We start from the raw sequence: 55,826 nt of genomic DNA, 5'->3' as shown, positions 1-55,826 counted from the left end.
TAGGAAGTCGCCGTCTCGAACATGTCCGGCTTTTCCATGGGCGTGCGCCAGCCATAAGTCGGTTCGAGATGGTTGTCGCGCTGATCGAGGATCTGGGCAGAGGGATGAGAGTCGAGGAAGTAGAAGCTGCCCCCCGGTGCCAGCATATCGGCCACGACTTGTGCCCAGCGCTTCACATCCGGCAGCCAGCAGATCGTGCCCCAGGTGGAAAATACCATATCGAAATGGCCGTCGATCACCTTGCGGGCATCGTAGATATCGGCCTCCACGAAGGTGGCGGGGAGATTGGCCTTCTTCGCGAGATCACGGGCGCCTTCGATGGCCACGGGTGAGAAATCCAGCCCCGTGACGATGGCGCCGCGACGAGCGAGCGAGAGAGTATCGAGGCCGAAATGGCATTGCAGGTGCAAGAGCCGCTTGCCCTTCACGTCTCCGATTTCGGAGGCTTCGATGGGATAGAGCTTGTCCTCTCCGGCGAGAAAACCATCCACGTTGTAAAAGCCCGTTGCGTCGCGGATGTGCAGCGCAGCCCGATTGTTCCAATTCGACAGATTGGCTTTCTGCCAGGGCGCTGCCATGGGTATTCTCCGAAGGTTATCTCGTTCTTGAGTCTGCGTGCATAGGACACCCGCTGGCCTTTGTAAAACCGGCGCATGAAAAGGCGGCTTTCACCATGGAAAGCCGCTAGGGGAAAGAGACACATGGAGCTAAGAATCCGGAGATCAGCCCGGCTGCAGCATCGTGTCGGTCACATGGGTCACGCCATTCGACTGCATGGGGTTTCGTTGCGAAACCGAAGGCTCAACCGTCCGGTGGCTAGCCTGCATGACCGCGACCGGCTGCAGGAGAGGAGAGAAATTGTCGCGAAAAGTTTTTGAGAGCTTTAAGCCGAGAAGACCGTCGGCCCTCTCAGGTAGGTTTCGACGCGATCGAGCTTAACCTTGGTATCGAGCGCTGCTTCCTGCGGAGCATCCAGAGCAGGCGTGTTCTGCCCCAGGCCTTCGGCCGGCATGTCGGTATTCTCATCGAGGGCTTCGTTGATCGCCTGCAGAACCTTGTCCCGCTTCGTCTCGTCGGGGCCTTCTTCAGGATTGCGCACAGTCATGGCGTCCTCCTTTGGGAGTAGGTCAGAGTGTTTGCTCATTCCATGTCGCAAATAGGGCACCGTCACAGTGCCGCCGATGCTGTGCTCTTCATGATGGCAGGGCTGCTCAAGCACAACTGCGGCCCATGGCGTTGAGGCCCTCGTCGAGGAGATCGGCAAGATTCGGGATGCCGATGAGCCAATCGGCGGTGGAGAGGGAGCTTGCTTCCTCCCGCTCGCGGGCGAGGCGTACGGCATCCCCCCATTCCTCGGGTTCCATATCGCCCCGGCCGATATAGACAAGAGCGATCAGATCCGCGCGCTCATCATCATTGAGGCCTGCGATCACATCTCGAAGCTCTGCTTCCGTGGCATCATCCGGCGAGGAGGTGAGGGCGTCGATAGAACCATCGTCGATAGGGTTCGAACCCGAGGCAGGATCCGTGGGGCCCTCTTTCACATCAATGGCCCTGACGCGGAGAATGAGTTCGCAAATCTTGTCGAGCGCGATATCCATCGAAATCCTCTTGGAGCAATCTCTGCCGAATCCTGTGACAGGAAAACCCTCAAGACGGCTTTCGGTTCGGTACGCGGCCAAGCTTTCGGCGCTGCGGAAGGCCACCCGCATCCTTCAGCAACGCACTCAACTCCGCCCACACGCACTTGTCACGGCAACAAGAACATTATTTCATGCTCCAGGTTGAGACAGGTTCTCAAGGAGAGAAGAGAAATGAGTTTTGAAACACGTGGCCTCAGGGCATTGATTGCCTCCATGGCATTGGCCATCGGGCTCTCCAGTGCCGGTTTGGCTCAGCCTTCCTCCGCCAATCGTCTTGCCCCGTCCCAACCAGGGACTGATGTTTACATCCTCTCCTTTGGCCTATGGGGGCCGCAGAGCGTTTTCGAGAGTGAAGCAAAGGGAGCTGCCCGCGTGCTCGAAGCGAGCCTACGAAGTAAAGGCCGCACCATCGTGGGCTTCAATACCAAGCGCAAAGCAGGCGCGACGCCGCAGACGATGCGCAATGCCGTGCAGAGTGTCGGTCGTGTGATCGATTCTGACGACGTGCTGGTGTTCTTCCTCACCTCGCACGGCAACTCGGAAGGCGCTGCGATCGTGACTCAGGATGACCAGATGATCATCACGCCGGACGACGTTCAGCACCTGTTGCAGGAAAGCGGCGCGCGTTATCGCGTGGTCATCGTTTCCGCCTGTTATTCCGGTGTCTTTGCGAGGAAGCTCGCGGATGAGCGCACGCTCGTCATCACGGCGGCATCAGCCGACAGGTCCTCGTTCGGCTGCCGGGATGGAGCGACCTGGACCTATTTCGGCGATGCCTTCTTCAACAAGGCCATGCGCGGCGAGAGCCGCCTCGATGTTGCTTTCGGGAAGGCGCGTCGTCTTGTCACCCGGCGCGAACAGCGTGAAGGGTTCGATCCTTCCAATCCGCAGATTGCGGGTGGTTCCGAAGTGCTGGCGCGGCTCAACGCGCGCTAGACCTTCTTGACACCTCTGCCGGAAGGAATAGGGCAGAAGGTCCCCGCTCCTCCACGTCTCATCGCAATCCTCAATGAATCCTCAGACCGCTCCCGTTCTTCTGCTGATCGCCTCGAACGTCTTCATGACTTTTGCCTGGTATGGGCATTTGAAGTTCAAGACGTCACCTCTCTGGATCGCGGTGATCGCGTCCTGGTGCATCGCCTTCATCGAATACTGGTTCGCCGTGCCGGCCAATCGCATCGGCTCGGCCGTCTATTCGGCAGCCGAGCTGAAGACCATGCAGGAAGTGATTACGCTGGTGGTCTTTGCGGGCTTTTCTGTGCTCTATCTGAAGGAGCCGCTGAGCTGGAACCATCTCATCGGCTTCGTGCTGATTGCCTCAGGTGCAGCCTTCATCTTCCACGGGCGGTAAGCCTCGCATCTATTCGGCAGGCCTCATGCGGAGAATGCGGCCCTGCCGGGAATCAGTCAGGAGATAGATCAGACCGTCGGGCCCCTGACGCACGTCGCGGATGCGCTCGCCCAGGTTCTGCAGCATGCGTTCTTCTCCGGTCACCTTGTTCCCATTGGTTTCAAGGCGTGAGACGAGCTTGCCGGCGAGCGCCCCCACGAGAATGCTGCCGTGCCAGGCTGGGAACTTGTCTCCCGTGTAGAAGGCCATGCCGGAGGGGGCGATGGATGGGTCCCAGTAATAGATGGGCTGTTCCAATCCCGGCTTTCGCGTCCCTTCGCCGATCTTCTGGCCGGAATAATGCACACCGTAGGAGATCACGGGCCAGCCGTAGTTCTTGCCCTTCTGCGGAATGTTGACTTCGTCACCGCCCCGCGCGCCGTGCTCCACAGTCCAAAGCTCTCCTGTCGTCGGGTGAAGCGCCGCCGCTTGGATGTTGCGGTGGCCGAGGGACCAGATCTCGGCACGCGCATCCTCGCGGTTAAGGAAGGGGTTGTCGGGCGCCGCTTTGCCCTCCGGCGTGATGTGGACGATCTTGCCCAGATGATTGTTGAGGTTCTGCGCCTGATCACGCAGATCGTTCCGCTCGCCCAAGGTCACGAAGAGATTGCCGTCGCGACCGAAAACCAGGCGCGAGCCGAAATGATAAGTGCCTGCATAGGAGGGTTCCTGACGGAAGATGACCCGAGTGTCCTCGAGAGCCGTTCCATCCTGACTGAGGCGTGCCCGCGCCACGCTCGTGCCATTCCGGCCTTCGCCCCTATCCTCGGCAAAGCTCAGGTAGACGAGGCGATTTTGCGCAAAGTTTGGATCGAGCGCCACATCAAGAAGGCCGCCCTGACCACCGACTGAGATGTTGGGAAGACCCCTGATCGGCTCCGAGAGCTTGCCTTCCGCGTCGACGATGCGCAGCCGCCCGGGCCTTTCCGTCACCAGCATGCGGCTGTCGGGGAGGAAGGCGAGGCCCCATGGGTTCTGGAGATTGCGGGCCACAGTCTCGACGATCACCTCGACCTTGTCGGTGCGAAGGCGCTGCGTGTCCTGCGCGAAAGCAACTGGAGCTGCGGCAAGAGTCAGAGCACAGGCAAGAGCAAGGCGAAGGTTTTTCATGAAAGGCTCTCCGTCAGTTCAAGGCCGAAGAGCTAACCTCTCGGCGCGAGGCGTCAACCTCGCGGCCGGTCACTCACGTGTTACCTGATGGAATAGTCGTGGACAGTATTGGTATTCTGCGCCGACAAAGTCTTCGTGGTCGCCAGTACAGAAAGTGTGGCGAGTCCCATCAGCATGATCAGCGCCAGTGAGCAGCGGCTTTGCTGGCGAAGATCCATCCGATGAGCCCGGGACGCGACATGATTTCTAGGACGGTAGGTCTTCATGGGCACTTTCCCCAGGAGAGCCAAGGTGGGTTTAGAGAAAAAACCCATTCATTTCAGGAAAGTTCCGCAGGGTTCTGAAGTCTTTCTTTCGAAAGTCTTTCCAATTGATGTTGTTAATACACCGTTAACCAATATTAACGCATCGCTAGGTGATTTTAAGAAAGAAGATTTGGCAATAGAAATGGCCGGAACCATGCCCCGGCCATCCAGTGAGAATGAACGTTCCGTGGAGTTATTCCGTTGCGATATTGGCTGCCTTGATGATCTCGGCCCAGGTCTGAATTTCCTTGGCAAGATAAGGTTTGAAGGCCTCCGGATCGCGCACGTTCAAAGTAAAGCCGAGCTTCTTGATGCGCTCTTTCACATCCGGCTTGTTGAGGATTGCGATGATCGTGCCGGAGAGCTTATCGAGGACAGGCTTGGGCGTGTTCACAGGGGCGAAGAAGGCAGCCCAGGATTCCGCATCGGCATTGGTGATGCCCTGTTCGCGTAAGGTCGGCACGTCGGGAGCCAAAGGATTGCGCTGCGGGCTTGCCAAGCCGATGGCGCGCATCTGGCCGGCCTGGAACTGGGAGAGCACGCTCGGCAGGGTCGAATTCGACACGTCGATGCGCCCGGCCATCAGCTCCGTCACCAGGGGGGCTGCGCCCCGGAAAGGCACGTGGGTCATCTTGATGCCCGTGCGGGTCATGAACAGCTCGGTTGCCAGATGCGAGCCGGAGCCGACGCCGGTCGAGCCGTAATTGAGCTTGCCCGGGTCCTTCTTCGCCAGTTCGATCAGCTCCGGGATGGACTTCACAGGCAGATCGTTCTTCACCACGAAGACGTGCTCAAAAGCGCCGGCGCCTGCGAGAGGCGCGAAGTCCTTCACCGCGTCGTAGCCCGGCTCCTTGAGCAGGAACATGTTGTTCCCGTGGGTCTGGTTGTTGCCGAAGACGATGGTGTAGCCATCGGGCTCGGCGCGAGCGACGGCCCGGGTGCCGATGGCGCCGGAGGCGCCCGCCACGTTCTCGACGATCACGTTCTGGCCGAGGTCCTTGCCCATCTCCTCCGCCACAATACGGGCGATCACATCGGTCGGCCCGCCCGCCGGGTAGGGCACCACCATCTTGATAACATGGTTGGGATAAGGCTGGGCGGTGGCCCCCTGCGAGAGCAGGGTGGCTCCGGCGACAAGGCCAATGGCCATGCGACGGGTGAGGGAAAAGGTCATGAAAAGGCGCCTCCTGAAAAACCCGGTCCAACGGGGCTGTTTTGCTTGCTTGGACAGCTTGAGCGGATTAGGGTCCGCCCCCGTCACGTTCCCTACTTAACGCCCCGACTGGAGGTTTCCCATGGGCTTTTTGTCTGATGCCCTCTCGCGTATCAAGCCGTCTGCCACGATCGTCATCACGCAGAAAGCGCGGGATCTCAAAGCCCAGGGCCGGGATGTGATCAGCCTTTCCGTCGGCGAGCCGGACTTCGATACTCCCGACAACATCAAGGAGGCGGCCATTGCCGCCATCCGCCGCGGCGAGACCAAGTACACCCCGGTCTCCGGCATCGTACCCCTGCGCGAGGCCATTGCCCGCAAGTTCAAGCGCGAGAACGGCCTGGACTACAAGCCTTTGCAGACCATCGTGTCCACCGGCGGCAAGCACGTGATCTACAACGCGCTGCTCGCCACCCTGAACCCGGGCGACGAGGTCATCGTCCCGGCTCCGTACTGGGTGTCTTACCCTGAGATGGTGGCGCTCTGCGGCGGCACGCCGGTGTTCGTGGATTGCACGATGGAGCACAATTTCAAGCTCCAGCCGGAGCCGTTGGAACGCGCCATCACGCCCAAGACGAAGTGGATCATCCTCAACTCGCCGTCGAACCCGACCGGCGCAGCCTATTCTTACGCCGAGATGAAGGCGATCACCGACGTGCTGATGCGTCACCCGCATGTGTGGGTGCTCACTGACGACATGTACGAGCACCTGACCTATGGCGATTTCGAGTTCGTGACCCCCGCCCAGGTCGAGCCGAATCTCTATGAGCGCACGCTCACCATGAACGGCGTCTCCAAGGCCTATGCCATGACAGGCTGGCGTATCGGCTATGCTGCCGGTCCTGAGCACCTCATCAAGGCCATGGATTTCGTCCAGGGCCAGCAGACCTCCGGCACGAGCGCGATCTCTCAATGGGCTGCGGTCGAGGCACTCGATGGGCCGCAGGATCATCTGAAGGTCTTCAAGAAGGCCTTCGAGGAGCGTCGCGACCTCGTGGTCTCGATGCTGAACCAGACGAAGTACCTGAAGTGCCCGATGCCGGAAGGCGCGTTCTACGTCTATCCGTCCTGCGCCGAGGCCATCGGCAAGACCACCCCGTCAGGCAAGGTCATCAAGACGGACGAGGACTTCGTCTCCGAGCTTCTGGAGACCGAGGGCGTGGCCGCCGTGCACGGCTCGTCCTTCGGCCTCGGCCCGAACTTCCGCATCTCCTACGCCACGTCGAACGCGGCCCTGGAGGATGCCTGCCACCGCATTCAGCGGTTCTGCGGCTCATTGCGATAACGCAGAATTGCCAGAGGCCAAATTATGAACGGGTAAGGGCTTGTCGCGGGCGACCTGAGGACTAGAACGATATATTCTAGCAAAAAGAGTTGCCCGCCATGCCTACCTTGAAGCTCCAATCCTTTAGCCGGCCTATGGCTAAAGATATCATCACTCTCATCTCAACCAAAGCCGATGGCTCAGCCAGCGGGTTTGTCAGCGCTGCTCAGGTCACGGCCGATGGGCGCTATGTGGTGTTCCAAAGCGTCGATCCTTTGGTCCCGTCAGATGACAACGATGTCTTGGACATTTACGTCAAGGATGTATGGAACAATACGCTCACCCGTGTTTCGTCGAAGGCAGACGGCCTGCCAACCCCTGACGAGTATAGCGTCAATCCTCATATCAGCCCCGATGGACGCTATGTGGTGTTTGAAAGCCTCGCCCAGCTGGTGCCGTCTGATACGGATAACGGAGTCGACATTTACATAAGAGATTTGCGCGACAATACGCTCACCCGTATTTCGACAAAGGCCGATGGTTCGCAGGCCACAGATGGCGATAGCTATGCCCCTCAAGTCACCTTCGCTGGGAAATACGTCGTATTCTCTAGTACTGCTCAATTGGTGGCAACAGATACTGACGAGAAGGAGGATATCTACCTGAGGGATTTGGAAGATGACACACTTATCCGTGTTTCAAATCCGATCCCCGGTTTAGAGGAGGGCGATAGCTATAATCCTCACATCTCGTCTGACGGGCGCTATATCATGTTCATGAGCGGGGCTCAGCTGGCGGACGCCGATATCAATCACAATCCAGATATCTATCAGTGGGACTCTTTGAACGGTACGATAACTCTCATCCCTGACTCGCCGGAGAGCGGTGGCATTTACAATCCCAATATCACTGCCGATGGTCGTTATGTGGTGTTCGAGAGCTATGCCCCGCTTATTGAAGAAGATACCGATAGCTATTCCGATATTTACATTAAGGATCTGCATAATAATACGCTGACTCGTATTTCAAAGCCGGTTGCGGGCTTGGTGCAAGGTCATAGCTATAGCCCTACCATCAGCGCCGATGGACGTTACGTGCTATTTGATAGCAATGGTCAGCTGGTAGAAAGTGATATCGATAGTAGATCAGACGTTTACATGTGGAGCCTGCAAGACGGCACGCTCACTCGCCTCTCGACCTTGGCCGACGGTTCACAGGCTGGCGAGGGCCGCAGCTGGACACCCCAGATCAGCCCTGACGGGCGCTACGTCGTGTTCGAGAGCGAAGTCCGACTGGTAGCTGAAGACAGGAATATGGAGAGCGATATCTACCGGATCGATACCGCGTATGTTCCTTATCGCCAGGCTATCGCGGAGGAGCGTTATCTCGAGGCGAGCTTTGAAGTTGGCGCAGCCTCGAAGGTGGCCATCCGCTGGGGCGACGGTTCGGTCGATACGGGGGTGCCGGTCGGAGGGACTGCTACCTTTGATCATGTCTATGCCACTACGGGTTCGAAGAACGCTTTTGTCGTGGTCAATGAAGGAGCACAAACATGGGTTGTTCCCTACCGAATCAATCTCACATCAGGACAGATGATCCGCAACAAGGTTTTGGCCGACACTCTTTCAGGCGGTGCAGGCAACGATTCTTTGGCGGGCGATAGTTTCTCCAATGTAATCCGAGGCGGATCGGGTGATGATGTTTTGCGGGGCGGCGCCGGAAACGACACTCTTTGGGGTGGAGCAGGTTCCGATTCATTCCGAGGCGGCAGCGGGAGAGACACGTTCGTCTTCGATGGAAGATCGAGGAAGCCGGAGAAGATCATCGACTTTTCGCCAGTGAATGATACGTTTTGGCTGGAGAACGCCTATTTCAAGGTGGGTGCAGGTTCTCTCGCCCGGCCCGGCAAGATATCAAAGCAAGCGTTCCATGTCGGTGAGGCAGCCCATGACTCCTCGGATCGCATCATCTATGACATAGAGGCTGGCGCCTTGTATTATGATCCCGATGGAATCGGCCATGCAGCCAAAATCAAGATAGCGTCTCTCTCAAAAGGCCTGAAATCACTGACAGCCAACGATTTCATGATGGTTTGACCTTGAGCGCACTATCACCTCTGCCGCAAACATTTCGTCCTGGTCTCGCTGCCGCGCCGTACCAAGCGAACCCAGCCTCCGTTAATCGAGTGAAGTTCGATGCGCGGGTAGACTTCACCAATGGAGGCTATGTCGAGGCGAGGGACTTTCTCCTCGACATCGAAGGCGATAGCGTCACTCCCGAGCGCTTGGCCGAGATGATCGTCTCGGCCATGAACCTGCTCCGCGCTGGACCCGTGACGATCTTTGCCATGAAAATTGTGCGCCGCGGCGAGCACCGGGATTCCTGACCCGCTCCCCTGAAATAGCAGCCCGTTCGTGGAACGGGATCATCGGTAGAGCTGTTGATCGCCAAGCTTCATCCAAGCTCAGGAGATCATCATGTTTCGGGCAGCTCTCCCCCTTGCGGCCCTCGCCATCGCTTCTCTATTGGATTCTTCCAATGCACAGGCGCAAAGCCAGACCCAGATCGGCATCCTGACCTGCAATGTTTCGGGTAGTCTCGGCCTTGTCCTGACCTCACAAAAGGGCACGGCCTGCACCTTCGATTCTCAGAAAGGCTATAGCGAGCATTACTTAGGCGTGATCCGCAGATTCGGCCTCGATATCGGCGCGACCAGCGGAGGAGTCCTGACCTGGGCCGTCTTCGCCGCGGGGCCTGCGGTTCCTGGAGTGCTTGCTGGCAACTATGTCGGCGCGACTGCCGAAGCAACGGTCGGGGCGGGACTTGGCGCCAATATTCTGGTGGGCGGATCGAACCAGTCCATCGCTCTCCAGCCTCTTTCTGTGAATGGCCAGACGGGTCTCAACTTAGCTTTGGGCGTCGGCAATTTCGAATTGAGCGCTGCCCCGTAAGTCTGATCGAGCGCTCTAAAAAGAGCGGCCAAGCTTGGCTGGGCTGTTTATCCGGCTTAAAAAAGCCCCTTGCCAACTCCTCCCGACAGGCAGAGCATTCCCTTAACGCGACGGCCAAGAGCGCGCTGACGGGGGCAGGGAGGAGACTACCATGGCACCCAACGGCAGAGGACCTGCGGGCCCGCGATGCATTGCCATCGTTGGCCCATTTCAGAGCGGCAAGACCACGCTCCTTGAATCGATCCTGGAGCGCACCGGCGCAATCTCCCGCGCAGGGCGCGTCACCAATGGCGACAGTGTCGGCGATGCGAGTGGAGAGGCCCGCGCTCACGGCATGAGCATCGAGCCGAATGTGGCGACCGTTCAGTTTCTCGGCGAGACGATGACCTTCGTCGATTGCCCCGGTTCCACGGAATTCCTGCACGAGATGCGCAACGTCACTCCGGTGTGTGATGCGGCCATTGTGGTGTGCGAGTCGGATGAACGTAAGATCCCCGCGCTTGAAGTCATCCTGCGGGAGTTGGAGGAAGCGGACATTCCGCGCTTTCTCTTCATCAACAAAATTGATACGGCGACGCAGCGAGTGCGCGAAACCTTGAGCCTTCTGCAGCAGGCGTCACGCACGCCGTTGCTGTTGCGCCAGATCCCGCTCTGGAAGGACGGGATCGCGGTGGGTTTCATCGATCTCGCATTGGAGCGCGCCTTCATCTATCGCGAGCATGCACCGAGTGAAGTGGTGGAAATGCCCGATGGAGAATCCTTACGCGAACGCGAAGCGCGCTTTGCGATGCTTGAGAAGCTCGCTGATTACGACGACGAGCTGATGGAGGAGTTGATCTCCGAGATCGAGCCTCCGCGCGATCGCATCTTCGACGACCTCTCAAAAGAGTTGCGCGAGCGGCATGTGGTCCCAGCTCTCATCGGATCTGCCGAGCGCGGCAACGGCGTCACGCGCCTTTTGAAGGCCTTGCGGCACGAAGCGCCGACACTCGCGGAAACTCGCGCCCGTCTTGGAGTTTCCGAAGAGGGTGCTCCGCTCGCACACGTGATGAAGACATTGCACATGGGGCAGGGCGGCAAGCTCTCCATCGCGCGCGTGATGCGCGGCACCTTCCATGAGGGCGATACGGTGGTGGGCTCGCGCGGCGCTGAAAGCCGCGTCGGCAGTCTGATGACGATGATTGGCAGCAACACCACGCGGAAAGCCGAAGCGGTTGCTGGCGACACGGTTGGCTTCGGGCGGCTTGAGAGCATTGCGACAGGCGACAGTTTCGCGGCAAACAAGAGCAGGCCTGAAACCATTGTCTCGTCAGCCCCACCTGAGCCCGTCTATGCGGTGGCTCTCAAGGTGAAGGATCGCAAGGACGATGTGCGCCTCTCGAGCGCGCTTGCGAAGATCACGGAGGAGGACCCGTCGCTCGTGGTGGAAAACCGACCTGAGATGGGTGAGATCCGTCTGCTTGGGCAGGGTGAGATGCACCTGCGCGTTGCGGTGGAGAAGCTCGCCTCGCGCTTCCAGGTCGGCGTCGACATCGCCAAGCCGCGCGTCGCCTATTGCGAGACGGTCCGCTTGCCGGCTTCCGCCCGCGGACGCCATCGCAAGCAGACGGGCGGTCATGGCCAGTACGGGGACGTGATGATCGAGATCAAGCCGCTGCCGCGAGGCGCAGGCTTTGCCTTCGAAGATCGGATCACGGGTGGCGTCGTTCCACGCCAGTACATCCCCTCCGTGGAGACCGGCGTGCGCGATGCCCTGAAAAGCGGTCCACTGGGCTTTCCGGTGGTCGATCTCGCGGTGAGCCTCACCGACGGCTCCTACCACACGGTCGATTCCTCAGATGCAGCCTTCCAGGCCGCAGCGAAGCTCGCTCTGGCGGAGGCCCTGCCGAAGGCCAAGCCCGTGCTGCTGGAGCCGATCCTATCGGTGGAAATCACCATCCCCACAGAGGCTCTGTCCAAAGCAACCAGCCTTGTCACCGCAAGGCGGGGGCAGATCCTTGGCTATGACGGACGGCCCGGCTGGGCAGGCTGGGAGGTGCTGAACGCCACTATCCCGGAATCGGAGATCGGTGACCTCATCGTCGAGTTGCGCTCTGTCACGGCTGGCGTCGGCACCTTCTCGACCCGCTTCGATCACATGGCAGAACTCAGTGGCAGGCCGGCCGATATGGTCCTGCAGAAGACCCATTGAGCATTCTACACCTGAACGATCCCCATGGGATCGTTCAGGTGTAAACTATTCCATCGACAAATTCGCTCTTCCACGCCAAGTTAAGTTTTGATGGAGACGCCATCTCCTATGAAATAAACTCGCCTTGGAGCGGGAGGATAAGAATGAACGCCACGACCCAGCCGGCCTCCGTTTCGGATTCGGCGGGCCAAGCCTCGAATAGGCCTTGGCTCAAATCCTATCCGTCGAACGTGCCTCAGGTCATCGACGACGCGCAGATCAGCACTCTCAACGACATCTTCCACCACGCCGTCACGGAATACCCGAACCGTGTCGCCGCCGAGAGCTTCGGCAAGCGCATCACGTATAGGCAGCTCGGCCGGAGCGCTGATGCCGTCGCCTCGTGGCTCCAGCAGCAAGGCCTGAAGAAGGGCGATCGCGTCGCGATCATGCTGCCGAACGTGATGTCTTATCCGGCGATCCTCTATGGTGTGCTTCTGGCCGGTGGTACGGTGGTCAACGTCAACCCGCTCTACACGCCACGCGAGCTGATCCATCAGCTGCAGGATTCCGGAGCGCGCTTCCTGTTCGTGCTCGAAAATTTCGGGGCGACGGTGGAGGAAGCTCTGCCCGATCTCAAGCTTGATCGTGTGGCTCTCGTGACACCGGGCGATCTGCTGGGCCTGAAAGGCGCCATCGTCAATTTCGTCTCACGCCATGTGAAAAAGGCGGTCAAACCTTTCCGCCTTCCGAAAACCGTGCCGTTCAAGGCAGTGTTGAGCGTGGGCGCACGCAAGAAGCCGCAAGCTGTCACCGTCACCCGTGATGACATCGCCTTTCTGCAATATACAGGCGGCACGACAGGCATCTCGAAAGGTGCGGTTCTGCTCCACCGCAACGTGACAGCCAATGTGCTGCAATGCGAAGCGTGGATGCGCCCGTTTTTCGGTGAGCGTGAGGACCATGTGATGGTCACGGCGCTGCCTCTCTATCACATCTTCGGTCTTACCGTGTGCTCGCTCCTCATGACGAGGATCGGTGGTTGTCAGCTTCTCATCGCCAATCCGCGTGACATTCCGGGTTTCGCGAAGACGCTCCAGAAAAGCAAGATCACGCTCATGTCCGGTGTGAACACGCTCTATAACGCGCTTGCTCACGCTCCGGGCATCAGGGAAGTCGATTTTTCGCAGCTGGTCTTTGCCGTCTCCGGCGGCATGGCGACTCAGGAGGCTGTTGCGAAGAAGTGGAAGGAGATTTCCGGTCAGCCCATCGTCGAAGGTTATGGCCTGTCGGAAACATCGCCGGTGGTCTGCGCCAATCGTCTCGATATCGAGGAGTTCACGGGCACCATCGGTTATCCGCTGCCTTCAACCGATGTGACGGTGCGTGGGAGCGACGGTACAATTCTGCCTCCGGGCGAGCGTGGCGAGCTGTGCGTGAAGGGACCGCAGGTGATGGCGGGCTATTGGCACCGGCCTGATGAAACGGCGAGGGCGACGACGCAGGACGGCTATTTCCGCACCGGCGATGTGGCCGTGATCCTGCCTGACGGGCAGGTGAAGATCGTGGACCGGATGAAGGACATGATCCTGGTCTCCGGCTTCAACGTCTATCCCAACGAAGTCGAGGATGTGCTCGTAAGGCATCCGGGCGTGATGGAAGCCGCCGTCATCGGCCTGCCCGATGAGCAATCGGGCGAGGCTGTCGTGGCTTACGTGGTGCGCAAGGATCCCAATCTCGATCCGGAGGAACTGCGCCATTTCTGCCGGGAGAACCTCACTGGCTACAAGGTGCCCCGCCGGATCGAATTCCGTGACACGTTGCCGAAGACCAATGTGGGTAAGGTCCTGCGCCGCGCTCTCAAGGATGAGGTCGCTTCACATCACTAGCGCGTCGTGCGGAACCGGAGGGCCGCGTCAGCGAAAAGTGGACCCGGTTTTCCGCAATCAACGATGCGCTCCTGAAGAGAAGAAGCATCGGATTGAGCCCAAAAGTGCAAATCCACTTTTGGGCCGATGCTCTAGGCATTGCAGAGCCGACAAGAAAAAAGCCGGGCCAAAGGCCCGGCATGAAGTGAGGTCCGACAAATAACAGTCAAAACCTTCCAGAGGGAACGGCCGACACGGCAGCGCCGGGAGGAAGAAAAGCGGTGCCGCGTTGAAATCAGCCAATGCCCATATCGGCTGCATTCGACTTATTTGCAATGCAACATGCCTCATGAAAGGGCTGCGCTGGATGCATGGCTTGCAAAGGTGCATGACACAAAACTGCCACGCCTGCTGACGGATGTGGCGATTCAGGGCCGTTAAGGGCTTACGGAGTAGGGGCTTAGTAGGTCCAGCGCTGGGCCTTCGAGATCAGGAAGTCACGGAAGGCCTGAACACGGGCGACGGAGCGCATTTCTTCCGCATAGACCAGATAGCTGTCGAGAGAGGGCATCTCCACATCGCGCAGAATCTGGACCAGGCTCGGATTGCCCACGGCTGCATAATCCGGCAGCACGGCAATGCCGGCGCCGGTTTCGACGGCGAGTTTCAGGGCCGTGATGTTGTTGACCACGTAATGGTACTGACGTGGCTCGCGGCCCTCTCGTCCAGCAGTCGAGAGCCAATGTACGGACATCAGGTAGGACGGCTGGTCGCCGCCGAACGAGATGATGCGGTGCTCGTCGAGTTCTTCGAGGGTCTTCGGCTCGCCGAAGCGCTTGATATAGTCCGTCGATGCATAGACGTGGAAATGCACGGTGAAGAGGCGGCGCTGGATCAGGTCCGGCTGCGCTGGGCGGCGTAGGCGGATCGCCACGTCCGCCTCGCGCATGGCAAGATCGAGCTCCTCGTTGGAGAGGATCAGTTCGACCCGCACGTCCGGATAGAGATCCATGAATTCGGCGATGCGCTGGGCGAGCCAGATGGAGCCGAGGCCGACCGTGGTCGTCACCTTCAGCTCGCCCGAGGGGCGTTCGCTCGTTTCGACAAGGCGGGCCTTGGTGGTTTCCAGGCGCATCCGCATGTCCCGGGCGGCGCGGAACAGCAGGTCGCCCTGCTCGGTGAGGATTAGGCCACGGGCATGACGGTGGAAGAGGGGGGCCTTCAGCTCGCGCTCTAGGGCGCTGATCTGGCGGCTGACGGCGGACTGGCTCAGGCCCAGATCGTCACCGGCGCGGGTGAAGCTGCCCGCTTCCGCGACGGTATAGAAAATCCGGATTTTATCCCAGTCCACGGCGTTCCCCTCATACCCTGCATTCTCCTGATGCAGAGCACCCTTATCTCTTATGAGCTGGGAGCAGGATGCAATAGGAATCCTGCCCAAGGGATAACCAGTTGTTAATAAACCCTATTCAGCGGCCTCCTGGGCGGCCTCCAGAGCTGCCAGATAGCGCTCGGCATCCAGCGCAGCCATGCACCCCATGCCTGCCGATGTCACAGCCTGGCGATATATGTCGTCCGTGACGTCGCCGGCGGCGAAGACGCCGGGGATGTTGGTGCTGGTCGAGCCCGCCTTCACCTGGAGGTAGCCGCCCGGCTTCATGTCGAGCTGGCCGACGAAGAGTTCCGTGGACGGTTTGTGGCCGATGGCGATGAACACGCCGTCGGTCTTGAAATCGGAGACTTCGCCAGAAACGAGGTTCTTCAGCTTCACATGGGTGACCGAGGAAGGATTCTCCGTCCCGCAGATTTCCTCGACGGCGCTGTTCCAGAGCACTTCTATTTTAGGATGCTTGAACAAGCGATCCTGCAGGATCCGCTCGGCCCGCAGAGAGTCGCGGCGGTGGACCAGGGTGACCTTCGAGGCGAGATTCGCGAGGTAGAGCGCTTCTTCGACGGCGGTGTTGCCGCCGCCCACCACCACAACCTCCTTGTTGCGGTAGAAGAAGCCGTCACAGGTGGCGCAGGCCGATACGCCGAATCCCTGGAACAGGCCCTCGGACGGCAGGCCAAGCCACTTGGCCTGGGCGCCGGTCGCAACGATCAGGGCATCGCAGGTGTAGGTGTCGCCGGAATCGCCCTCCAGGCGGAAGGGGCGCTGCTTCAGGTCCACCTTGGTGATGTGATCCGAGATCATTTTGGTGCCCACATGCTCGGCCTGAAGGCGCATCTGCTCCATGAGCCAGGGGCCCTGGATCACCTCGGCAAAGCCTGGATAGTTCTCCACATCCGTGGTGATCATGAGCTGCCCGCCGGGCTGGAAACCCGAGATCATGACGGGCTCGAGCAGGGCGCGCGCCGCATAGATCGCCGCCGTATAGCCTGCAGGCCCCGAGCCGATGATGATGAGCTTGGCGTGAGAATGGGCCATCAGGGGGTCTCCAGAAAAAAAGCCAGGTCCGGCAAGCCGAGCGAGCGGCGGTGAAGGCTGAAGCCCCGGACAATGGCAGCAGCAATCTTGGGTGTTGAATTTAAGGGTTCGTAGGGCTGCCCTACAAGACGTCCCTCGAATGGATGCACAATTCCATGAGCCTTCAGGTCTGCCATGTAAACATCAAGTTTCGGATGCCCGCCGGAGGGCTCGAAGACCAGGATCGGTCTGCCGGTCGCTGCAGCTTCGCCGATCATGTTGAAGGAATCCGCCGTAGCGACCATGAAGTCGGCAAGACTGAGCAAGGAGACGTAAGGGTTCTCGCCGGTCCCGTCCCAGAAATAGGCGTTGTGTCGCACGGCGAGGTCGATGAGGGCCTCCCGCAGAGCAGGAGGTGTGCGGCGGGAAACCGTGATCATCAGTCCGGCTCCTGATTCCGCAAGGGTCGTCAGGTGCTCAACGAAGCGGGCAATGTCTTTATCCGTAAACCGATGATGACGGCTGTCGCCTCCCGCAAGCACCGCGACGCGAGGATGGGGCTGGGAGGCTAGGCGAGGATCGGGCTGCGCGCGCGCAGCTGCAATCCTGTCTGGAGAGACCCGGTGCGGAGGCGTCAGGGTCGTCAGGACGTTCGGGCCGCGCAGACGGTCATAGTGCGGCGACCAGATGAAATCGGCGGCCTTGGGTCCCGTCCGAGGGTCCTTCAGGAAGACCGTGTAAGTCCGTCCGCCTGAGGCGCGTTTGATGAAGCGCAGATAGGGGACGGCCCTGCGCCCGGAGGCGATGAGAAGGTCGGGGTAGGGCGGAGTGATGGGGCTGTCGAAAGCGCCGGGGCGCTCCCGGAAATCAATAGGTCCCCAGGGCATCGCCCAGGTGAAAGGCGCTCTTGGCTTCACCCGGCGGATCTGTGGCTGAAGGCTCAGGGCCTCAGCCACGCTCAGAGCCTGAAGCTCGTCCCCGGCCTTGCCATCGGTCAGAACCCAGGTGATAAGGCCGGTGTTGTCGCGCAACATTCGATCAATGAGCCTGTGGAGTTCATGAGGTTCGTTGCGACTTAATCGCCCGTCCCGCTTGTGTCGACCCTTTACACGGTCTACTCAGCCAAGACGAGTTTTTTGACTTAAAGGCCGCATGAGCCGGACCACAAAGGTTTCCCCAGGCTGGACATGCGCTCTACTGGAGTAACCGTGCGCGGACGCCTCGATTCCATCGACTGGGCTATCCTGAAGGAACTGCAAGCCGACGGCAGCATCACCAATGTGGAGCTGGCCCGTCGTGTCGGCCTGTCGGCGCCGCCATGCCTGCGCCGGGTGCGGGCTCTTGAGAGCGCGGGCATCATCAAGGCTTACCGGGCGATTCTTGACCCCAAGGGCCTGGGTTTCGAGATCGTGTGCTTCGCCATGGTACAGCTCGATGTCCAGGGCAAGAAGGAACTCAAGGAGTTCGAGCAGCGGGTGAAGGACTGGTCCATGGTCCGTGAATGCTGGACTCTGTCGGGCGATATCGACTTCATCATGAAATGCGTGGCCCCGAACTTAGCCTCTTTCCAGGGCCTCGTCTCCGAGCTCACGTCCTTGCCCAATGTTCGCAACGTCCGCACCGCGCTCACCCTCGACCTGATCAAGGACGAGCCGCTGGTGCCGATCGAGGACATCGCAGAAGTAACGGAATAATAGGCCCTCTGGTCTTAATCCTTCATCCAAGTCTGCGCCGCAGCCACCAGACATAATGCTGGGCCATGGCCACTGCGCGACCTTGCTCGTCCGGATTCAGGATGCTGGTGTCGGGATCGCGGGCCGCATGCTGCGGATGGCGTGCCAGAATCTGCCCTCTGGAGCCAACAGCCAGGGCCTCACCGTCCATGCCGTCGCTTCCGCCACCGCCACCGCCGCCGTGGCGCCGCCAGCCCCTCCCGTTATCAGGGGACGAGGTGAGGAAGATTCCCGTAATGACCAGAACAAAGCGCGGGCCACGCGGATCCACCCGGTCGGCGAAGGAGCGGTGCAGCTGATCGAGGGCTGCCTGGCCGACGAGGTCCGCAAAGGAACCGAGACCCTTGGCCTTCAAGGGGCTGACATCGACCGAGAACGAAGAGAAATACTGGGGAAAGGCCTGGGCCCGAGCCGGGGCATGCGCCAGCAGGCCCGCACCGGCAAGGCCAGTGCAGGCGAGATTCGTCAGAAAGGAGCGGCGGGACAAGGGGAGCATGGCCTGATCTCTCATCTTAAGCCCCCTCATCATATTAGACGCGGAACTGAACGCCCACGACTTCGTAGGATTTGCCGCCCCCGGGGGTCGACACCTCCACCGTGTCGCCAATGGTCTTGCCCATCAGGGCACGGGCGATGGGGGAGGACACGGAGACCCGGCCGGAGCGGACGTCGGCCTCGGGCTCGCCCACAATCTGATAGGTCTTTTCTTCCTCGGTATCCTCGTCCACCAGCTTGACGGTTGCCCCGAACTTGATCCGTTCGCCCGAGAGTTTGGAAATGTCGATGACTTCCGCACGGGAAATCAGGCTTTCCAGCTCCAGGATACGGCCCTCGTTGAGGGACTGGGCTTCCTTGGCGGCATGGTATTCGGCGTTTTCCGACAAGTCGCCGAGCGCGCGGGCTTCCGCGATCGCCTGGATGATCCGGGGGCGCTCAACCTGTTGCCGGTGCTTGAGTTCTTCCTCAAGCGCCGCAAAACCCTTGATCGTCAGAGGGACCTTGTCCATCGTTTGTCTCGTCTAAAAAGAGGTACGAGGCCGCTGTTTCCAGCGCCCTCGCATGTCAACGAAAACTCCACTGAAGCTTCGCAGTTCCATTGTGCAGGCAGAATGCCTCAGGCGAAATAGTCCTGAAGCGCCCTGACCTCGAGATCACCGCCGAGATAGGCCTTGATGCCCTCGGCTGCAGCGATCGCTCCTGCAAGAGTGGTGTAGTAAGGTATCTTATGCAAGAGGGCAGCTTGTCTTAAAGAACGGGAATCTGACAGGGCACCCGCCCCTTCGGTGGTATTGAACACCAGCTGGATGTCGCCGTTCTTCATGGCATCCACCACGTGGGGGCGGCCCTCCAGCACCTTGTTGACGCGCTTTGCCTTGACGCCCTGCTCCTCGAGATATTTCTGGGTGCCAGCCGTCGCCACGATCTGGAAGCCGATTTCCTCCAGAAGCCGGACAGCAGGAAGAATCCGGGCCTTGTCCGAGTCGCGGACCGAGACGAAGAGAGTGCCGGTCTTCGGCAACTGGCTGCCCGCGCCGAGCTGGCTCTTGGCGAAGGCTACGCCGAAGCCCCGATCGAGCCCGATGACCTCGCCCGTGGAGCGCATTTCCGGGCCAAGCAGCACGTCCACGCCCGGGAAGCGGGCGAAGGGGAAGACGGCTTCCTTCACGCCGATATGCGGCAGCTCCTTCGGGGTCAGAGCGAACTTCGCCAGATCTTCGCCGGCCATCACGCGAGCCGCGATCTTGGCGATGGGCTCGCCGATGACCTTGGCCACGAAGGGCACGGTACGCGAGGCGCGGGGGTTCACCTCCAGCACATAGATCGTGCCGTCCTTGATGGCATATTGCACATTCATCAGGCCGCCCACCTCAAGGGCCAGGGCGAGAGCCTTCGTCTGGCGCTCCAGCTCGGCCACCGTCTCCTTCGAGAGCGAGCGCGGCGGCAGCGAGCAGGCGGAATCGCCCGAGTGAATGCCCGCTTCCTCGATATGCTCCATGATCCCGGCGATGAAGGTGTCCCGGCCGTCGCAGAGGCAGTCCACGTCCACTTCGATGGCATCCGAGAGATAGCGGTCGAAGAGGAGCGGGTTCTTGCCGAGAACCGTGTTGATCTGGCCCGTCTTGTCGTTGGGGTAACGGGCCTTGATGTCGGACGGGATCAGGCTGGGCAGGGTGCCGAGCAGGTAATCCTCGAACTGATTCTCGTCGCGGATGATGGCCATCGCGCGGCCGCCGAGCACATAGGACGGGCGCACCACGAAGGGCAGGCCGAGATCGGCGGCGATCAGGCGGGCCTGCTCCACGGAATAGGCGATGCCGTTCTTCGGCTGCTTCAGGTGCAGCTTGTCCAGGAGGCGCTTGAAGCGGTCGCGATCCTCGGCGAGGTCGATGGCGTCCGGCGAGGTGCCGAGGATCTGCACATTCGCCTCTTCCAGCGCGTGGGCGAGCTTGAGCGGCGTCTGGCCGCCGAACTGCACGATCACGCCATGGAGCGTGCCCCTGGAGCGTTCGGTCTCGATAATCTCCAGCACGTCTTCCTGCGTCAGCGGCTCGAAATAGAGCCGGTCGGAGGTGTCATAGTCCGTCGAGACCGTCTCCGGGTTGCAGTTGATCATGATGGTCTCGAAGCCTGCGTCCTTCAGGGCGAAGCAGGCATGGCAGCAGCAATAATCGAACTCGATGCCCTGGCCGATGCGGTTCGGGCCGCCGCCGAGGATGATCACCTTCTTGGCATCCGACGGGTTGGCCTCATCAGCAGGCTGGCCCGCGAACGGAGCGGTATAGCTCGAATACATGTAGGCCGTGGGGGAGGCGAACTCCGCTGCACAGGTATCGATGCGCTTGAAGACCGGGCGCACGCCAAGGGCGCGGCGCGCCTGGCGCACTTCGCTTTCCGTCTTGCCCGCAAGCACCGCCAGACGCGCATCGGAGAAGCCCAGCGCCTTGATCTGGCGGAAGGCGCCCGGGGTCTTTGGCAGACCATGGGCCTTCACCTTGGCTTCCATGTCGACGATGTCCTGGAGCTGCTCCAGGAACCAGCGGTCGATCTTGCAGGATTCGTAGACCTCGTCGTGGCTAATGCCGAGGCGAAGGGCCTGCGCGACCTTCAGGATGCGGTCCGGGGTCGGCGTGCCGAGCGCCGCCTTGATGGCGTTCTTGTCGTCGCCCTTGCCGAGCCCCTCGATTTCGATCTCGTCGAGGCCGGTGAGGCCGGTTTCGAGCGAACGCAGCGCCTTCTGCAGGGATTCCGGAAAAGAGCGGCCGATCGCCATCGCCTCGCCCACGGACTTCATGGCCGTGGTGAGCGTGGGCTCGGCACCGGGGAACTTCTCGAAGGCGAAGCGCGGAATCTTCGTGACCACGTAGTCGATGGTGGGCTCGAAGGAGGCGGGCGTCGCGCCGCCGGTGATGTCGTTGGCAATCTCGTCCAGCGTGTAGCCGACGGCGAGCTTGGCCGCGACCTTGGCGATCGGGAAGCCGGTCGCCTTGGATGCCAGCGCGGACGAGCGCGACACGCGCGGGTTCATCTCGATCACGATCATGCGCCCGTTCTCAGGGTTGATCGCGAACTGCACGTTCGAGCCGCCGGTTTCGACGCCGATCTCGCGCAGAACCGCCAGCGAGGCGTCGCGCATGATCTGGTATTCCTTGTCGGTGAGCGTGAGAGCCGGCGCGACCGTGATCGAGTCGCCCGTATGAACGCCCATCGGATCGAAGTTCTCGATGGAGCAGATGATGATGCAGTTATCCGCCTTGTCGCGGACGACCTCCATCTCGTATTCCTTCCAGCCGAGCACACTCTCCTCGATCAGCACCTCGTTGGTGGGGGAGGCGTCCAGACCGCGCTCGACGATGTCGAGGAACTCCTCGCGGTTATAGGCGATGCCGCCGCCCGTGCCGCCCATGGTGAAGGACGGGCGGATGATGGCGGGCAGGCCCACTTCGGCCAACGCCAGCAGAGCCTCGCCCATGGCGTGCTCCTGATAGCGCTTGCGGCGGTCGTTCTCGGCCGCATCCCACTTCAGCTTGTAGGCGGCGACCATGCGCTTCTTGTCGCCGGGATGCATATCGAGTGCTTCGAGGCGCGCGAGCTCGGCGAGATAGGCTTCCTTGTCAGCCTTCTTGAGAGCCGAAGCGTTGGCGAGGCGGGATTTGGGGGTATCGAGACCGATCTTGGTCATCGCCTCGCGGAAGAGCTGGCGATCCTCCGCCTTGTCGATGGCTTCCGCCGTCGCGCCGATCATCTCGACGCCGAACTTCTCCAGTACGCCCATCCTCTTGAGGGACAGGGCGCAGTTCAGCGCCGTCTGGCCGCCCATGGTGGGCAGGATGGCGTCGGGACGCTCCTTCTCGATGATCTTGGCGACGATCTCAGGGGTGATCGGCTCCACGTAGGTGGCGTCCGCGAGATCAGGGTCGGTCATGATCGTCGCGGGATTCGAATTCACCAGGACGACGCGGTAGCCTTCCTCCTTCAGAGCCTTGACCGCCTGCGTGCCCGAGTAATCGAACTCACAGGCCTGACCGATGATGATCGGCCCTGCGCCGATGATGAGAATGGAAGAAATGTCTGTCCGCTTCGGCATAGGCCCACCCAGGCGTGTCCAGCCGCGCGGCCGCTCTATGCGGCGCTTTAAGCGCAGCCGGGATGTGTCAGATTGAAGGTTGAGAGAGGCTCTTACACGGAGATGTCACAAATTCAAAGGCTTTAGCGCATCGTGCGGAAAAGTGGCCCCGGTTTTCGCTGACGCGGACCTCCGGTTCCGCCCTGAACGATGCGCGATTCGAAAAGGGGAGCATCGGATTGGACCCAAAAGTGCAGATCCACTTTTCACGTCCGATGCCCGCCATGATTTGGCGACAGGTCTCCCTATGCGGCATGATCGCCCGCATGGATGGAGAAAACTCTCAAGGAGGCAGAGGATGGCCGAGGAACCACGCTGGGCTGTGATTACCGGCGCATCGAGCGGAATCGGCGCGGAACTGGCGCGGGTTCTCGCGGCCAAGGGCTATTTTCTCGTCCTCACGGCCCGTCGGCACGAACGGTTGGAAGCTCTGGCTGAGGAAATCCAGCTGGCCCACAGGGTTCAGGTGGAAGCCATGGCCCTCGACCTGGAGGACAGGGAGGCGCCCCAGGACCTCGTGGAAATGCTCCGGGATCGGGGTATCCAGGTCCACACCCTTGTGAACAACGCCGGATTCGGCCTGAGGGGAAACTTCGCGACCCTGCCGTTCGAGCGGCAGGTCGCCATGATCGATCTCAATATCAGGGCGCTCACGGCGCTTTCCCGCGTCCTGCTGCCCGGCATGCTGGAGCGAGGGCGGGGCGGTATCCTGAACGTGGCTTCGACAGCCGCCTTCCAGGCTGGGCCTTATATGGCAGTGTATTATGCGACGAAGGCTTTCGTTCTCTCCTTCTCTGAAGCCCTGCATGAAGAGGCCAAGCCTCACGGCGTAACAGTGACGGCCCTCTGTCCAGGACCGACCGAAAGCGAGTTTTCCGCAACGGCCGATCTCGAGAGTTCCAAGCTCTTCAAGCAAGGCACGATGTCTGCCGCCGAGGTCGCGCGGATGGGTGTCGACGGCTATGAAGCCGGCAAGGCCATCGTGGTGACCGGCACAACCAATTGGCTAGGGACGCTCGGGGCAAAGTTCCTGCCGCGTGCCATGATCCGCAAAATTGCCGGAGCCCTTCAAAGAGGCGAGGTGACGCGATCTGCAGAAGAGGCTAACGGGTAGGCGTGACCGCGTTATCTCCCTTCTATCGTCTCAGCCGTCAGTTCGCAGCCTTCTTCGGGGTCGGGCTCGCGGCTGCCGTCGCCCATTACGGCTTGCTCATCCTCCTCGTCGAAGGCGGAGGGTTTCATCCTGTCCCGGCGACTCTCGCCGGCTATGTGGCCGGTGGCTTCGTGTCTTATGGGCTCAACCGCAGGCATACTTATCAGAGCAGCCGCCCCCACCGCGAGGCGACGTGGCGTTTTGCCGTGGTTGCCCTCATCGGCTTCCTGCTGACCTGGTTTCTCATGCATGCGTTTACGGTATGGATGGGCGGGCCATACCTGCCGGCGCAGGTCATCACGACAGGCGTCGTGATGCTGTGGAGCTTCCTGGCGCACAAGATTTGGACATTTGCATAAGCAAGCAGCGCTTTCGGTCTGCTTCTGAAATGTTCCAGGATTCTGATGCAGGTCAGGGCTGCATCCCAGCGGCTCGCCAGAATCTTTTTTGCAGTGCAATAAGAGCACTTTCTCCTTCCAGAATCCTCGAGGTTTTGATGTCCGATCTGGCGATTGCAGAGGAAATGCGCTCGGCTGCGCCACGCTATGGGCATGCCGCTCCGAAATCGCGCCTCGCTGCAGCTCTCATCGAGCTGGCGCTCGCCGTCGGCAGCTTCGGCATCGGCACGGGCGAGTTCGCCATCATGGGGCTGTTGCCCAACCTGGCGCAGGAATTCGCCGTCACGACACCACAGGCGGGCTATGCCATCAGCGCCTACGCCCTCGGCGTGGTCGTCGGCGCTCCCATCATTGCCGTGCTCGCGGCAAAGCTCGCGCGCCAAACGCTGCTGCTTCTTCTCATGGCGCTCTTCGCAGCTGGAAATGTGGTGAGCGCCATTGCGCCGACTTTCGAATCCTTCGTGCTGATGCGTTTCCTGACCGGTCTTCCACACGGCGCCTATTTCGGCGTAGCGGCACTGGTCGCGGCATCTCTCGTCGAGCCCAGGAAGCGCACACAGGCCGTGGCCCGCGTGATGATGGGGCTGACGGTGGCGACCCTGATCGGCACGCCGGTCATGACCTTCTTCGGCCAGATCCTGAACTGGCGGATTCTGTTTGCCGCCGTAGGTTTCATGGGAGCCCTGACGGTTGTTCTCATCTGGTTGTTCCTGCCGAAGGACCGGGTCAAGGAGGGGGCAAGCCCGATGCGGGAACTCGGTGCCTTCAAGCGCAAGCAGGTCTGGTTCACGCTCGCCATCGGCGCCGTTGGCTTTGGTGGTCTGTTTTCCGTGTTTTCCTACATCGCCTCGACCGCCACCCATGTCGCAGGCATGCCGGAGAGCGCCGTGCCGTTGATGATGGCCCTGTTCGGCTCCGGCATGATCGTCGGCAATCTCGTCGGTGCATGGTTTGCCGACAAGAACCTGATCGGCACTATCGCGGGCACCCTGGCCGGCAGCGCCATCGTCATGACGCTGCTCTGGCTGACGGCTCACAATCCTTATCTGCTATCCGTTTTCGTCTTTCTCGCCGGTTGCAGCGTTGCCCTTGGTCCGGCTCTGCAAACCCGGCTGATGGACGTTGCGGCCGATGCACAGACGCTCGCTGCCGCCTCCAATCACTCCGCCTTCAATATCGCGAATGCGCTGGGTGCCTGGCTTGGTGGTCTTGCGATTGCGGCGGGCTATGGTTTCGAGGCGACCGGCTGGGTCGGCGCCGTTCTGGCCGTTGCCGGTCTCGGCGTGCTTGCCTGGTCGATCACCAGCGAAAAACGCTTCCTCGCGAAAGCTTAAGCAACCTGTCCGACGAAGGTCATCCGCGCCGGGTTGTGACCGAGATTGCGTTCGGCGCGCTTCGGCCTGAAACCGGCATCCTCAAGGATATCGACCATCTCGTCCTCGCTGTATTGCGAAAGGCCGATTTCCTCGCGGATCTTGCGGTATTCGGAAAAGGCCGTGCGGGCGAGGCCCAGAAGGGCCGATGTCAGAAAGCCGCCCTGCCAGGCGAATGAGAGAAGCGCTTTCGCATCCGTAACCGGGCTCACATCGGGCGGGATCACATCGGCGATCACGAGCTTTCCTCCGCTCTTCAGTTTCGAGCGCCAGAGGTTGAGCAGAGCGCGCAGCTCATCAAGAGAGAGGTATTGCAGAAGCGAGTTCACCACGATGAGATCGAGCGATGTATCCGCAAGATCGGCGACCTCATCGGGAGCGAGGATCACGATACGCTCGTTCGCGCCGAACTTCTCCTGCAGGCGTTCTCTTACGAGAGGAGCGGCATCGCTCAAGTAGAGCTTCGCGCATTTCGCCGCGACCTGATCGGCAAAGAGAGCTTCTCCGCAGCCATAGTCGAGTACGACTGCCTCACGGGAGGGGATGAGGCCGATGATGTCGCTCGCCACGAGCCTGTAGTGCAGAAGCTTGTGCCGCTCGCCCGAATAGATCGGCGTGTCTTGGTTCCAGTAATCTCGCCAGTTCAGCATGAGGCGAGTTCTAGCCCAAGCTTAAGCCTGCGTCATCAGGCTTAGGCCCAGAGCTTCGTCAGCGGTCCGTCCGCGCCATCGATAGGGTCCATGTCGGGCAGGGGCACCCGGGCGATCTGCTGCTGCGAGGCGGCAAGGGCGTTGGGATCGTCCCGCACGGTGTCGTAACTGCTTCCGCCCGGATAGGCGCCCACGACGGCGAAGTCATCGCTCGAGTTGATGAGGGCATGGGCCACACCCGCCGGAACGATCACGACATCGCCTGTCGATACGGCAACGGTCTCGCCGTCCTCGCCGCCGAAGCGAACGGAGGCCGAGCCCGAGAAAACGCCGAGCACCTCATGGGTGTTGGGGTGATAGTGATGGAACTGGAAGATGCCGTTGCGCCAGGAATTGGTCCATCCGTTCCTGGCGAAGGTGGTCTCGAACGCTTTCGCCGGATCGTCCTGATCCGGTGTGACGGCGCCACGGCGGATGATCAACGGCAGGGAATTGTTGGGCACGATGCCGTTGCTCTGGAAGACGTAAGTCTCCGTGCCAAGCGGCGTGTTGTAGCCTTTCGGATCGCCATAACCTTTTGCCTGAGCCATGCTGATCTCCCTTTTCGATGGGGAGGGAACGCGCGGCTCAGGCGAAAGATCGAGCTGGAGCGTTGGCTTAAAACTCGGCCGCTCACATGCCCAGCAGCATCGCCGCGACGGCGCGGTCGATGGAGAGATAGAACATGACGAAGGCGACAGCTGCCGCAATGCCGAATTCGATAGCCTGGCTCTTCAGAATACGGAACTTGGCGAAAATCTTCTGGCCGAAGATGGAGATCAGCCAAGCCGTCGTGAGCACGATGGGGAAAATGAACAGATAGGACCAGGTGCTTTCGACTGTGCCCACATTGGTGGGATCGATCAGCGGACGGATGTTGCGCACCCATGGCGCATAGACGGCGGCATAAAGCGAGGTCAGCCAGGACAGCGTAACGGCAATGCCGAGGTGGAAGGTGAACAGGTTGTGCAAGCGGCCGAAATCGCCGGAATCGTGATCAAAATCCATCGGAGGAGCCCCCAAATATAGCCCGGAATCATTGGTTTTTATCGTTAATGACTGGTTAACGTAATTTGGGGGAATGAGGCAATGTTCGCGTTTGTCGCGGCGACACTTCAGGTGTGAAAAAAGCCCGCCCTGATAAGCCGGCGTAACGATCAAACGGAAAGCGCCGCCACCCGATGCGAGTGACGGCGCTTTCCGGGCGAACCTCAAAAGCAAACCTTATGCGGATTGCTTTGTCTTGCCTTCATCCATCAGCTTCACGAAGCGATCGAAGAGGTAATGGCTGTCCTGCGGGCCGGGGGAGGCTTCAGGGTGGTACTGCACCGAGAAGGCCGGACGGTCGGTGAGCGCGATGCCGCAATTCGAGCCGTCGAAGAGGGAGACGTGCGTCTCCACGGCGTTCTTCGGAAGCGTCGCCGGATCCACCGCGAAGCCGTGGTTCATGGAGGTGATCTCCACCTTGCCGGTGGTCTTGTCCTTCACGGGATGGTTCGCGCCATGGTGGCCTTGGTGCATCTTCTGGGTCTTGGCGCCCACGGCCAGGCTCAGCATCTGGTGGCCAAGGCAGATGCCGAAGGTCGGAATCTTCTGCTCCAGCACCTTCTGGATCACCGGAACGGCATATTCGCCGGTCGCCGCCGGATCGCCGGGGCCGTTGGAGAGGAAGACGCCATCGGGCTTCAGTGCCAGGACGTCCTCGGCGCTCGCCGTCGCGGGAACGACCGTGACCTTGCAGCCGGCGCGGGCGAGCAGACGCAGGATGTTGCGCTTCACGCCGTAATCGATGGCGACCACGTGATGCTTCGGCTGGCCATCCTGATGGCCGTAGCCTTCACCCCTCTGCCAAGTGGTTTCGTCCCAGTCGAAGCGCTGGGTGCTGGTGACCAGGGGCACGAGATCCAGGCCGTCCATGGAGGGGAGGGCGGCCGCCTTGGCCTTGAGAGCCGGGATATCGAACTCGCCCTTGGGGTTATGGGCGATCACGGCATTCGGCATGCCCTTATCGCGAATGAGGGCGGTGAGGGCGCGGGTGTCGATGCCCGAGAGGCCGACGATCTGGCGGGCTTTCAGCCAGGCGTCCAGGTCGCGGGAGGCGCGCCAGTTGGAGGGCTCGGTGATGGAGGCGGCCAGCACCACGCCGCGCACGCCGGAGGACGAGGCGGCATTGACGCTCTCGATATCCTCCTCGTTCGTGCCGACATTGCCGATATGCGGGAAGGTGAAGGTGATGATCTGCCCGGCATAGGAAGGGTCCGTCAGGATCTCCTCGTAGCCCGTCATGGCCGTGTTGAAGCAGACCTCGCCGGTGGCTTCACCCTCGGCGCCGACGCCGAAGCCTTCCAGCACCGTGCCGTCCTGGAGCACGAGAACGGCCGTTGCGCGTGGCTCTTCCCAGCCACCCGAGTGGGACCCGGCGGTGTCTTTGTCTTGCAGCATCGTCATGATCTCTTGTAAGTCCGGGGCCAACAGGCCGTGCTTGAGCAGGCCCGTTAAGGGCCGTCCGTGAACTGTCCCCGTGACTTAAGGGGCCGCTCGCGTCCAGTCAACGCTTGAAGCACCTTAAAATAAAGGAGATCCGCATGCTGCGCGAACGATTCACCGCCGATATGAAAGAGGCCATGAAGGCTGGCGACAAGGGCAAGCTTGGCGCGATCCGCCTGATTCAGGCCGCCCTGAAGGACAAGGACATCGAGGCCCGGGGCGCCGGCAAGGAGCCTCTGTCGGACGAGGAAATCCTGGCTCTGCTGCAGAAAATGGTGAAGCAGCGCCAGGAATCGATCACCATGTACGAGCAGGGCGGTCGCCAGGAGCTCGCCCAGGCTGAGAAGAACGAGGTCGAGGTGATCTCCTCCTACCTGCCCAAGCAGATGGACGAGGCCGAGACGAAGGCTGCCATCGAGGCCGCCATCGCCGAGACGGGCGCAGCCTCCATGAAGGACATGGGCAAGGTCGTGGCCTCGCTTCGCGCCAAGTATGCGGGCCGCATGGACTTCGCCAAGGCCAGCGGCCTCGTGAAGGAGATGCTGCCGAAGGGGTGAGCGGATTAATTCGCCTCTCGTCATGGCCGGGCTCGACCCGGCCATCCACGCCTTTGAACCGTAGCGCCAAAGAAGACGTGGATCCCCGGAACAAGTTCGGGGATGACGAGAAGCGAGCTTTTATGCCGCCGCGACCGCTCCAGATGCTGCGACCGCCTCAACAAGCTCCCGCGTCGTGACGACCTTGGCGAATTCGAAGCCCAAGGTCGCCACATGAGTCGCGTGGACGGTTTCCGCCGGAATCGTGCCGCCCCTGCCGTCGGGGAGGTCGAAGCAATCGCAGGCATCCTCCACCAGGATCATGCGGTAGCCCAGGTTGGCCCCCATGCGCACGGTGGTCGACACGCACATATCGGTCGAGATGCCGAAGGCGACGATGGTGTCGATTCCAAGCCGTCGGAGGCGCAGGTCGAGGTCGGTTCCGATGAAGGCCGAGTTCACGCTCTTGGTGACGAGCGGCTCGTCGCCTTTCGGCCCGAAGCCGTCCCGGAAGGCATTGCCCGGTTGGGTCGGGCCAAGGGTCGAGTTCGGCTCGACCGAATCGTGCCGGACGTGGATAATAGGGCGTCCTGCCTCGCGCCAAGTTTTGAGAAGCGACAGACCGTTGGCATCGACGGCCTTGTTCCAGCGGCGCGGCCAGGATGAGCCATCGAAGGCTTTCTGCATGTCGATGGGCAGAAGAATCGCGTTCGTGAAGTCGGATAGCATCGGAAGCTCCTTGTGAAATGAGGCCATACTCTTCATGAGTGTTCGGCCGGTTTCACTCGACAAGATGACGGCCCGACCGGCTGAATGCCGGTTGCGACGCTTTCAGGCGGCAGATGGGGCGCCATGCTGGACGACAAAGACAAGATCCTCGTTGCCGCCTTGCGGAAGAATGCCCGGGAGAGCCTCGTCGGCCTCGCCCGCGCCGTGGGCCTGTCCCGCAGTGCGACCCAGGAGCGGATGCGCCGCCTGGAGCGCGAGGGCATCATCAAAGGCTATACAGTGGAGCTGGCCTCCGAGCACGATCCCGCCGTGCGCGCCATGATCGCCGTGACCTTCGAGCCGGGTTTCCGCTGCAAGCAGGTGGTGCCCCTCCTGTCCGGTATTCCTGAAATCGTCGCCTGCCACTCCCTGACAGGATCGATCGATCTGATGGTGATGGTCGCCTGCGATTCCAACGCGATACTCAACACGATCAGGGATACGGTGGCCGCCGTGAAAGGGGTCGCCACCGCCACCACGCATATCGTGCTGGCCACCGAGTGGTCGCGGGATTGAAAAGTCCGATCGGCTGAGGCTCCTTCGTCGCGATGTCGAAAAGTTTTCAAAGAGCCAAGCGGCAGCAGCCTCGGGGCCGGTGGCGTTCCGAGGTTTGGCAGTCGAGGGGAGGCGCGAGGAGCGGTCCGGCTCGATCTGTGAGGTGAAGCGTGGAACCGAACGGCTCCTCGCGCACGGCTTTTTTAGGCGGACAGGCGGCGCGGTCCCAGCAACTGCCCGAAGCGGCCACCGCATCGCTTTCAGCGGGCGGCTCCGGACCAATCCTGAACCCCGGGCACAGCCTGGGCCTCCCGTCGAGCAGGCCTGCGTTAGACCTGCTCACGGGACCGCTCCCGACCCCGCAGCTTACGACGCCTCGCGAGCGCGCCCCCGGCAGGTTGGGATGCAGCAGATGTAACTCAGTTTAGGCATATTGTCAAGAACAGAGTGAGAACATGTTCCGGCTGCGCCCTCCCGCCTGCCGCAGCTTCTCGCGTCATCCCCGGCCTTGGGCCGGGGTCCCGCTACGGTGCGGCGCTGTTCCAATCGGGATGGCCGGGACACGCCCGGCCATGACGAGGTGCGGCGATCATGGCTCAAGCGTCGGAAGGATTCCTCTCGTCATCATCGCCTTCAAAGCGCTGTGGTTCCCAAGACGGGAGCGCCGGGACTGATCCCCGGATCAAATCCGGGGACGGCCATGACGCGGTAGGGATTCGCCCGGCTCAGCCTTCAAAGCTTACTTGGTCGATCCCGTCGTGGACGGCTGGCACGCTGCGCTCTGCGAGCCGGGAGGGCAGTTGGCCTTGTTCTTCGTCTGGTTCATCGCCGTATGATGACGGGTTGCATGATGTTGGGCCATGTGGTGCCGCACCGTTGCATGCTTCTGAACCTTGGGCGCCTCGGATGTTGCTGGAGATTGATAGGATGTCGTCGCAGCCTGGGCGGCCAGCGGCGCTCCCATGAGGCAGGCCAGGGTTGATGTGGCGATCAGGAACTTCTTCATCGGATTCTCCATCGAATGACGGTACTTCATCGGTACCTGACTGCGATGGTAGCGGGCGCGACTTAGGGGAGAATGAGGGCCCCATGCCGAACTTTTCCGGCAAAGGCGGCAAAATGCATCGTTGAATCCCGACCGTGATGGCGTTGAACTCGCTCCCGCAGCAAGGGCAACCGACATGCGGGTTCTGCTGGTCGAGGATGATCCTCTCATCGGGCGCAGCCTGACCCAGGCGTTCGAAGGAACAGGAATTGCGGCCGATTGGGCGCGTACGGGCGATGATGCCCTCGCGGCTCTCAGCGCGACACCCTATTCCATCGTGCTGCTCGACCTGGGCCTGCCGGACAAGGCCGGCCTCGACGTGCTGAAGGACATGCGTCGGCGCAAGGACGCGACGCCGGTCCTGATCGTCACGGCGCATGACGACATCGAAACACGCGTGGCCGGCCTCGATCACGGCGCCGACGACTTCGTGGTGAAGCCCTTCGACTTCGATGAACTCGCCGCCCGGATCAGGGCCATCGTCCGCCGCCATGCCGGGCATGCCACGTCGCAGATCCAGTCTTCCGAGATCGTGCTGGATCTCGCGTGCCATCAGGCAACCTATAAAGGCATCACTCAGCTTCTGCCCGCGCGGGAATTCGCGCTCATGCAGGCTCTCCTGGAGCGTCCCGGAGCTATCCTGTCGCGCCAGCAGTTGGAGGATGCGCTTTACGGGTGGGGAGAAGAGGTCGAGAGCAATGCCGTCGATGTGCTGATCCACTATATCCGCCGCAAGTTCGACAACGACATCATCCGCAATGTCAGGGGTGTCGGCTGGATGGTCGCCAAATGATCCGCCGCAGTTCGCTCCGCAAGCAGCTCACGATGTGGTTCACAATTCTGCTGATCTCTTTCGGACTGCTGGGCGGAATGGGAGCCTACATCGCCGCGCAGCAGGACCCCGACAATTTCCTCGACGATCAGATGCGGGGAATCGCGATCGATGTGGTTGGTTCCGTCGACGACCTTGCGCAGATGCCGGCGCCTCCCCTGGATGCGGCCGATATGATCGTTGTGCAGGCCTGGGATTCGGAAGGGCGTCTGCTCAAGTCGTTCCCGCCCAACATTGATCTGCCGCGTCAATCGAGGACGGGTTTTGCAGATTTCACGACGTCGGATGGAGGATGGCGCAGCTATACCTGGGTTCTGGACGATGGAACCGTCCAGGTTTCGCAACATGCGCGGGTGCGCAGGGAGCTTGCTCTCAAAGCAGCTCTGCCAGCGATCATCACCACCTTTCTTCTGGTTCCGATATCATGGCTTCTGGTGCGATGGGTTGTCGGGCGAATTCTCAGCCCGGTGGATCATCTGACGCATCAGCTCCTTGCACGCCAGCCCGACTCGACGCAGCAGCTCTCAACACCCGACATTCCTGGCGAAATTGCTCCTCTCGTCGCCGCGATGAATGAAGCGCTCTCGCGCGTCAGGACCATGCTGGCCACCCAGCGGCAGTTCGTTTCGAATGCAGCGCATCAGCTGCGTACGCCCCTGACCGCTCTCAGAATTCAGGTTCGCAATCTGCAGCGATCATCGAGCCGCGCCGGAGCGGATGACATCCTGCACGAAATGGAGCTTGGCATCCTGCGCATGTCCGGATTGACCAGCCAGTTGCTGGCACTCGCCCGCGCGGAAACGCTGCCGCCGCTCGACGCTTCGCAGCCGGTGCTGCTTGCCGAAGTGCTGCAGGAGGCGATTGCAGGCGTGATTCCGCTGGCACAGGGCAAAAGCATCACGCTCTCCTCGATGGAGATGGCTCCCATCTGGATTAAGGCCGAGCGGGATGATCTCGTGATGCTATTTTCGAATCTGCTCGACAATGCGATCCGATATACGCCGCACGGCGGCCGTGTCGATCTCTCGTTTCAGGTGGACGCGCAGAGAGTTGTCGTCGAGATTGCCGACACAGGACCGGGAATCCCGGATGATCTCCTTGCCCGCGTGTTCGATCCCTTCGTTCGCGGAAGCAATGAGCAGGACGGCACAGGGCTTGGGCTCTCTATCGTCAAAGCTCTTGCCGCTCGGGTCGGGGCACAGGTATCGCTCTTCAACAGAAATGGGAGGAGCGGCCTCGTGGCCCGTGTAGAGTTGAGCTGCCGCCTTGGGAGTTGACGGGAGCCTTTCTATCCCCGTCCGCAAGGCAGCGTTTGCCCTTGCAGGATGGCTGATGGCTGGGCGTGCATCCTAGAGCATCGGACGAGAAAAGCGGATCCGCACTTTTGGGACCGATCCGATACTCATTCTTGAGATCCGCATCGTTCGGGCGGAACCGGAGTGCCGGTGCTCTCCTGCAGGAGAAGCATGTTTGCCGACAAAAAGAAGCGCCCGTGAGAGCGCTTGAGTTCCGGTCGTGATCCCTGGGGGCAAACCGGGCGACCGGTATTCGACGATTGGTTTTCCAGCGGAGCGAAGGCTCAGCGGTCAATGCGCTCCTGAAGGATCGCGAGTTGCTGAAGGTAGGGGGCTCGCCGCTCGCGGTGGTTCTCTCGAAGTTTCTCCAGGGCTCGCGTTTGCTCCCTTGAATTGAGACCGGATGAGCTCAGCGTCTCCCGTTCGCGCTCATACGCGAAATCCAGGTTCGTGAGCGTGGTGAGAAGAGAGTAATAGAGGGATTCGAGCGCCGGAGCCTGAGATGGCGCTTCTTTCAGTTCCTCGCGCGATGTGTCGATCTCGAAAGCAGACATTCGCATCCTCTAGGGTCTTGCGCATCCTCTAGGGTCTTGAACGATGCAATAGAGCCTGTAGCGCGCGGCGTCTGTCAGAGTGATGACAGTTCTACGTGGCTGAGAGGAGTAGGGGGCTACTCTTATTGGGTAGGTTCAAAGTCGGGCTTTGATCAAGGCTGATGCGGGAGAACCGGTGCTGCTTCCTTTTGGCCTCCTTTTGGAAAGCGAAACCCGAGTTCGCTGAATCTCTCCCGGATATTTCCATAGCACTCGCAGGCTGTCTCTTCGATCCCCTGGCGGTCGGCGATGACGATGATGCCGCGGCGCTGCGCGATGAGTCCTGCGGTCTGAAGGGTGCGCAGAATGAGGCTCACCGTGGGGCGCTGAACCCCGAGCATCTCGGCCAGGAATTCGTGCGTCAGCGGCAGTTCGTCCCGGGTGACCCGGTCATGGGCGGTCAGGAGCCAGCGGCAGCAGCGTGCCTCGACGCCATGAACCGCATTACAGGCCGTGATCTGAAAGGTCTGGGACAGCAATCCTTCAATGTAGCGGAAGAACAGGGCGCGCAGGTTCGGCCGGGAGTCGAAGGCTTCCATGAGCGTCTCGATGGGGACCCGCGAGGCGGACCCTGGGAGTTGAACCAGATAACGGCCCAAGGACGCCCGCGTCGTCAGCGCACTGGCAAAGCCGACAACGCCCTCCCGTCCGAAGACCGCCATCTCGACGGTCCCGCCATCCTTCATGATCGTCACCAGCGAGACCATCGCATCATGAGGAAAGTAAGCATGATCGACGATCGCGCCGGTCTCATACAGAACTTGTCCGGAGCGCAGTTCAACGATCTCCAGCTGAGTTTCGAGAATGGCGAAATCGTCGGTTTGCAGGGCGGCAAGAAGCCAGTTTTCTTGATGGCTGATCATGATCGATCACCTCGGATGAGCCCCAAGGCGAGAAGCATGATCACTGTGTTCGGCCCGTGATGTGATGCCTCGGGCGCCCTTGCTCGGAGAACATTGGGGCTGGGGCTTGGTTCCCCTTCAGGCCGCGAAAGGCTGCCTGTGGATTGCGGGCACAGAAAAGCTTGGCCGTTCTCTTTCTGTCTCCAGTCCTGCCGCCCTAGTTTATGGAGCAGGTTTGGAGAATTCGCTTAACTTGCGCTACCCGCCCCAAATCCTCGAAGAGATCCGTGCCCGGCTGCCGGTTTCGGCCGTCGTGGGCAAGCGCGTGCGCCTGAAGAAGGCGGGGCGGGAGTGGAAGGGGCTGTCGCCCTTCAATGCGGAGAAGACGCCGTCCTTCTACGTCAACGACCAGAAGCAGTTCTATCACTGTTTCTCCTCCGGCAAGCACGGCGACATCTTTACCTTCGTCATGGAGACGGAGGGACTTTCGTTCCCCGAGGCCGTGGAGCGGCTGGCGGCGGAGGCAGGCGTCCCCCTGCCCAAGCTCACGCCTGAGGACCGGGCGGAGGAGGTGAAGCGCAGGACGCTCTACGACGTCATGGAAATGGCGACGGAGTTCTTCGAGGCTTCCCTCCAGGGCCGCTTCGGCCTGAAGCCCCGGGATTATCTCGCGGGGCGCCAATTGAGCCCGGAGACGCAGAAACGCTTCCGCATCGGCTATGCGCCGCCGGAGCGCTTTGCGCTTCGCGATCACCTGGCTTCCAAGGGCATCTCCATCGAAATGATGATCGAGGCGGGACTCGTCTATTCGGGCGAGGACGTGAAGGTGCCTTACGACCGCTTCCGCGACCGGGTGATGTTCCCGATCTGCGACGTGCGCGGCCGCGTGATCGCCTTCGGCGGTCGCGCCATGAGCGCGGATGCGCCGGCGAAGTATCTGAACTCGCCGGATACGCCGCTCTTCAACAAGGGCCGGCTTCTCTACAACTACCACCTCGCCCGCCAGCCCGCGCATGACCGGGGCACGGTGATCGCGGTCGAGGGCTATGTGGACGTGATTTCGCTCTCGGTCGCGGGCTTCCCCCATGCGGTCGCCCCGCTTGGAACGGCGCTCACGGAGGACCAGCTCACGCTTCTCTGGCGCCTCTCCGAGGAGCCGATCCTGTGCTTCGACGGCGACAAGGCGGGCCAGCGCGCCGCTTATCGCGCCCTCGAGACGGCCCTGCCGAACCTTTCCGCCGGCAAGTCTCTGCGCTTTGCCATCCTGCCGGAGGGGCAGGACCCGGACGATCTTGCCCGTTCCGGCGGGCGGACCGCCATCGAGCGGGTTCTGGCGTCGGCGAGGCCGCTGGTGGACATTCTCTGGGCCCGGGAAACCGAGGCCGGACCCCTCGATACCCCGGAGCGCCGGGCAGCCCTGGAGCGGCGACTTCGCGAATCACTTGCACTGATTCGCGACGAGACCTTGAAGAAATACTACCGGGAGGAGGTCGAAAGCCGCCTTGCGGCATTGAATCCCGCCCCCCGGGCGGGGCGGTTCAACCACCAGGGCGGGGGAGGGCGGCGCGACTTCCGTGGACCTGCCCCGACCACGCCGAGCGCCCGTTTGAGCGTCTCGCCGCTCCTGGCGCGCAGCCCTCTTTTCACCGGCGGAACGGCAGAGAGCCCCCGGGAGGCGATGATCCTCTGCACCTTTCTGGTCCACCCGGAGCTCCTGCAAAATCACGCAGAAACCCTTGCAGATCTTGAACTTGAGGGGCGCTCCGCCCAAATGATGCGCAGTCTCCTGCTGGATAGCGCCGCCAGCGGCGAACCAGCCGATCCTAGCGTGATGCAGGCCCGCCTGGAGCGTGCCGGACTCACCCAGGCGGCGGACAGGCTCAACGTCCTGGTCCGTCCTGGCGACCGCTGGATGCTCGATCCGCATGCGGATCCCTTGCGGCTTGAAGACGCATTGAGGCAAGCCATCACCTTGCATCGCCGTGCGCGCACGTTACATAGCGAACTTCGGGCCGCCGAGCGTGCGCTCGCCGAAGAGGACAACGAGGCCAATCTCGCCTGGCTGCGAGAGGTCCAAAACCAACTGTCCTCCGTCGAGGGTGCCGAGGCCGACTTGGACAAGAACGGGTCCGCTGGGGGAGCCGGTTTCTAGGGCAGGTTTCTGAGGGCAGAGTGCGGCCCAATGCAGGCGGGAGATGGTTAACGGTTAGTCAATTGACTTGCTGTTGAATGGTCAGGAATTTCCGGGTGGCCGGGCCTACAGGCCTTGCTGCCCATTCGCGCATCGAAAGTCTCGCTGGGGGGACTGAACGGGGCGCTGGAGTAGAGCGAAGCATGGCAACGAAGGCAACCGAACGGGACGAAGGCGAGACGACAGCCCCGGAGCAAACGAGCGACGGGCCTCTGCTCGACCTGAGCGATGCCGCCGTTAAACGGATGATCAAGCTCGCGAAGAAGCGCGGGTACGTCACGTATGATGAGCTGAATGAGGTTCTGCCTCCGGAGGAGTTCTCCTCGGAGCAGATCGAGGACGTGCTCGGCCAGCTCTCCGAGATGGGCATCAACGTCGTCGAGTCGGAAGAGACGGAAGAGGGCGCTCAGGCCGAGGCCGAGGAGGACGAGGCCGAGGGCGGCGACCTCGTGGAGGCGTCGCAGACCCGCGCCGTCGCGGTCCGCGAGACCACCGCCAAGGAGCCGACCGACCGCACGGACGATCCGGTGCGCATGTATCTGCGCGAAATGGGTTCGGTGGAGCTTCTCTCCCGCGAGGGCGAAATCGCGATCGCCAAGCGCATCGAGGCCGGCCGCGAGGCGATGATCGCGGGCCTCTGCGAAAGCCCGCTGACCTTCCAGGCCATCATCATCTGGCGCGACGAGCTCGTCGAAGGTCGGGTGCTCCTGCGCGACATCATCGATCTCGAAGCAACCTATGCCGGCCCCGACGGCAAGGGCGCCCCCAAGGTGGATGCGCTGTCCGACGAGAGCGAGGACGAGGCTGCCGAGACCGAGGAGGGCATGACTCCGCCGGAAGGCGAGATGGACGACGAGGACTTGGAGAACAATGTGTCCCTCTCGGCTATGGAAGCCGAGCTGAAGCCGCGCGTTCTCGAAACCTTCGACTCCATCGCCGACAATTACAAGAAGCTGCGCCGTCTGCAGGTCGAGCATGTGGAACAGCGCATGCAGAACAAGCAGCTGACGCCGGCCCAGGAGCGCAAGTACCGCGAGCTGAAGGCTGACATCGTCGCTGCGGTGAAGTCGCTGTCGCTCAACAACAACCGCATCGAAGCACTGGTCGAGCAGCTTTACGACATCAACAAGCGCCTCATCTCGCATGAGGGCCGCCTGATGCGTCTGGCCGAGAGCCACGGCGTCGCGCGCGAGGAGTTCCTCAAGCACTACCAGGGCTGGGAGCTCGATCCCAAGTGGGTGCTGCGCGTTTCCAAGCTCGGCGGCAAGGGCTGGAAGGACTTCGTCGCCAAGGCAAAGGACCAGATCCATGATCTGCGCGAGCAGATCCATAATCTGGCGAGCGAGACCGGCCTGGAGATCCAGGAATTCCGCCGCATCGTCATGATGGTGCAGAAGGGCGAGCGCGAGGCACGCCAGGCGAAGAAGGAGATGATCGAGGCGAACCTGCGTCTCGTGATCTCCATCGCCAAGAAGTACACGAACCGCGGCCTGCAGTTCCTGGACCTGATCCAGGAGGGCAATATCGGCCTCATGAAGGCGGTCGATAAGTTCGAGTACCGTCGCGGCTACAAGTTCTCGACCTACGCCACGTGGTGGATTCGTCAGGCGATCACCCGCTCCATCGCGGACCAGGCGCGCACGATCCGTATTCCGGTGCACATGATCGAGACGATCAACAAGATCGTCCGCACGTCGCGCCAGATGCTGCACGAGATCGGCCGGGAGCCTACTCCGGAGGAGCTGGCCGAGAAGCTCGCCATGCCGCTGGAGAAGGTGCGCAAGGTGCTGAAGATCGCCAAGGAGCCGATCTCTCTCGAGACGCCGATCGGCGACGAGGAAGATTCGCACCTCGGCGATTTCATCGAGGACAAGAACGCGATCCTGCCGATCGACGCGGCGATCCAGTCGAACCTGCGTGAGACCACCACGCGTGTTCTCGCCTCGCTCACGCCGCGCGAAGAGCGCGTGCTGCGCATGCGCTTCGGTATCGGCATGAACACCGACCACACCCTCGAAGAGGTCGGCCAGCAGTTCTCGGTGACCCGCGAGCGTATCCGTCAGATCGAGGCGAAGGCTTTGCGCAAGCTCAAGCATCCGTCACGGTCACGGAAGCTGCGGAGCTTCTTGGACAATTAAGCAAACGATAAAAGGCGGGTTTCGGACCCGCCTTTTTCGTATGTGCTGGATTATGCAGCCAGAACAAAAGCCACACCACCTGCTGCGATGGCGGCTAGACTCGTGCCGGAGACGATCCACCCGGCTTTTCCCGTGCCTAAACTGAATGTCATGCCCGCTTTCACGAGCGTGTTGACGGCAACGGCGATGCCGATGCCGAGGGCTGCGGTCGCGACCATGATGCCGTCCTGCGACAGGCGGGCGAGGGAGAGCGTGATCGCATCCACATCCGCAATGCCGGAGAGGGCGGCGAGAACGGTGAGGCCCGCATCACCGGCGAAATTGCTCACGACTTTCGCCAGTAGACTGATGACCGCGATCAGTGCTGCAAATTGCAAAGCCATACCGAGATCGAAGGGGTTCCTGATGCTGAGCTCAGGGCGTTCCTTGCTTCCTTTGCCATAGGTGAGGAAAAGCAGGCCCGACACAGCAATTTGCACGAGGCCGCCTGCGCCCAAGGGCCAGGCAAGAGGGAGAAGGAGAGCAGAGTTCAAGGCGCTCGCGATGATGAGTACGCGCGCAATCATCACGGAGCCGGAGAGAAGGATGCCGGCGGAAAGCAGCGGGCTTGCCGCCGGATGCTCACGCGCCATGCGCGCGAGCGTCACGGTCGTGGCCGTCGATGAGGCAAGGCCGCCGGCAAGGGCAGCGAGCGCCACGCCCGCCTGGCTTCCCATGATGCGAACGGCCACGTAACCGGCAAACGAGATGGCAGCGATGATGATCGCCAGCAACCAGATCTCGTAAGGATTGACGGCATTCCATGGATCGACCGTTCTGTCCGGCAGAAGCGGCAGCGCAAGAAATGTCATCGCGAGCAGGATGAGGACGGAGCGGATCTCCAGCCATGTCAGCCGCCTGAGCCATGTGTGGAGCGGCTGCTTGAGAGCAAGGATGAGCGTGACGACAACGCCGACCGCAATCGTCACCTGCAGATCGCCCAGCACGGTATAGGCGCCGAGAGAGAAAGTGATGAGAGCCGCAACGACGCCTGTAACGCTGAAGTTCTGCTCCGTCTTGGCCTCGAGCCAGGCGAAAGCCCCGAAGGCGAGCGCGAAGCCGAGAAAGGACAGCCCCAAGAACACGGGGCTCGTATAGCTCGCCAGAATTGCTGACAGCGCACCGAGCAGAGCCACCAGCGTATAGGTGCGCAGGCCCGCCGTGCGCTCTCCCTCCGCCTCCTCGCGCCGTTGCCATCCGCGTTCGAGGCCGACGAGAAGTCCAATGGCAAGCGCTACACTCAAGCGCAGAAGAAGAGACGTGTCGTTCATCATCCGATCTGCTTTGGACCAGGCCCTGAAGAGACGGGATCGCTTCCCCTCGGACCTGCTCTTTCGTTGCTAAGTAGCACGGCCAAGCTCAGGGAAACAGTTCCCATGCAAGCCGCCGGATAATGATCTGCCAAGGTCCGCCGCAAGCGGTATATAGGGACATGTAGTTGCGCGCCGTTGCCGAGGGCTGCCCATGATCGTCAGTTTAACCCTTATTCTTCTGTGCCAGCTGCTCGGCGAGGTGATTGTCCGAGCCTTGGGCTGGCCGATCCCTGGACCTGTTCTCGGAATGCTGATCCTGCTCGTCGTGCTGGGTCTGCGGGACCGGATCCGGAAAACGGTGCCGGAGTTCGGGAGAGCCCTCGATTCCACCGGCAAGGGGCTGCTCGCGCATCTCTCGCTCCTGTTCATCCCGGCGAGTGTCGGCGTTGTGCAGCGGCTCGACGTGTTGGCGGCCCACGGCATCGGACTCGTGGTGGCGCTGGTCGTCTCGACCTTCATCACTCTCGTCGTGACGGTCGTCACCTTCGTCGTCGTGTCGCGCCTGAGCGGATCGTCCATGGAAACGGCCAATGAAGCCACGGCAGGGGAGAAGCCATGAGCGATCAGGCCTTCTCCCTCTGGGTTTATCTCTCGCAGACGCCGCTGCTCTGGCTCGTCGTGACGCTGGGCGCTTACGTGATCGCGGACCGGATTTCGCAAGCCTTCAGGAGGCATCCCTTGTGCAATCCGGTTCTGATCTCCGTCGTAACCGTTGCGCTCGTGCTCTGGGTCACGGGGACATCGTATCCGGTCTATTTCGAAGGTGCGAAATTCGTGCACTTCCTGCTCGGTCCCGCCACCGTTGCGCTTGCCATTCCGCTCTATGAGAACCGTCGCGTCGTGCTGCGGGCCATCGTGCCCATGATGGCGGCATTGATCGTGGGCTCCGTCACGGCCATCGTGTCCGCTGTCGTTGCCGCGCAATTCTTCGACATGCCAAGATCCGTTCTCATTTCGCTGGCGCCGAAATCCGTCACTGCGCCCGTGGGCATGGGCATCACGGAAACGCTTGGCGGCGATCCGGCTCTCACCGCCATTCTCATCATGCTCACGGGGGTCATCGGCTCCGTCATGGTGACGCCGCTCATGAATGCGCTTCGCATGAAGGATTGGCGCGCGCGGGGCTTTGCCGTGGGCCTTGCCTCGCACGGCATCGGGACGGCCAGGGCTTTCCAGGTGCATTCGCTGGCCGGCACCTTCGCCGGCATCGCCATGGGCCTCAATGCGCTCGTCACGGCCCTGCTGCTGCCGGTCGTTCTGAAATGGCTGATCGATTGATCATGGGATGGGTGCGTCGGCAGGCGGCGGCTCGTTCGGAGCCGTACTGCCGGTGCTCTGCGGCTCTTGTTGTCCTTCGAGCGCGGGGATGATGCTGTCTGCCACGAGTGCGTGGAGTTCGCCGATATAGTTATCCTCGCGTGAAGGCTCCGTCGGGTCCGATGTCATGACCACACTCATCCGGAGGCTCGGTGCGACATAGATCATCTGCCCGCCAAAGCCCCAGGCGTAGTAGACACGATGGCCGCGCATGTCGCGCATGAACCAGCCATAGCCATAGCTGTCGCCCGTGTAGACCGAGGTGGTGCGAGGCTCCCACGATTCCGTCACCCAGCTCTCCGGCACAACCCGCTTGCCGTCAATGGTGCCGCCCTGACGATACATCTCACCGAAACGCAGAAGGGCGCGCGGCGACAGGGCCATCTCGTTGCCGCCGAGATAGATGCCTTGCGGATCGCGGGTCCATGGCGGCACCATGATGCCGAGAGGCTCGCCCAGCCACTCGCGCGCCAATTCCAGTGTGCTGCGCTTCGAGGCTCGGGTCAGGGTGGCGGAAAGCAGATGCGTGCTGCCTGTCGAATAGAGCATGCGCCCGCCGGGCTCATCCACGAAGGGGCGGGTCAGCGCATGGCGCACCCAGTTGCTGCTGCTCACCCATGAGCCGTAATTGCGGCCCGAGGTTCGCTCCAGGCCTGCCTGCATGGAGAGGAGGTGGCCGATGGTGATCCGCCTCACGCGCTCATCGGCATCAGGCGGAATGCTCCGATCCAGAATCTCCGCGATGGGCTGGTCGACGCCTTTGAGAACGCCGCGCTCGATGGCGATGCCGACCAGAGCGGACAGGATGGTCTTGGATGCAGACTTGATGTTGGTCGGCCGCTCCAAGCTGGAGCCTTTGAAAGCTTCCTCAGCCATGATCCGTCCCTCGTGAGCAACGATCAGAGAGCGGAGGTTTTCGAGGCTCCTGGCACGCTCCATGCTTCCCTTCAGAGGCTGCGCCTCCGGTGCTCCCGATTGCGGTGCAGGACCCGGCTGCGCCGAAGCGCATAAGACCGGCGCCATCAGGAGAGTGAGAACCAAGGACGATCTGAGAGAGGAGAGAAGTCGAGAAAGCGTCATGCGAGATCATGCGTGTCCATGCTCGCCGATAAGATGGAGCATGGGAAAGCGTTCCGGCACGGCGGGCCGACACACATCATCGTGAGGGGCATTCCGGACTGCAGCCCATGCAATTACTCCAGGACGGTCCTGCGCCTGCGACAATTGTGCTTTGTGGGGCCATCGATTATTTGCGGATTAAACTCGTAAATAGGACTATATCTACATGATAAATTCGTGGTTTAAGCGACCTCTTTGGCAAAGGGTCGCTGTGGGCTTTGCCCTTGGCATCCTGGCGGGCATCCTGGCAGGAGAGCAGGCCGCCGTCTGGTTCAAGCCGCTGGGCGATCTCTACCTGAACCTCGTGCGGATGATCGTGATCCCGCTTGTGTTCTTCACCATCACCGCCAGCGTTGCGAAGCTCGCGGAGGCGGGCAATGTCGCGCGCCTGGGCCTGCGGACGCTCTTCTGGTTCATCGCTACCTCGACCATCGCGGTCCTTGTGGGGATCGCGTTCGGCCATCTCATCGATCCGGGCGTCGGCCTGTCGAACCTGCCGCTGGGCGAGGTGAAGCCGCGCACGATCCCGACCCCTCTCGAGGTGCTGATCGGCATCGTTCCGACCAATCCGATCAAGGCCATGGCTGACACGAATGTGCTCCAGGTCCTCTTCTTCTCAGGAATCGTCGGTGCGTCCCTCGTTTCGCTGGGAGACAAGACGGCTGCCATTCGCAACGTGGTCGATCAGGGCGCGACGCTGGTCTTCCGCATCACGCGCTGGGTCCTGCAGCTCACGCCGATCGGCACATTCGGCCTGATCGCCTGGGTCGTCGGCAAGTACGGCATCTCCTCGCTGCTGCCGCTGGGCAAGTTCATCGCAGCCATGTATCTCGCCTGCCTGTTCCACATCATCGTGGTCTATGGCGGCCTGCTGAAGCTGCATGGCCTCAAGGTCGGCCGCTTCTTCAAGGGGGCGTTGCCGGCACAGCAGATGGCCTTTGCGACCTCGTCGAGCTTGGCCACGCTTCCGATGAGCCTGCGCGTCGCCGTGGAGAAGCTCGGCGTGCCGCAGAGCTACGCGAGCTTCGCCGTGCCTCTGGGGGCGAATGTGAAGATGGATGGCTGCGGCGCGATCTATCCTGCCATCGCTTCGATCTTCATTGCCCAGTATTTCGGTCTCGATCTGTCGCTGACGCAATATGTGCTCATCGGCCTGACCGCCGTTCTCGGCTCGCTCGGCACGGCAGGCGTGCCTGGCACATCCATCGTGATGCTCACGCTGACCTTGAGTACGGCAGGACTGCCTCTCGAAGGAATCGGCTACATCGTCGCCATCGATCGCGTGGTCGACATGATGCGCACCATGACCAACGTCACAGGTCAGATCCTTGTGCCTGTGATCGTGGCGAAGGAGGAGCGTATCCTCGATCAGGCCGTCTATGACGGGACGACCGGTACGCCTGCAGCTCAACGTGAGCCAGTTCTCGTGGCCGCCGAGTAAGGATTTAGCCTCATCAATCAAAAAGGCGGGCGCCAGGCCCGCCTTTTTCATAGGTCAGAACAGGAAATCGGCTGCGCCGATGAGAGCCTTCTGCGTGTTGTTCAGCAGCATGGTCTCTGACCGTTTCCTCTGATGATCACGTCATCCAACAAGGCCGTCGCTGTCTCCGTGGCCTTGTTGGATGACGTGGAAGCCGCTGGATTCGCGGGAAGGCTCCCATAGATACGGGCAATCACTATCCCTGAAGCCAGGTGCATCGCAGGAGCCCTCATGTCCGAACGCGTCATCAAGGACGATCAGCCCCGCGTCTATTTCGACTGCAACAAGTGCCCGGCTTTCTGCTGCTCGATCTACGAGCGCGTGGTGGTCACGAAGCGCGACATCACGCGGCTGGCGAAGCATTTCGGGGTGTCCTTCGAGGAGGCGCGCGAACGCTACACCGCGGATTTCGAGGGCGAGCGCGTGCTCAAGCGGGTGAAGGACAAGATCTTCGAGAAGACCTGCATGTTTCTCGACCAGAAGACCCGCGGTTGCACGATCTATCATGGACGCCCGGCGGTGTGCCGCTCCTATCCGGGCCGCTCGCGCTGCGTCTATTATGATATGCTGCGCTTCGAGCGGAGCACGCAGGGCGACGAGAGCGTCATCCCCTTGATCAAGATCACCTTCCATGAGGTGGAGGAGGAGACCGAGCCTTACGCGGATGGACCGGAACGGGTCTACGAATGGGATGAGAAGGACAAAGACTGAGGTCCGATGCAGGAGCAACAGCCCTGCCTTGCAGGATCAGCTGAGCTTTGAAGGAAACAATCTGGTATATAGTCGGCTTGGAAACGCCTTAAGCAGGCCGGGCGGAGCTTGGCCTTTTAACCTAAGAACGCCATGGACACCAAGTCGCCTGCCTTTGCCGCCGCTCCCGCTCGTGTCTCTGTTGAGCGGATCGCCATCCCGATCCTGGCGGCCATCAGCGTCTCTCACCTCCTGAACGACCTGATCCAGTCCCTGCTGCCGGCGATTTATCCGATCCTCAAGGCGAATTTCCATCTCGATTTCGGCCAGATCGGCCTGCTGACGCTCACCTTCCAGCTCACCGCTTCCCTGCTGCAGCCGCTGGTCGGCACCTATACTGACAAGAAGCCGCAGCCCTTCTCCCTGGTCTTAGGCATGGGCTTCACGCTCATCGGCCTGCTCACGCTCTCGCAGGCGGGTTCCTATCCGCTCCTGCTCGTCGGCGCGGCGCTGGTGGGCATGGGCTCCTCCGTGTTCCATCCCGAATCCTCCCGCGTCGCCCGCATGGCCTCCGGCGGGCGCCATGGTCTGGCGCAGTCCGTGTTCCAGGTGGGCGGCAATGCAGGCTCGGCCCTCGGGCCGCTGCTTGCGGCCTTCATCGTCGTGCCGTTCGGACAATCGAGCATCGCCTGGTTCTCCGTCGTGGCGCTGCTCGCCATGATCATCCTGTTCAACGTGGGACGCTGGTATCGGGCGAAGCTCGTGGACCTCAAGGCTAAGCCGCGCACTGCCACGACATCGTCGACCCTGTCGAAAAAGCGCATCGGCGTGTCGATCGCGATCCTGATGCTGCTCGTCTTCTCGAAGAATTTCTATACCGCCAGCATCTCCAGCTATTTCACCTTCTACCTGATCTCCAAGTTCCAGGTGTCGGTGCAGGAAGCGCAGATCTATCTCTTCGTATTCCTCGGAGCCGTGGCCGCCGGCACGGTGATCGGCGGGCCCATCGGCGACAGGATCGGCCGGCGCTACGTGATCTGGATCTCGATCCTCGGCGTGCTGCCGTTCACGCTGATGCTGCCTTACGCCAGCCTGTTCTGGACGACGGTGCTCAGCATCATCATCGGCCTCGTGCTGGCCTCCGCCTTCTCGGCCATCCTCGTCTATGCGACGGAGCTGGTGCCCGGGCGCGTCGGCACCATTGCAGGCCTGTTCTTCGGCCTCTCCTTCGGCATGGGCGGCTTAGGCGCGGCAGTGCTCGGCCAACTCGCCGACATGACGAGCATCGAGACGGTCTACAAGATCGTGTCGTTCCTGCCGGCAATCGGCCTTCTCACCTATTTCCTGCCGAAGATCGAGAAGACGCGGGCTTAACGCCGCGTCTTCTGACGCAAGCGCATCGTGCGGACCCAGCGGGCCGCGCTAGCGACCCGAAGGGCCACGTCAGTGAAAAGTGGAATCGGTTTTCCGCATTCAACGACGCGCTTTCTATAAAAGGGAGCATCGGATGGATCCCAAAAGTGCAAGTCCACTTTTCTCGTCCGATGCTCTAGCCGGGGAACCGCACTTCTCAGGAAGCGGCCGCAAAGCCTTCGGTCTCCTTGAAGACATCTCTCGCCGCGTTCTCCAGAATGCGCATGGCCAGGCGGTATGGCCCCGGCCCGTGGCTAATCCGGGCCACACCCAGCTCCGCGAGCTTCAAGGCGGACGGTGTTGTTCCGCTTGCCATGATGTTGACCGGGAGCGGCGAGCGTTCCACCAGGATGCCGATGAGTCTTTCATGGGCCAGTCCCGGCACGAACAGGCCATCTGCGCCTGCCTCGGCATAGACCCGGCCGCGTTCGAGGGCTGCCTCCACCATGGCCTCATCGTGTTGCTCTGGGCCGGACTGGAAAAAGACATCCGTGCGAGCGTTCAGGAAGGCTGGAATGCCGAGCGCATCGGCTGCGGCTCTGGCCGCCCTGAGCCGAGCGGCCTGATCCGCCCTCTCGCGCAATAAACCATTCTCCGGAAGGCTGTCCTCGATGTTGCAGCCAATGGCTCCTGCCTGCAGCGCCTGCGTCATCGTCACGCCCACAGCCTCGGGATCGGCGCCATAACCGCTTTCAAGATCGATGGTGACCGGGAGGTCGGTCGCGCGGACGATCCGTTGCAGATTGGCGAGACAAAGATCCAAGGGCATCTGCTCGCCATCCGTGAAGCCGTGCGCCGCTGCGACGGACCAGCTCCCCGTCGCGAGCGCTTTGGCGCCGGCGGCGGCAACGGCCTTGGCGCTTCCCGCATCCCAGACGTTGAACAGCACAAGCGGACGGCCAGGAACATGGAGCGACCTGAAGGTCTGGGCCTGAAGGAACTGATTCGACATGTCTTCCTCACTGCTTGGAAAGGGTTGCTGCGATCCGGCGCTCATGCTCGAGCAGCCATTGCTTGCGCCAGAGCTTACCGCCATAACCGGTCAGCGAGCCGTCCGCGCCAATCACGCGATGGCAAGGCACGATAATGGCGACTTCGTTGGCGCCGTTGGCGCGCGCCACGGCCCGCGAGGCTTCGGGGCGTCCGATGAGGCGGGCGAGTTCGCCATAGCTGCGGGTGCTGCCCGGCGGGATCTGCCGAAGGGCTTCCCAGACCATCGTCGTGAACGCGCTGCCCCGCTGCACAACAGGCACATCAAAACAGGCCGAATGACCTGAGAAGTAGCGCTCGACCTGCTCGGCAAGCCGCTCGAGCATCGGATTGTTGCCGAAGCAGATCGACCCGACGCGGTTGCGCAGGCGCATGATCTCGGTGGGAAGAGCGGTACGGTCCACAAATTCCAGGAGATGCACGCCCGTATTGTCGGCGATGGCGAGCATGGCTCCAATGGGCGTGTCTATCCATCGTGCCGTGAGGATCTGGCGCCCCGTCGTGCGTGCGGGCGCATCGCCCACCAGCTTGGTGATGGCTTCTCGAAAGCCGCTGCCGGATTCGTATCCCGCATCCAACTGCGCATCCATCACGGAACCTCCCTGCTGCAATCGGCTGACGGCGACTCCTAAGCGTTGCGAACGCGCATATCGCGCAAAGGTCATGCCGTATTCTCGTTGAAAGGCGCGGCGGACAGTCGAGGGATCATAGCCGAGATTCTTGAGATCCGCTGCGCTCCACTTGCGCTCGGGCTCCACCTGGATCTTCTCGCGCAAGGTCTCGAATGCGTCGCTCGTCGGTCGCTTCAGATCGAGCGGCTTGCAGCGCATGCAGGGGCGGAAGCCCGCATCCTGGGCTGCGTCCCGGCAGGAGAAGAATACGACGTTCGTGCGCTTCGGCTTGCGGGCCGGGCAGGTGAGACGGCAGAAGATGCCGGTGGTCTTCACGCCCACATAGGCGAACCCTTCATAGGAAGGATCGCGGGCGAGCAGGGCGGCATAGAGAGTATCGTCATCGCGGAGCATGGTCTTGTTGTAGTCGATCCCGTGAGCCCGTGCCGCCGGAAAAGAGGCGTTGATTTTTTTAAAGCTAACGCGCTGTGGCGGAGGCCACGTCCACGCTCAGGCGCATCTCCGGGTGAATGCCGCAGATGATGTCGTAATGTCCCGGCTGGTCGAAGCCGAGGGTCACCGTATCGCCCGGGTTCTGCCCGTCCGAGTTGAAACTCATGTTCGCGCTGTCGACGCGCACATTGTGCGTGCGCGTGTCATCGTTGAGGATGCGCAGGGCCTCGCCTAACTTCAGCAGGATGGCACCCGGCGAGAAACGCCGGTCCCTCTGGCTCACAATGGTGGTCGAAACAGCCTGCGCCGGCGCACCCCAGACCATCGTCTTCGGCGGCAGGCTTGCAGGGCGCGGAGGATCCTCGCTGGACAGCGTGTTCAGGAAAGCGACGAGTTGCGCCCGTTCCTTCTCGGACAGGTCGATACGTTGCGGCAGATCAGCGGAGAGGGTGGGGCGCTTCACGATTCCTTGCGCATAATGATCCACCACATCCTCGAAGGTCGCGAGAGAGCCGTCATGCATGTAGGGCGCGGTCCACACGCGCTCACGCAGGCTCGGCGTCTTGAAAGCGTGGTCTGCCGCGCTCACGCCGAGGATCGGCCCGCGTCCCCTGTCGCCGCTGGGAAGGCCGATGTCGTGAAAGGCTTCATCCGTAAAGCGCCAGCCCTGATGGCAGGAGACACAGCCCGCCTTGCCGATGAAAAGCGAGAAGCCCGCCAGTTCATCCGCGTCGAGCGCCTTGTCGTCGCCCTTCACCCATTGATCGAAGCGTGTCTCCGGCGAGACCAGCGTGCGCTCGAAGGCGGCGATCGCCTTCATGAGATTGGCGCGCGTGACGGCGGGATCTTCAGGGAAGGCTGTCGCGAAGGATTTCTGCATCAGCGGGTCGGAGCCAAGCGTCTTGATCGCATGCTCGAGATTGCCCGCCATTTCGCGCTGGTTCTCGATGGGGCCTGCAGCCTGTGCCTCAATGGTTGCGGCGCGACCATCCCAGAACCAGGAGAGACCCCAGGCCATGTTCCAGAGCGGGGGCGTGCGCCGGTCGAGGGGGTTGCCGTCGAGACCCGTGTGACGATCGACCCCGTCGGAGAAGGACAGATCCGCCTGGTGGCAGCTGGAGCAGGAGATATTGCCTGTGCCCGACAGACGCGTGTCTTCGAACAAAGCTGCGCCCAGCTTCACCTTCTCAGGCGTCGTGAGATTGTCGGAAGGCTCAGGCGTGTGATCGGGACGCGCGAAGGCCTTTCGCCAATGCTCGATATCGGTGAAGGTGGATTTCTCCGCTGCTCCCCCGGCGAGCGTGGCGATCATCAGAACGGGCAGAACCCGCCTCAAATGGATCAGGCCTTCGCGCCTCATGATGTCAGCGGAAGTTTCCGAGCTGCAGCTCGTACTTCGCAACGGTGCTCAGGAAGTCGCTGGCGTCCTTGACCGGCTGCTTGGGCGGCGTCACGGCCGGGAACATGGCCTTCAGCTCGTCGAGGCTGGCTTTCAGAGCCTTCGCCGCATCGGCGTTCTTGGCGCCTGCGTCCTGCATCACGGCACCGACGAGGCGGTCAGCCTCGAACACGAAGCCGCGTGCATCCTGGTATTCAACCACGTTGGCGATGCGGTTCTTCTCGATGGCCTCGCCATATTCGTCGGCAGCCTGCTGCAGCACTTCGAGCGCCGTCTCCAGCGTGAAGTAGAGGCCGTTCGTTTCCTTCGCGCGCGCGGCAGTCTCTGCAGCAGCGAGGCGCTCGTCCAGCGCCGCACGGGCGCGGGTATAGGCGTCCTTGTTCTTCGCCTTCACGGTCTGCGAGAGCGACTTCAGAGCCGCCTGGAACGGAGCGACGTTGAAGGTCTTCAGGTCCTCGCGCAGGCTGGCGTAGATTTCCTCTTCCGGGTGCAGGAAGTGGGGCAGGGCATCGGCCCAGCGGCCGGCTTCGATCAGCTCGTTGCCGACGAGCAGGTGTCCGCGGATCATCTCGATGCCACGATAGAGATGGAGCTGAGGTGCAAGGTTTTCGCCGGAAGCGCCGCCTTCATCGCCTTCGCCATCCATCGACGCGGCAGGCTTGGCCGGCGCGCCATGGCCCTGATGCGCCTGGGCAAGCTGCAGCAGGTTCTGATCCGCCTTGGTCTCGACAGCAGCCTGAGGATAGGCCGCCACCTTCGCAGCCTGCGAGGCAACCGGAGCCGCAACCAAAACGGCGGTGCTCAAGCCTGCCCAAATCTTACGCTTTTTCATCATGATCCCCCTCCCGGCGGATCAAGGCCACCGGCGGCTAGTTTAGAAATATTAAAAACTGATAGTCTTTACAGGCACTTAGCTACCCCCTATGAGGGCGGAAGGCAAGTCTGAAGGCTTAAAATCCATGCTCATCACCATCGCGGATATCCTCCCCCCGAGCGAGATCGAAGAGATCCGTACCATGCTCGGCTCCATGCGCTTCGAGGACGGACGCGCGACGGCGGGATGGAGCGCCAGGCTCGTGAAGGACAATGAGCAGGCACGCGAAGGCGCGGCTCTCACGCTCCTGCGCGAGCGGGTGACGAATGCCATTCAATCGAACGAGATGTTCAATCTTGCCGCGCGGCCAAAGGCGCTGACGCCGCTGCTCTTTGGTCGCTACACGGAAGGCAAGCAATACGGCTCCCATGTGGACAATCCGCTGATGAACGGCGTCCGCACGGACGTGTCCTTCACGCTCTTTCTCGCCGACCCCGAAACTTACGATGGCGGCGAACTCGTCATCGAATCCATGTCGGGCGAAGACGAGATCAAACTGCCCGCAGGTCATCTCGTCGCTTACGATTCCACGACGCTGCATCGGGTCGCGCCCGTCACGCGCGGCGAGCGCCTCGTCGCGGTCGGCTGGGCGCAGAGCTATGTGCGCGACAGCGCGAAGCGCGAGCTGCTCTTCGACCTCGAGACCGCGCGGCGCAATCTCTTCGCGCAGCACGGCAAGACGCCGGAATTCGACCTGCTTGCCAAGAGCAGCGCCAACCTGTTCCGGATGTGGGCGGAGGTGTGAGGGGCACGCTGCTTTATCGATAAATCCCCATTCGTCATCCCCGGGCTTGGCCCGGGGATCCACCTCTTTGAGGCGTTGCGGTTCCCAAAACGTGGATGGCCGGGACAAACCCGGCCATGACGACGTGGGGCAGGATGAGGTCCGAGCGAAGCGAAATGAATTTTGCCCGGACCCTTAAGTCCTACTGCCAGGAATAGTTGAAGCTCACGCTGATACGCTCGCTGTCCGCCTCGTTCAGCGGGACTTCGTGGCGCAACCAGCTTTCCCAGAGCAACACCGTGCCGGGAGCAGGCTTCATATAGGCAAACTGCCGGTTCTCGGGCCTCGCCTTCGCCTTGCGGGGCGGGGCCGCCATCATGAAGCCGAGGCGCGGGTCTTCGAGCTTGAGCGCGCTCGCCCCCTCGGGGATCGTCACGTAATAGGTTCCGCTGATCACCGAGTGCGGGTGGATATGGGACGTGTGGATGCCGCCGGGCGGCAGGATGTTGATCCACAGGCTGTCCATCACGAGCTTGCGACCCTGGAGGTCGTATTCCAGCTCCTTGGCGAAGGCCGCCACGTGCTTGTCGATCTCCTTCAGGAGATCACCGAACACCGGCACCCGCCAGGGCAGGTCATTGAGCGAGGCATAGGAGGTGTAGCCCGGATAGCCGTTCTTGGCGCACCAGCGCTGCCCGGCCTCGTCGTCCTCGGCGATGGAGAGGCAGGCGGTCTCAAGCTCCGCGTTGCGGCGCTCGGCCTTTACCCCGGTCAGCTCGGCCCGGTAGATCTTGGTGACGAAAAGCGTATCGATTGTTGGCATGGTCCGGCTCTATGACATCGATGGGCGCTCTGTCAAAATGATTGCCCTTTTGAGGCGCATAGCATCTTTTCTCAAGTCACGCCTCCCCATGCCTTGAAGGAGGGATGGAGACAACACACCTTGGCCTTATGATGTCATCCTCACCTCTGGCAGCCATCCCGAACGATTTGTTATCGCTGGCCCGCAGCCTCGACGCGGAAGTCCTGCCGCGGGTCATTGCCCTGCGGGATTGGCTCGTGACCACGGCAGCCCGAATGGAGGATGCCAATGAGGTTCTCAACGGGTTCCTGCATCGGCTGATCGACCTGGGCGTGCCCGTCGACCGGGCAGTCTCGGCCATCGAGGCGCTGCACTCGGAATATGCCGGGATCGGGCGCTTCTGGACCCGGGAGGAGGGGACCGTCGTGCGCTATCTTCCGCACGGGGACCGGCGCGAGGCCATCTATCAGAAGAGCCCCTTCGCCTATGTGAACCGCACTGGCGAATGGCTTTTTCTCGATCTCGCGGAAACGCCTGACGATCTCTTCCCGATCATTCCGGAGCTGAAGGAGGCAGGCTACCGCCATTACCTCGTCATTCCGATCAGCTTCACCAGCGGTGCGGAGAACGCGATTTCCCTGGCGACGCGCTCGCCTCAAGGATTCAGCCAGCAGGACCTCATGATCCTGCGCCTCGTCATGCCGTCATTCGCACTCGTCACGGAGCTGCGCGCCACCAGCAACCGGCTTGATCAGGTGCTGCGCATCTATGTGGGGGACGATCCGCACAAGGCCATTCTCTCGGGCGCCATTCAGCGCGGGCAGGTGACGCGCATCCGCTCTGCGATCCTGTTTGCCGACATGCGCGAATACACGCGCATCTCGTCGACGCTCAGCCCCGAAAGCGCTGTGGAGCTCCTGAACAATTACTTCGACTGCCTCGTGCCACCCATCGAGGATGAGGGGGGCGAGGTGCTGAAATATCTGGGGGATGGATTGCTCGCCATCATGCGTGATCGCGGCGATGACACCGGCAGCGCCGCGCAATCGGCTCTGACGGCAGCCACCAAGGCGCTGCGGCGCGTCGAGGCTGCGAACAACGAAGGGCGGTTTCCTGTGCAGGTCAGTGTGGGATTTGCCCTGCATCACGGTGATGCAGCCTATGGCAACGTGGGTTCCGGTCAGCGTCTCGATTTCACGGTAATCGGGCGAGACGTGAATCTTGCGAGCCGCATCGCCGATCTCAACAAACGCCTCGGCGAGCCGCTGCTCATGTCGAAGCCTTTCGTCGAGCATCTGTGGGGCAATCCTCATCCACTCGGGGCGCATGCCGTCGAAGGCTTCGAAGAGGAAATCGAAGTCTACAAACCCTGAAAGCGCTCGCGTCCGTGCGGCGCGTCGAGATCGAGAATGGGCCCGAGCGGCACGATGCCTGTCGGATTGATATTGCGATGGCTCTCGTAATAATGACCCTTGATATGCTGCATGTTCACCGTCTCGGCGATGCCCGCAGTCTGATAGAGATCACGCAGATATCCTGACAGGCTCGGATAATCCGCGATCCGGCACAGATTGCATTTGAAATGTCCCATATAAACGGGATCGAAGCGCACGAGCGTCGTGAACAATCGAATGTCGGCTTCGGTGAGTCTGCCGCCGCAAAGGTAACGCCGCGATGCAAGCCGCTCGTCAAGCCTGTCGAGCGTCTCGAACAGCGGATGAATCGCTTCTTCATAAGCCTGCTGCGTGGTCGCAAAGCCCGCCTTGTACACGCCGTTGTTCACATTGTCGTAGATGCGTGCGTTCAACGCGTCGATCTCGTCGCGCAAGGGTTCGGGGAAGTAATCGCCGGGCCGGGCGCCGATCCCGTCGAACGCGGAGTTGAGCATGCGGATGATCTCGGCGGATTCATTGCTGACGATGGTGCTCTTTTCCTTGTCCCACAGCACGGGCACCGTCACGCGGCCGGTATAGGTCGGCTCTGCTGCCGTATAGACCTGGTAAAGATACTGCGCCCGATGAAGCGGATCAGGAATGACGCCCGGCCCCTCCTTAAACGTCCAGCCGTGCTCCAGCATGCGCCAGTGCGCGACGGAGAGAGAGATCATCTCCTCCAGACCTTTGAGCTTGCGCATGATGAGGGTGCGGTGAGCCCATGGGCAGGCGAGCGAGACATAGAGATGATAGCGCCCGGCCTCAGCCTTGAAGCCGCCTTCACCCGTAGGACCCGGAGACCCGTCCGCCGTGATCCAGCTCCGGAAGGGGGCGGAGCTTCGCACGAAGCGCCCGCCGGTGCTCTTGGTGTCATACCACCGGTCCTGCCAGACCCCATCCACAAGCAATCCCACCCAATCCTCCTTCGATATCCGATAGGGCCCCTCCCTCAACGGGAGCGAGACCAAAGGGTTCGCTGAGGGTATAGGATGGAATACTCTATTCCGCTGCACATATCGGCGTGAAGGATGCCTTGGAAGGCCGTAAGGGACGTCTCCGGCCAAACAGGGGGGTGACGAACGGCCTTCCCTCGGTTAGATGATTTCCTTTCCTTCCTTGGAAGGGCCTGTAGCTCAATGGTTAGAGCCGACCGCTCATAACGGTCTGGTTGCAGGTTCGAGTCCTGCCGGGCCCACCACCTCCTAAATCTCGATAAGTTGAAGGAAAATAGACCTCTTTTTCCACTCCTATCCGGATGAGGGCTGGGTTTGCGGCAATGGCCGCATTCAGGAGAGGTTCGTTCATCACCGAGCCCTGTTAGAAATTCTGAGTTTCGCACAGGAGCTCTGATCCAATCGCACGATGGGAAGCTACCAGAAGCTCTGTCCCCGGTGAGCGGCACGAAGCGCTAGAGTGCTGGCTGAGACCTGCCGATTGAGGAGTCTCAGCTCTCATTGGTCGGCTCTGCGTCTTGCACCTCGTTAACCATAATGACAGCGATTGAGCTCAAAAATGGCCTTGGTCCATTTCCAGGTCGTACTCACTTGTCGTACAAGAAGGCGTTAGGCGTTGAAGTTCAATTGTTGATTTCGTCGCCCTAACTGCACTTTGATAGGCTTTCTTCCAGAAGCCAGGCATGACGCCAAAGACAAAGTT

The 55,826-nt window shown here is 61.3% G+C and carries 53 protein-coding genes and 1 tRNA gene (1 of these 54 running past the window's edge); 26 read left to right on the top strand and 28 right to left on the bottom strand.

Translation table 11 applies throughout. The features are described 5' to 3' along the window. The 3 genes from ACUXUR_RS22005 to ACUXUR_RS21995 form a co-directional block, all read right to left on the bottom strand. A protein-coding gene (locus ACUXUR_RS22005) for a class I SAM-dependent methyltransferase (protein WP_445504494.1) crosses the window boundary here: on the bottom strand, positions 1–578 show its 5' portion. It extends 235 nt beyond the left edge of the window; the window shows 578 of its 813 coding nt (coding positions 1–578); the start codon lies at positions 576–578; the stop codon falls past the left edge of the window. Between the two features lie 305 nt (positions 579–883). Continuing rightward, complete coding sequence (locus ACUXUR_RS22000; RefSeq protein WP_445504493.1) at positions 884–1,105, bottom strand: hypothetical protein; 222 nt, start codon at positions 1,103–1,105, stop codon at positions 884–886. 106 nt (positions 1,106–1,211) lie between these two features. Continuing rightward, positions 1,212–1,601 (bottom strand): DUF3775 domain-containing protein, encoded by a 390-nt coding sequence (locus ACUXUR_RS21995; protein ID WP_445504492.1) that lies wholly within the window; start codon positions 1,599–1,601, stop codon positions 1,212–1,214. Positions 1,602–1,814: 213 nt separating this feature from the next. Here ACUXUR_RS21995 and ACUXUR_RS21990 point away from each other — a divergent pair, with 213 nt between their 5' ends. Continuing rightward, on the top strand, positions 1,815–2,579 hold the full coding sequence (locus ACUXUR_RS21990) for a C13 family peptidase (protein ID WP_445504491.1): 765 nt from the start codon (positions 1,815–1,817) through the stop codon (positions 2,577–2,579). A gap of 73 nt (positions 2,580–2,652) precedes the next feature. After that, positions 2,653–2,994, top strand: a complete 342-nt coding sequence (locus ACUXUR_RS21985; protein WP_445504490.1) for a DMT family protein — start codon at positions 2,653–2,655, stop codon at positions 2,992–2,994. A 9-nt stretch (positions 2,995–3,003) separates the two neighbouring features. On the opposite strand, the gene ACUXUR_RS21980 is transcribed toward ACUXUR_RS21985, so the two are convergent. The 3 genes from ACUXUR_RS21980 to ACUXUR_RS21970 all read right to left on the bottom strand — a co-directional run bounded on the left by ACUXUR_RS21980 (position 3,004) and on the right by ACUXUR_RS21970 (position 5,622). After that, positions 3,004–4,143 (bottom strand): PQQ-dependent sugar dehydrogenase, encoded by a 1,140-nt coding sequence (locus ACUXUR_RS21980; RefSeq protein WP_445504489.1) that lies wholly within the window; start codon positions 4,141–4,143, stop codon positions 3,004–3,006. An 80-nt stretch (positions 4,144–4,223) separates the two neighbouring features. Continuing rightward, positions 4,224–4,409: a hypothetical protein gene (locus ACUXUR_RS21975; RefSeq protein WP_445504488.1), complete on the bottom strand. Its 186-nt coding sequence runs from the start codon at positions 4,407–4,409 to the stop codon at positions 4,224–4,226. 232 nt (positions 4,410–4,641) lie between these two features. Then, a complete protein-coding gene (locus ACUXUR_RS21970; RefSeq protein WP_445504487.1) occupies positions 4,642–5,622 on the bottom strand; it encodes a Bug family tripartite tricarboxylate transporter substrate binding protein in 981 nt (326 codons plus the stop codon). A 121-nt stretch (positions 5,623–5,743) separates the two neighbouring features. On the opposite strand from ACUXUR_RS21970, the gene ACUXUR_RS21965 reads away from it, so the two are divergent. The 6 genes from ACUXUR_RS21965 to ACUXUR_RS21940 all read left to right on the top strand — a co-directional run bounded on the left by ACUXUR_RS21965 (position 5,744) and on the right by ACUXUR_RS21940 (position 13,935). Beyond that, on the top strand, positions 5,744–6,946 hold the full coding sequence (locus ACUXUR_RS21965) for a pyridoxal phosphate-dependent aminotransferase (RefSeq protein ID WP_445504486.1): 1,203 nt from the start codon (positions 5,744–5,746) through the stop codon (positions 6,944–6,946). Between the two features lie 98 nt (positions 6,947–7,044). Continuing rightward, on the top strand, positions 7,045–9,021 hold the full coding sequence (locus ACUXUR_RS21960; RefSeq protein ID WP_445504485.1) for a hypothetical protein: 1,977 nt from the start codon (positions 7,045–7,047) through the stop codon (positions 9,019–9,021). A gap of 2 nt (positions 9,022–9,023) precedes the next feature. Further along, positions 9,024–9,311 (top strand): hypothetical protein, encoded by a 288-nt coding sequence (locus tag ACUXUR_RS21955; RefSeq protein WP_445504484.1) that lies wholly within the window; start codon positions 9,024–9,026, stop codon positions 9,309–9,311. Positions 9,312–9,402: 91 nt separating this feature from the next. Beyond that, a complete protein-coding gene (locus ACUXUR_RS21950) occupies positions 9,403–9,876 on the top strand; it encodes a DUF992 domain-containing protein (RefSeq protein WP_445504483.1) in 474 nt (157 codons plus the stop codon). A gap of 151 nt (positions 9,877–10,027) precedes the next feature. Continuing rightward, positions 10,028–12,067: an elongation factor G gene (locus ACUXUR_RS21945; RefSeq protein WP_445504482.1), complete on the top strand. Its 2,040-nt coding sequence runs from the start codon at positions 10,028–10,030 to the stop codon at positions 12,065–12,067. Positions 12,068–12,210: 143 nt separating this feature from the next. Continuing rightward, positions 12,211–13,935 carry an AMP-binding protein gene (locus tag ACUXUR_RS21940; protein WP_445504481.1) on the top strand — a complete coding sequence of 575 codons (1,725 nt, stop codon included), beginning with the start codon at positions 12,211–12,213 and terminating at the stop codon, positions 13,933–13,935. 439 nt (positions 13,936–14,374) lie between these two features. On the opposite strand, the gene ACUXUR_RS21935 is transcribed toward ACUXUR_RS21940, so the two are convergent. From ACUXUR_RS21935 to ACUXUR_RS21925, 3 genes are all read right to left on the bottom strand, one after another. Continuing rightward, a complete protein-coding gene (locus ACUXUR_RS21935; protein ID WP_445504480.1) occupies positions 14,375–15,265 on the bottom strand; it encodes a LysR family transcriptional regulator in 891 nt (296 codons plus the stop codon). Between the two features lie 114 nt (positions 15,266–15,379). Beyond that, positions 15,380–16,342 carry a thioredoxin-disulfide reductase gene (gene trxB, locus ACUXUR_RS21930; RefSeq protein WP_445504479.1) on the bottom strand — a complete coding sequence of 321 codons (963 nt, stop codon included), beginning with the start codon at positions 16,340–16,342 and terminating at the stop codon, positions 15,380–15,382. Further along, entirely contained in the window at positions 16,342–17,355 is a 1,014-nt protein-coding gene (locus ACUXUR_RS21925; protein ID WP_445504478.1) for a mitochondrial fission ELM1 family protein, read from the bottom strand. The genes trxB and ACUXUR_RS21925 overlap by 1 nt, the downstream gene beginning before the upstream one ends. Before the next feature lie 174 nt (positions 17,356–17,529). On the opposite strand from ACUXUR_RS21925, the gene ACUXUR_RS21920 reads away from it, so the two are divergent. Next, a complete protein-coding gene (locus ACUXUR_RS21920) occupies positions 17,530–18,015 on the top strand; it encodes an Lrp/AsnC family transcriptional regulator (RefSeq protein WP_445504477.1) in 486 nt (161 codons plus the stop codon). Positions 18,016–18,037: 22 nt separating this feature from the next. Here ACUXUR_RS21920 and ACUXUR_RS21915 read toward each other — a convergent pair whose 3' ends face one another. The 3 genes from ACUXUR_RS21915 to carB all read right to left on the bottom strand — a co-directional run bounded on the left by ACUXUR_RS21915 (position 18,038) and on the right by carB (position 22,639). Further along, the gene (locus ACUXUR_RS21915; RefSeq protein WP_445504476.1) at positions 18,038–18,565 is read right to left on the bottom strand and encodes a twin-arginine translocation signal domain-containing protein; all 528 of its coding nucleotides are present in this window, start codon (positions 18,563–18,565) and stop codon (positions 18,038–18,040) included. A 19-nt stretch (positions 18,566–18,584) separates the two neighbouring features. After that, on the bottom strand, positions 18,585–19,061 hold the full coding sequence (gene greA, locus ACUXUR_RS21910; protein ID WP_445504475.1) for a transcription elongation factor GreA: 477 nt from the start codon (positions 19,059–19,061) through the stop codon (positions 18,585–18,587). A gap of 107 nt (positions 19,062–19,168) precedes the next feature. Continuing rightward, positions 19,169–22,639 carry a carbamoyl-phosphate synthase large subunit gene (carB, locus tag ACUXUR_RS21905; protein ID WP_445504474.1) on the bottom strand — a complete coding sequence of 1,157 codons (3,471 nt, stop codon included), beginning with the start codon at positions 22,637–22,639 and terminating at the stop codon, positions 19,169–19,171. Positions 22,640–22,976: 337 nt separating this feature from the next. Here carB and ACUXUR_RS21900 point away from each other — a divergent pair, with 337 nt between their 5' ends. The 3 genes from ACUXUR_RS21900 (at position 22,977) to ACUXUR_RS21890 (ending at position 25,563) form a co-directional block, all read left to right on the top strand. Then, complete coding sequence (locus ACUXUR_RS21900; RefSeq protein WP_445504473.1) at positions 22,977–23,792, top strand: SDR family NAD(P)-dependent oxidoreductase; 816 nt, start codon at positions 22,977–22,979, stop codon at positions 23,790–23,792. A gap of 2 nt (positions 23,793–23,794) precedes the next feature. Next, the gene (locus ACUXUR_RS21895; protein WP_445504472.1) at positions 23,795–24,190 is read left to right on the top strand and encodes a GtrA family protein; all 396 of its coding nucleotides are present in this window, start codon (positions 23,795–23,797) and stop codon (positions 24,188–24,190) included. Between the two features lie 137 nt (positions 24,191–24,327). Continuing rightward, the gene (locus ACUXUR_RS21890; protein WP_445504471.1) at positions 24,328–25,563 is read left to right on the top strand and encodes an MFS transporter; all 1,236 of its coding nucleotides are present in this window, start codon (positions 24,328–24,330) and stop codon (positions 25,561–25,563) included. On the opposite strand, the gene ACUXUR_RS21885 is transcribed toward ACUXUR_RS21890, so the two are convergent. The 4 genes from ACUXUR_RS21885 to carA form a co-directional block, all read right to left on the bottom strand. After that, the gene (locus tag ACUXUR_RS21885; RefSeq protein WP_445504470.1) at positions 25,560–26,252 is read right to left on the bottom strand and encodes a class I SAM-dependent methyltransferase; all 693 of its coding nucleotides are present in this window, start codon (positions 26,250–26,252) and stop codon (positions 25,560–25,562) included. The genes ACUXUR_RS21890 and ACUXUR_RS21885 overlap by 4 nt on opposite strands. A 41-nt stretch (positions 26,253–26,293) precedes the next feature. Further along, positions 26,294–26,842, bottom strand: coding sequence for a cupin domain-containing protein (locus ACUXUR_RS21880; protein WP_445504469.1), 549 nt, complete (start codon positions 26,840–26,842; stop codon positions 26,294–26,296). 82 nt (positions 26,843–26,924) lie between these two features. Then, positions 26,925–27,299 carry a hypothetical protein gene (locus ACUXUR_RS21875; RefSeq protein ID WP_445504468.1) on the bottom strand — a complete coding sequence of 125 codons (375 nt, stop codon included), beginning with the start codon at positions 27,297–27,299 and terminating at the stop codon, positions 26,925–26,927. 216 nt (positions 27,300–27,515) lie between these two features. Continuing rightward, positions 27,516–28,733: a glutamine-hydrolyzing carbamoyl-phosphate synthase small subunit gene (gene carA, locus ACUXUR_RS21870; protein WP_445504467.1), complete on the bottom strand. Its 1,218-nt coding sequence runs from the start codon at positions 28,731–28,733 to the stop codon at positions 27,516–27,518. A 143-nt stretch (positions 28,734–28,876) separates the two neighbouring features. Between carA and ACUXUR_RS21865 the strand changes: the two genes are divergently transcribed. Further along, a complete protein-coding gene (locus ACUXUR_RS21865; protein WP_445504466.1) occupies positions 28,877–29,335 on the top strand; it encodes a GatB/YqeY domain-containing protein in 459 nt (152 codons plus the stop codon). A 120-nt stretch (positions 29,336–29,455) separates the two neighbouring features. Here ACUXUR_RS21865 and ACUXUR_RS21860 read toward each other — a convergent pair whose 3' ends face one another. Then, positions 29,456–30,043 carry a cysteine hydrolase family protein gene (locus ACUXUR_RS21860; RefSeq protein WP_445504465.1) on the bottom strand — a complete coding sequence of 196 codons (588 nt, stop codon included), beginning with the start codon at positions 30,041–30,043 and terminating at the stop codon, positions 29,456–29,458. Between the two features lie 123 nt (positions 30,044–30,166). On the opposite strand from ACUXUR_RS21860, the gene ACUXUR_RS21855 reads away from it, so the two are divergent. After that, the gene (locus ACUXUR_RS21855; protein WP_445504464.1) at positions 30,167–30,598 is read left to right on the top strand and encodes an Lrp/AsnC family transcriptional regulator; all 432 of its coding nucleotides are present in this window, start codon (positions 30,167–30,169) and stop codon (positions 30,596–30,598) included. 718 nt (positions 30,599–31,316) lie between these two features. Here the strand turns inward: ACUXUR_RS21855 and ACUXUR_RS21850 are convergent. Beyond that, positions 31,317–31,583, bottom strand: coding sequence for a hypothetical protein (locus ACUXUR_RS21850; protein WP_445504463.1), 267 nt, complete (start codon positions 31,581–31,583; stop codon positions 31,317–31,319). A 175-nt stretch (positions 31,584–31,758) separates the two neighbouring features. Between ACUXUR_RS21850 and ACUXUR_RS21845 the strand changes: the two genes are divergently transcribed. Together ACUXUR_RS21845 and ACUXUR_RS21840 are read left to right on the top strand one after the other, a co-directional pair. Further along, a complete protein-coding gene (locus tag ACUXUR_RS21845; protein WP_445504524.1) occupies positions 31,759–32,415 on the top strand; it encodes a response regulator in 657 nt (218 codons plus the stop codon). After that, the gene (locus ACUXUR_RS21840) at positions 32,412–33,731 is read left to right on the top strand and encodes an ATP-binding protein (RefSeq protein ID WP_445504462.1); all 1,320 of its coding nucleotides are present in this window, start codon (positions 32,412–32,414) and stop codon (positions 33,729–33,731) included. The genes ACUXUR_RS21845 and ACUXUR_RS21840 overlap by 4 nt, the downstream gene beginning before the upstream one ends. A 302-nt stretch (positions 33,732–34,033) precedes the next feature. Here ACUXUR_RS21840 and ACUXUR_RS21835 read toward each other — a convergent pair whose 3' ends face one another. Both ACUXUR_RS21835 and ACUXUR_RS21830 read right to left on the bottom strand, forming a co-directional pair. Beyond that, the gene (locus ACUXUR_RS21835) at positions 34,034–34,303 is read right to left on the bottom strand and encodes a hypothetical protein (protein ID WP_445504461.1); all 270 of its coding nucleotides are present in this window, start codon (positions 34,301–34,303) and stop codon (positions 34,034–34,036) included. 152 nt (positions 34,304–34,455) lie between these two features. Further along, the gene (locus tag ACUXUR_RS21830) at positions 34,456–35,205 is read right to left on the bottom strand and encodes a Crp/Fnr family transcriptional regulator (protein WP_445504460.1); all 750 of its coding nucleotides are present in this window, start codon (positions 35,203–35,205) and stop codon (positions 34,456–34,458) included. Between the two features lie 232 nt (positions 35,206–35,437). On the opposite strand from ACUXUR_RS21830, the gene dnaG reads away from it, so the two are divergent. Both dnaG and rpoD read left to right on the top strand, forming a co-directional pair. Then, positions 35,438–37,336, top strand: coding sequence for a DNA primase (dnaG, locus tag ACUXUR_RS21825; RefSeq protein WP_445504459.1), 1,899 nt, complete (start codon positions 35,438–35,440; stop codon positions 37,334–37,336). Between the two features lie 182 nt (positions 37,337–37,518). Then, on the top strand, positions 37,519–39,513 hold the full coding sequence (rpoD, locus tag ACUXUR_RS21820; protein WP_445504458.1) for an RNA polymerase sigma factor RpoD: 1,995 nt from the start codon (positions 37,519–37,521) through the stop codon (positions 39,511–39,513). A gap of 50 nt (positions 39,514–39,563) precedes the next feature. Here the strand turns inward: rpoD and ACUXUR_RS21815 are convergent, their stop codons facing one another. Further along, on the bottom strand, positions 39,564–40,826 hold the full coding sequence (locus ACUXUR_RS21815; RefSeq protein WP_445504457.1) for an MgtC/SapB family protein: 1,263 nt from the start codon (positions 40,824–40,826) through the stop codon (positions 39,564–39,566). 190 nt (positions 40,827–41,016) lie between these two features. Here ACUXUR_RS21815 and ACUXUR_RS21810 point away from each other — a divergent pair, with 190 nt between their 5' ends. Further along, complete coding sequence (locus tag ACUXUR_RS21810; protein WP_445504456.1) at positions 41,017–41,424, top strand: CidA/LrgA family protein; 408 nt, start codon at positions 41,017–41,019, stop codon at positions 41,422–41,424. Then, positions 41,421–42,143: an LrgB family protein gene (locus tag ACUXUR_RS21805; protein WP_445504455.1), complete on the top strand. Its 723-nt coding sequence runs from the start codon at positions 41,421–41,423 to the stop codon at positions 42,141–42,143. Before ACUXUR_RS21810 ends, ACUXUR_RS21805 begins: the two co-directional genes overlap by 4 nt. On the opposite strand, the gene ACUXUR_RS21800 is transcribed toward ACUXUR_RS21805, so the two are convergent. Further along, positions 42,144–43,205: a serine hydrolase domain-containing protein gene (locus tag ACUXUR_RS21800; protein WP_445504523.1), complete on the bottom strand. Its 1,062-nt coding sequence runs from the start codon at positions 43,203–43,205 to the stop codon at positions 42,144–42,146. Between the two features lie 262 nt (positions 43,206–43,467). On the opposite strand from ACUXUR_RS21800, the gene ACUXUR_RS21795 reads away from it, so the two are divergent. The 3 genes from ACUXUR_RS21795 to ACUXUR_RS21785 all read left to right on the top strand — a co-directional run bounded on the left by ACUXUR_RS21795 (position 43,468) and on the right by ACUXUR_RS21785 (position 46,845). Continuing rightward, entirely contained in the window at positions 43,468–44,742 is a 1,275-nt protein-coding gene (locus tag ACUXUR_RS21795; protein WP_445504454.1) for a dicarboxylate/amino acid:cation symporter, read from the top strand. Between the two features lie 270 nt (positions 44,743–45,012). Next, on the top strand, positions 45,013–45,492 hold the full coding sequence (locus tag ACUXUR_RS21790) for a YkgJ family cysteine cluster protein (protein WP_445504453.1): 480 nt from the start codon (positions 45,013–45,015) through the stop codon (positions 45,490–45,492). Between the two features lie 132 nt (positions 45,493–45,624). Continuing rightward, positions 45,625–46,845, top strand: a complete 1,221-nt coding sequence (locus ACUXUR_RS21785; protein ID WP_445504452.1) for an MFS transporter — start codon at positions 45,625–45,627, stop codon at positions 46,843–46,845. Between the two features lie 196 nt (positions 46,846–47,041). Here the strand turns inward: ACUXUR_RS21785 and ACUXUR_RS21780 are convergent, their stop codons facing one another. From ACUXUR_RS21780 to ACUXUR_RS21765, 4 genes are all read right to left on the bottom strand, one after another. After that, positions 47,042–47,836 (bottom strand): isocitrate lyase/PEP mutase family protein, encoded by a 795-nt coding sequence (locus tag ACUXUR_RS21780; protein WP_445504451.1) that lies wholly within the window; start codon positions 47,834–47,836, stop codon positions 47,042–47,044. Positions 47,837–47,843: 7 nt separating this feature from the next. Continuing rightward, positions 47,844–48,899: a bifunctional transcriptional activator/DNA repair enzyme AdaA gene (locus tag ACUXUR_RS21775; protein ID WP_445504450.1), complete on the bottom strand. Its 1,056-nt coding sequence runs from the start codon at positions 48,897–48,899 to the stop codon at positions 47,844–47,846. A gap of 64 nt (positions 48,900–48,963) precedes the next feature. Beyond that, complete coding sequence (locus ACUXUR_RS21770) at positions 48,964–50,298, bottom strand: cytochrome c peroxidase (protein WP_445504449.1); 1,335 nt, start codon at positions 50,296–50,298, stop codon at positions 48,964–48,966. A 4-nt stretch (positions 50,299–50,302) separates the two neighbouring features. Beyond that, entirely contained in the window at positions 50,303–51,172 is an 870-nt protein-coding gene (locus tag ACUXUR_RS21765) for a hypothetical protein (protein ID WP_445504448.1), read from the bottom strand. Between the two features lie 124 nt (positions 51,173–51,296). On the opposite strand from ACUXUR_RS21765, the gene ACUXUR_RS21760 reads away from it, so the two are divergent. Continuing rightward, complete coding sequence (locus ACUXUR_RS21760) at positions 51,297–51,956, top strand: Fe2+-dependent dioxygenase (protein ID WP_445504447.1); 660 nt, start codon at positions 51,297–51,299, stop codon at positions 51,954–51,956. Between the two features lie 181 nt (positions 51,957–52,137). Here ACUXUR_RS21760 and ACUXUR_RS21755 read toward each other — a convergent pair whose 3' ends face one another. Beyond that, the gene (locus ACUXUR_RS21755) at positions 52,138–52,758 is read right to left on the bottom strand and encodes a TIGR02466 family protein (protein WP_445504446.1); all 621 of its coding nucleotides are present in this window, start codon (positions 52,756–52,758) and stop codon (positions 52,138–52,140) included. A 131-nt stretch (positions 52,759–52,889) separates the two neighbouring features. On the opposite strand from ACUXUR_RS21755, the gene ACUXUR_RS21750 reads away from it, so the two are divergent. Further along, a complete protein-coding gene (locus ACUXUR_RS21750; protein WP_445504522.1) occupies positions 52,890–54,110 on the top strand; it encodes an adenylate/guanylate cyclase domain-containing protein in 1,221 nt (406 codons plus the stop codon). Here the strand turns inward: ACUXUR_RS21750 and ACUXUR_RS21745 are convergent. Then, on the bottom strand, positions 54,098–55,084 hold the full coding sequence (locus ACUXUR_RS21745) for a glutathione S-transferase family protein (RefSeq protein WP_445504445.1): 987 nt from the start codon (positions 55,082–55,084) through the stop codon (positions 54,098–54,100). The genes ACUXUR_RS21750 and ACUXUR_RS21745 overlap by 13 nt on opposite strands. Before the next feature lie 208 nt (positions 55,085–55,292). On the opposite strand from ACUXUR_RS21745, the gene ACUXUR_RS21740 reads away from it, so the two are divergent. Further along, a tRNA-Ile gene (locus tag ACUXUR_RS21740) sits at positions 55,293–55,368 on the top strand. Positions 55,369–55,826 lie beyond the last annotated feature (458 nt).

The sequence above is a fragment of the Microvirga medicaginis genome, from assembly GCF_052658925.1.
This window is presented reverse-complemented; position numbering and strand designations above follow the sequence as displayed.

Bases quoted from the DNA above. Each gene is read 5' to 3' on its own strand.
- ACUXUR_RS22000 (WP_445504493.1), bottom strand. From the start codon at position 1,105: ATGACTGTGCGCAATCCTGAAGAAGGCCCCGACGAGACGAAGCGGGAC.
- ACUXUR_RS21995 (WP_445504492.1), bottom strand. From the start codon at position 1,601: ATGGATATCGCGCTCGACAAGATTTGCGAACTCATTCTCCGCGTCAGG.
- ACUXUR_RS21990 (WP_445504491.1), top strand. From the start codon at position 1,815: ATGAGTTTTGAAACACGTGGCCTCAGGGCATTGATTGCCTCCATGGCA.
- ACUXUR_RS21985 (WP_445504490.1), top strand. From the start codon at position 2,653: ATGAATCCTCAGACCGCTCCCGTTCTTCTGCTGATCGCCTCGAACGTC.
- ACUXUR_RS21980 (WP_445504489.1), bottom strand. From the start codon at position 4,143: ATGAAAAACCTTCGCCTTGCTCTTGCCTGTGCTCTGACTCTTGCCGCA.
- ACUXUR_RS21975 (WP_445504488.1), bottom strand. From the start codon at position 4,409: ATGAAGACCTACCGTCCTAGAAATCATGTCGCGTCCCGGGCTCATCGG.
- ACUXUR_RS21970 (WP_445504487.1), bottom strand. From the start codon at position 5,622: ATGACCTTTTCCCTCACCCGTCGCATGGCCATTGGCCTTGTCGCCGGA.
- ACUXUR_RS21965 (WP_445504486.1), top strand. From the start codon at position 5,744: ATGGGCTTTTTGTCTGATGCCCTCTCGCGTATCAAGCCGTCTGCCACG.
- ACUXUR_RS21960 (WP_445504485.1), top strand. From the start codon at position 7,045: ATGCCTACCTTGAAGCTCCAATCCTTTAGCCGGCCTATGGCTAAAGAT.
- ACUXUR_RS21950 (WP_445504483.1), top strand. From the start codon at position 9,403: ATGTTTCGGGCAGCTCTCCCCCTTGCGGCCCTCGCCATCGCTTCTCTA.
- ACUXUR_RS21945 (WP_445504482.1), top strand. From the start codon at position 10,028: ATGGCACCCAACGGCAGAGGACCTGCGGGCCCGCGATGCATTGCCATC.
- ACUXUR_RS21940 (WP_445504481.1), top strand. From the start codon at position 12,211: ATGAACGCCACGACCCAGCCGGCCTCCGTTTCGGATTCGGCGGGCCAA.
- trxB (WP_445504479.1), bottom strand. From the start codon at position 16,342: ATGGCCCATTCTCACGCCAAGCTCATCATCATCGGCTCGGGGCCTGCA.
- ACUXUR_RS21925 (WP_445504478.1), bottom strand. From the start codon at position 17,355: ATGTTGCGCGACAACACCGGCCTTATCACCTGGGTTCTGACCGATGGC.
- ACUXUR_RS21915 (WP_445504476.1), bottom strand. From the start codon at position 18,565: ATGAGAGATCAGGCCATGCTCCCCTTGTCCCGCCGCTCCTTTCTGACG.
- greA (WP_445504475.1), bottom strand. From the start codon at position 19,061: ATGGACAAGGTCCCTCTGACGATCAAGGGTTTTGCGGCGCTTGAGGAA.
- carB (WP_445504474.1), bottom strand. From the start codon at position 22,639: ATGCCGAAGCGGACAGACATTTCTTCCATTCTCATCATCGGCGCAGGG.
- ACUXUR_RS21900 (WP_445504473.1), top strand. From the start codon at position 22,977: ATGGCCGAGGAACCACGCTGGGCTGTGATTACCGGCGCATCGAGCGGA.
- ACUXUR_RS21890 (WP_445504471.1), top strand. From the start codon at position 24,328: ATGTCCGATCTGGCGATTGCAGAGGAAATGCGCTCGGCTGCGCCACGC.
- ACUXUR_RS21885 (WP_445504470.1), bottom strand. From the start codon at position 26,252: ATGCTGAACTGGCGAGATTACTGGAACCAAGACACGCCGATCTATTCG.
- ACUXUR_RS21880 (WP_445504469.1), bottom strand. From the start codon at position 26,842: ATGGCTCAGGCAAAAGGTTATGGCGATCCGAAAGGCTACAACACGCCG.
- ACUXUR_RS21875 (WP_445504468.1), bottom strand. From the start codon at position 27,299: ATGGATTTTGATCACGATTCCGGCGATTTCGGCCGCTTGCACAACCTG.
- carA (WP_445504467.1), bottom strand. From the start codon at position 28,733: ATGCTGCAAGACAAAGACACCGCCGGGTCCCACTCGGGTGGCTGGGAA.
- ACUXUR_RS21865 (WP_445504466.1), top strand. From the start codon at position 28,877: ATGCTGCGCGAACGATTCACCGCCGATATGAAAGAGGCCATGAAGGCT.
- ACUXUR_RS21860 (WP_445504465.1), bottom strand. From the start codon at position 30,043: ATGCTATCCGACTTCACGAACGCGATTCTTCTGCCCATCGACATGCAG.
- ACUXUR_RS21855 (WP_445504464.1), top strand. From the start codon at position 30,167: ATGCTGGACGACAAAGACAAGATCCTCGTTGCCGCCTTGCGGAAGAAT.
- ACUXUR_RS21850 (WP_445504463.1), bottom strand. From the start codon at position 31,583: ATGAAGAAGTTCCTGATCGCCACATCAACCCTGGCCTGCCTCATGGGA.
- ACUXUR_RS21845 (WP_445504524.1), top strand. From the start codon at position 31,759: ATGCGGGTTCTGCTGGTCGAGGATGATCCTCTCATCGGGCGCAGCCTG.
- ACUXUR_RS21840 (WP_445504462.1), top strand. From the start codon at position 32,412: ATGATCCGCCGCAGTTCGCTCCGCAAGCAGCTCACGATGTGGTTCACA.
- ACUXUR_RS21835 (WP_445504461.1), bottom strand. From the start codon at position 34,303: ATGTCTGCTTTCGAGATCGACACATCGCGCGAGGAACTGAAAGAAGCG.
- ACUXUR_RS21830 (WP_445504460.1), bottom strand. From the start codon at position 35,205: ATGATCAGCCATCAAGAAAACTGGCTTCTTGCCGCCCTGCAAACCGAC.
- rpoD (WP_445504458.1), top strand. From the start codon at position 37,519: ATGGCAACGAAGGCAACCGAACGGGACGAAGGCGAGACGACAGCCCCG.
- ACUXUR_RS21815 (WP_445504457.1), bottom strand. From the start codon at position 40,826: ATGATGAACGACACGTCTCTTCTTCTGCGCTTGAGTGTAGCGCTTGCC.
- ACUXUR_RS21810 (WP_445504456.1), top strand. From the start codon at position 41,017: ATGATCGTCAGTTTAACCCTTATTCTTCTGTGCCAGCTGCTCGGCGAG.
- ACUXUR_RS21805 (WP_445504455.1), top strand. From the start codon at position 41,421: ATGAGCGATCAGGCCTTCTCCCTCTGGGTTTATCTCTCGCAGACGCCG.
- ACUXUR_RS21800 (WP_445504523.1), bottom strand. From the start codon at position 43,205: ATGGCGCCGGTCTTATGCGCTTCGGCGCAGCCGGGTCCTGCACCGCAA.
- ACUXUR_RS21795 (WP_445504454.1), top strand. From the start codon at position 43,468: ATGATAAATTCGTGGTTTAAGCGACCTCTTTGGCAAAGGGTCGCTGTG.
- ACUXUR_RS21790 (WP_445504453.1), top strand. From the start codon at position 45,013: ATGTCCGAACGCGTCATCAAGGACGATCAGCCCCGCGTCTATTTCGAC.
- ACUXUR_RS21785 (WP_445504452.1), top strand. From the start codon at position 45,625: ATGGACACCAAGTCGCCTGCCTTTGCCGCCGCTCCCGCTCGTGTCTCT.
- ACUXUR_RS21780 (WP_445504451.1), bottom strand. From the start codon at position 47,836: ATGTCGAATCAGTTCCTTCAGGCCCAGACCTTCAGGTCGCTCCATGTT.
- ACUXUR_RS21775 (WP_445504450.1), bottom strand. From the start codon at position 48,899: ATGCTCCGCGATGACGATACTCTCTATGCCGCCCTGCTCGCCCGCGAT.
- ACUXUR_RS21770 (WP_445504449.1), bottom strand. From the start codon at position 50,298: ATGAGGCGCGAAGGCCTGATCCATTTGAGGCGGGTTCTGCCCGTTCTG.
- ACUXUR_RS21765 (WP_445504448.1), bottom strand. From the start codon at position 51,172: ATGATGAAAAAGCGTAAGATTTGGGCAGGCTTGAGCACCGCCGTTTTG.
- ACUXUR_RS21760 (WP_445504447.1), top strand. From the start codon at position 51,297: ATGCTCATCACCATCGCGGATATCCTCCCCCCGAGCGAGATCGAAGAG.
- ACUXUR_RS21755 (WP_445504446.1), bottom strand. From the start codon at position 52,758: ATGCCAACAATCGATACGCTTTTCGTCACCAAGATCTACCGGGCCGAG.
- ACUXUR_RS21750 (WP_445504522.1), top strand. From the start codon at position 52,890: ATGTCATCCTCACCTCTGGCAGCCATCCCGAACGATTTGTTATCGCTG.